The sequence below is a fragment of the Pseudomonas atagonensis genome, assembly GCF_011369485.1.
Lineage (GTDB): Bacteria > Pseudomonadota > Gammaproteobacteria > Pseudomonadales > Pseudomonadaceae > Aquipseudomonas > Aquipseudomonas atagonensis.
The window spans coordinates 279343-336591 of the sequence record NZ_VXCA01000025.1 but is presented as its reverse complement, the minus strand read 5'-3'; the positions used below and the strand labels follow the sequence as shown (position 1 = coordinate 336591).

Here is a 57249-nt window from a genome sequence, read left to right as displayed (position 1 = left end):
GACTTCGAGATTCGTGCACGTCTGGTGCGTGACCCGGCCACCTTCGACGGCGAAGTTGGCCGTCCGCGCGCAGCCGGCAGCATCATCCCGGACGATGCGTTCCTCGATCTCGATCCACTCAACGCCCTTGAACAGCAAGAGCGCGTGTACTCGGAAATCGATGAGTTTCTGGCGCCGAACACCCAACCTGAGGACTCCCGTCAGCGTGCCGACTATGCGCGCATCGACATGGAAAGCCTGATGGTGCCTGAGCTGATCGCCGCTCCCGCCGAACCTGAGCCTGCTCCGGCACCGAAAGCCGTCGAGCGTCAAAGCGAAGGTTTCTGGGAGCACTTCGGTGCTGCGTTGGGCGTGGACGTCAAAGGCCTCGGCCACGACGAGCGCGAAGCGCTGGCGCTGAACGCTGCGCGTTTGCTGCGGCAGAGCATCGGCGGTTTGCAGCAGAGTCTGCGCACCCGTTCGGAGCTGAAAAACGAACTGCGTCTGGCGCAGACCACCGTGCAAGGCACCAACAAGAACCCGCTGAAATTCGCCGTCGATCCGAGCGAAGCACTGCAGATTCTGTTGCAGCCAAGCAAGCCCGGGCATCTGCCCGCCGAGCAAGCCATCTCCCGTGCGTTCCGCGATCTGCAGGCGCACCAAGTGGCGTTGCTCACCGCCAGCCGCGCTGCGGTGCGCGGCACGCTGGAGCACTTCTCGCCGGAGCAACTGACCCTGCGTTTCGAGCGCGACAACAAACCTCTGATCGCGACGTCCGGCGGGCGCTGGAGAGCGTTCGGCCGTTATCACCAGGCTCTGCGTCAGGACGATGACTGGAGCGAGCGCTTGCTGGCCCGCGACTTTGCTCAGGCCTACGAAGAACAGATCCGTCTGATCTCCACCCTACACACCGACCACCAAGGATGATGCGCATGTCTCGCCGCTCGACCGCTTTTTTCAAGACGCTGACTGCGCTCACCGTGCTGGTGCTGCTCGCCGGTTGCTCGTCGCTGTCGCCGTACTCGAAAGTGACCAAGATCAACCTGAAACTGACCGGCAGCGATCAGCTCAACCCGGACCTCAACGGTCGTCCGTCACCGATTGTCGTGCGCCTGTTCGAACTCAAGCACCCGGTGACATTCGAGAACGCTGACTTCTTCAGCCTGTACGAGCGCGCGAAGGAATCCCTCAACCCGGATCTGGTGGCCAGCGAAGAACTCGAACTGCGCCCGGGTGAAACCGTGGAGATGAAGCTCAAGGTGGAAGAGGGCAGCCTTTATGTTGGCGTTCTCGCCGCGTACCGCGACCTGCCGGAAACCCAATGGCGCCACACGGTTCAGATCACGCCGCTGGAAGTCACCGAGGTTGATCTGACTCTGGACCAGACCGGTATCCGTAACACTAATCAAGTGCTCGCCAAGGCGGATGACTGATCATGAATACCCATAAAGTCATTTGGCAGGAAGGCATGCTGCTGCGTCCACAGCACTTCCAGCACAACGATCGCTATTACGATCACCAGATGAAAACCCGCACCCAGTTGCTGGGCGGTTACACCTGGGGTTTCCTCAATCTGGAGATCGACCTGCAGTTCCTCAACATGGGCAAACTGGTGATCAGTGAAGCCTCGGGGATTTTGCCGGACGGTAGCCTGTTCGAACTCGGCGGCAACACCGAACCACTGGCGCTGGACGTGCCACCGAACACCGGCAATACGCCGATCTATCTGGCGCTGCCGCTGGTCACCGGTAACCACATCGAGTCGCGCCGACCGGAGCAATCCGACGTGCTCGCGCGTTACACCGCATACGACGCCGAAGTGGCTGACTCCAACGCCGGCGACGACTCCGCCAGCCAGGTCAGCTGCGGTCGCCCGGATTTCAAACTGTTGCTCGGCGAGCAGCAGAGTGATCAGGCCTACGTGAAGCTGAAGATCTGCGACGTGCTCGACACTACGCCCGACGGCGTGATCAGCCTCGATCCGGATTTCGTGCCGACCTACATTCAGGCCCACGCCTCCAGCTATTTGCTGTCGTGCCTGAAAGAAGTCATCAGCATGCTCAACCATCGTGGCGACACGATTGCTGAGCGGATCCGTTCCAACGGCAAGGTCGGCGGCGCGGAAGTCGGCGACTTCATGATGCTGCAACTGATCAACCGCACCGAACTGCTGCTGCGCCACTATCTGGGCCTGGAGCAGGTTCACCCGGAAGAGTTGTACCGCACGCTGCTGACCATGCTCGGCGATCTGGCGACGTTCTCCGGCGAGAGCAAACGCCCGCGTCTGGACAGCCGCTACTCCCACGCCGATCAGGGCGGCAGCTTCCGCAAACTGATGGAAGCGATTCGTCAGGTGCTGTCGATGGTGCTTGAACAGCACGCCATCGAGCTCATCCTGCAAGCGCGTCAGTACGGCATCATCGTGTCGCCGTTGCACGATCACAAACTGCTCGGCTCGGCGTCGTTCGTGCTGGCAGCCAGTGCCAACTGCGATTCCGAAGAACTGCGCCACCGCTTGCCGGCGCACCTCAAGGTCGGCCCGGTGGAGCGCATCCGCCAACTGGTCAACCTGCACTTGCCGGGGATCAAGGTCAAACCGTTGCCGGTGGCCCCGCGGCAGATCGCGTTCCACTCGAACAAAACCTATTTCATCCTCGAACTCAGTTCCGAAGACCTGGCGCAACTCGAGCGCTCCGGCGGCTTCGCGTTCCACGTGTCCGGCGAATTCGCCGAGCTTGAACTGAAATTCTGGGCCATCAGGAACTGACCGACATGATCAAGGAAACGGAATACAGCCAGGACGACAAAACGGTCCTGCTCGACCGTCAGGGCCACGGACCGGCGTCGAGTCCGCTGACCGACTTCGCCGCGCCACCGCGCTTCGAGCAACTGGAAGAACGCATGATCTACGCCGCGCGCGTGCGCCCGGCGGAGGCGTTCAACATCAGCCTCAACTCGCTGGTGGCGGCGTCTTCCGAGCTGCTTTCGGAAGTGGTGCGCCTCAAGCACAGCGACACCCGTGAAGACCTCTACGCGCTCAACGAGCGCCTGACCGCCGGGCTCAAACTGTTTGAAGTGCGCGCCCTGCACAACGGCGCCGAAAGCAGCCAGGTCATGGCCGCGCGATACGTGCTCTGCACCGTGGTCGACGAAGCGGTGGTGACCACGCCGTGGGGCAACGAGAGCGAGTGGTCGCAGATGAGCCTGCTCAGCAGCTTTCACAACGAAACCTTCGGCGGTGAGAAGTTTTTCCAGCTGCTTGATCGGCTGTCGAAAAACCCGGTCAAGCATTTGCCGATGCTTGAGCTGATGTACCTGTGCCTGTCCCTCGGTTTCGAGGGCAAGTACCGCGTGCAGGCACGCGGCATGCTCGAACTCGAAGGCATTCGCGACGCTTTGTACCGGCAGATCCGTCAGTTGCGTGGCGACGTGCCGCGCGAGTTGTCGCCGCACTGGGAAGGCCTCAACGACCAGCGCCGCAGCCTGGTGCGCATCGTGCCGGCGTGGATGGTGGTGTTGTTCACATTCGTTTGCCTGGTGGTGATGTATTCGGGCTTCGCCTGGGTCTTGGGCGAGCAGCGCGACACCGTTCTGCAACCGTATCAGCCGATCGATCCAGCCGCGGTGCAACCGCAGTCGCAGCCGTAAACAGGGACGTGTGATGAAAAAGTTTTTCAAGAAAGTCGGCGCCTTCCTGCGCCAGACCTGGGTCTGGACCTTGCTGCTGGTGCTGTTCGTGGCGCTGCTGGTGTGGTTCGTCGGCCCGTTGTTGGCGGTGGATGACTACAAGTTCTGGGAGAGCCCGACCTCTCGCCTGCTGACCATCGCCGTGCTGTTCCTGATCTGGGGCCTGACCATGGTCTTCGTCAGCTGGCGCGCGGGTATCCGCAAGAAAGCCGTCGAAGAAACCGAGGACGGTCAGGATCGCATTCGTCGCGAAGAACAGATCGACGAAGAGCAGAAAGAGCTGAAGGCACGCTTCAAGGACGCGCTGAAAACCCTCAAGACCTCGAGCCTGTATCGCGGCCGCAGCGAGCGCTGGCGCAGTGACTTGCCGTGGTATCTGCTGATCGGCCCGCAGGCCAGCGGCAAGACCAGCCTGCTGGACTTTTCCGGGCTGGAATTCCCGATCAACAAGATCGACCGCAAGCTGACCCGCGACACCCACGGCACCCGTCACTGCGACTGGTATTTCGCCGACCATGGCGTGCTGATCGACACCGCCGGGCGCTACATGACCCAAGCGGACGCCGAAGTCGACGGCAGTGCCTGGCGCACCTTGCTGGAACTGCTGCGCAAGCGTCGTCGCGGCCGTCCGTTGAACGGCGTACTGGTGACTATTCCGGTGGAAACCCTCACCGGCGGCAGCGAGCAGGACATCGACGCCCTGGCACGCCAGGTGCGTGCGCGCCTGCAAGACGTTTATCAGAAGCTGCACGTCGACGTGCCGGTGTATCTGGTGCTGAGCAAGGCTGACAAGCTGCTGGGCTTCGACGAGTTCTTCGATCAACTGACCCGCGAAGAAAGCGATCAAGTGCTGGGCACCAGTTTCCGCAAGGAACAGGTCGGCACCGACGTCACGGTGCTGCGCAACGAGTTCGAAGAACTGCTGCGTCGCCTCAACAGCCAAGTGATCATGCGCATGCACTCCGAGCGCGACACCCAGCGCCGTGGCCGCATCCTCGACTTCCCGCATCAACTGGGGCAGATCGGCGAGCGCCTGTGCCTGTTCGTCGACATGGCGTTCACCGGCAACCGTTACCAGCGTGCAACGCAACTGCGCGGTTTCTACCTGACCAGCGCACCGCACCTGACCCAGGAAATGGACGCGACCACCGCCGGCATTGGCGCCAGCCTCGGCTTGAATGCCGGTGTACTGCCGACCCTGCGCAGCGGTCGCTCGCGCTTCATTCATCATCTGCTCAGCCAGGTGATTTTCCCCGAGGCCGATCTGGCCGGTCTGGACAAGCGCGAACGCAGCCGCATTCATTGGGGACAGCGTGCGTTGTACGTCGGCGCACTGGCGGCGCTGGCATTGTTCGGCATGCTCTGGGCGGGCGGTTTCTCGGCCAACTACGAGCGGCTGGAAAACCTCCGTTCGCTGGCGCAGAACTGGACTCAGCAGCGTTCGGCACTGACCCCGCGCGATGACGCGATGGGCGTGCTGAAAACCCTCGACACCAGCTACGCCGCAACGCAGGCGTTCCCGAAGAAGGGCGACGTTTCGTACCACGAACGGGGTGGTCTGTATCAGGGCGAAGACGTCAATCCGGTGGTCAAGCAAGCCTACGAGCGCGAGCTTGAAGCGCAACTGCTACCACGGGTCGCGACGATGCTCGAAGGGCAGATCCGCGCCAACATGAAGGACCGCGAAAAGCTGATCAACAGCCTGCGCGCCTACCTGATGCTGAACATGAAGGATCGACGTGATGCGGCCTGGCTCAAAGACTGGGTCGCCACTGACTGGTCGCAGCGCTACACCGGCAACACCGCAGTGCAGAATGGTTTGAGCACGCATCTGGAGCGTCTGCTGAAGCAGCCGTTCATCTACCCGCTGAACGATCAGTTGGTGACGCAGGCACGTCAGGTTCTGCGTGCCGAATCGCTGGCCACCGTGGTTTACCGCATGCTCCGCGAGCAGGCACGCAACCTGCCGGAATACCGTTTCAGCCAGCACCTTGGCCCGCAGGGCTCGCTGTTCATCGGCACCGAATACGTGATTCCGGGGTTCTACACGCAATCCGGTTATCAGCAGTATTTCTCGGTTCAGGGCTCGGCGCTGGTGACCGATATCCTGCGTGACAACTGGGTGCTGGGCGAAGGCGCGGGCATCAGCGACATGGACTTGCGTCGCCTGATGGTCGAACTGGAGCAACTGTACTTCCGCGACTACGCCAACTACTGGAGCGAAGCGGTTGGCCAGGTTGCACTGCCGCCGATCAGCGACGCCGGTGAAGGCGCCGAGCAACTGGCGGGCCTGACCTCGGCCAACTCGCCGGTGCTGGCATTGCTTACCGAAGTACGCGAGAACACGCGCTTCCCGGCAGCCGCCGATCCGGTTGACGAAGCCGGTGATGCTGCCGATGCACTGGCCGGGCAGAAAGGCAAACTGGGCAAGGTCGGCAAACTGGCGTCTGCGGTCGCGGACAAGGCTTCGGCGATGAACGTCGCGAAAAACCTGCCGGACACCGCCAAGAAGTCGCTGCAACGTCGCTTCGAACCGCTGCATCGTTTGCTCGATGATAACAACGGCCCAGCTGCGGATCTGACCCCTGCGCTGAGTGCGCTCAACGACCTGCAACTGCAACTGGCCGGCCTGGCCCGTTCCAGCACGCCGGAGCAAGCCGCGTTCGAACTGGCGAAAACCCGCATGAGCGGCCAGCGCGATGCGCTGACCAACCTGCGTAATGCCTCGAGTCGTCTGCCGCGCCCGCTCAGCGTGTGGTTCAACGTGTTGGCCGAAGACTCGTGGCGTCTGGTGCTCAACGATGCCTACCAATACCTGAACGGTCGTTATCAGAACGAGCTGTACAGCGTGTATGGCAAAACCATCAGCAAGCGTTATCCGTTCAGCGCTTCAAGCACCAGCGACGTGGCGATCAGCGATTTCCGCGAGTTCTTCCGGGCTCAGGGCACCGTCGACCGCTTCTTCGACAGCTACATGCGTCCGTTCGTCAGCGGTGATCCGGGCAACTACCGTATGCGCAGCGTCGACGGTCACAGCCTGCCGGTGTCCAAGGTCTACCTCGATCAGATGGCCGCCGCGCTGACGATTCGTCAGAGCTTCTTCTCGATCAACCCGGCCGAGCCGACCGTGCAGTTCAAACTGGAGCCGTACACCCTCGATCCGGCGGTCAGCCGTTCCGAGTTCAAGTTCGGCGACAAGACCATGGAATACCGCCACGGTCCGATCCTGCCAATGTCGTTCAAATGGCCGACCGATGCTGAAGATGGCCGTACCAGTCTGGTCATGGACAAAATGGCCGGGCGCCCGATCGGCATCGAGAAAAACTCCGGCCCATGGTCGCTGTTCCGCCTGTTCGACCTGATGCAGACCGAGTACCTGAGCGGTCGCGACGTGCTGGTGCTGAAAGCCGACGTGGGCGGCCTGCGCGCCAACTACCTGCTGACCAGCCAGCGCACGCCGAACCCGTTCGACATGGGCGTACTGCGCACCTTCCGTATGCCGGTGCAGCTCTGATGCTGCTGGCCAGTACCTGGCGCAGCGCGGCGCGCACCGACCCGGGCAAGGTGCGGGCGCGCAACGAAGATGCCTTCCTCGACTCGCCACAGCAGGGGCTGTGGGTGGTCGCGGACGGTATGGGCGGTCATCAGGGTGGCGACATCGCCAGCCAGTTGATCGTCGCCAGTCTGGCTGAACTGCCGCAACACGAGGACTTCGACGAACGCCTCAAAGCCATCCGCCAGTGCCTGCACTGGCTGAACCGGCGTCTGGGGCAGGAGTTGACGGTGACCGCCGGGCGTCACGACAGCATCATGGGCAGCACCGTCGTGGCGCTGCTGGTGGAAGGCAATCGCGCGGCCTGCATCTGGGCCGGCGACAGCCGTTGCTACATGTGGCGCGGGCAGCGGCTGTATCAGCTGTCCAAGGATCATTCGCTGCAGCAGCAACTGATCGACGAACAGCAAATGAGCGTCGAACAAGCGGCAGCGCACCCGGCGGCTCAGGCGTTGACCCGGGCCGTCGGTGCCGCCGAACAACTGACCCTGGATGTGCTGGAACTCGAGGTGTATCCGGGCGATGCGTTTTTGCTTTGCAGCGATGGTTTGTATCAGGGCCTGAGCAGCGATGCCCTCGGCAACGCCCTCAGCCTCAGCGCGCCGCACGTGGCGCTGGAACGTTTGTTCGACGGCGCCCTGCGCGGCGCCGCGCGCGACAACCTGACTGCCGTGGTGATCCGCCAATGAGCCAGATCGAATCGCCAATCGATGACTTGCTGATGAGCGAAGAGCAGGCCAACAACCTGACCTACTTCGCCTTCGCCAAGGAGAACAAAGCAGAACCTTTGCTGGCGCCGACCAAGGCCAGCATCGGTGCACTGCCGGATGTACTCGCCGGTCGCTACCACCTTGAGCGCTTGCTCGGGGCCGGAGGCATGGGCGCCGTTTACCGGGCGCGGGATCTGCTGCACGAACAGTTTGGTGATCCCGACCCTTACATCGCGCTGAAAATCCTCAGCGAAGAATTTGCCGAATCGCCGGACGCCAGTGCCTTGCTCTACAGCGAGTTCGCCCTGACCCGACGCCTGCGCCACGACAACGTTGTGCGCGCACACACCTTTGAAGTCGACACCGATTGCCAGCGGGCCTTCATCACCATGGAATACATGCGTGGCCTGACCCTGGACAAATTGCTCTGCGAGCGGCCCCTCGGCCTGCCGTGGAAAGAACTGCGTGACATCGCGCTGCCGCTGCTCGACACGCTGGCCTACGCCCACGGTCGTGGCGTGCTGCACGGTGACATGAAACCGAGCAACGTCATGCTCAGCGAAGACGGCCTGCGCCTCTTCGACTTCGGCCTGGGTCAGGCAGAGGAGGGCGTGTTGCCCGGTCTGCCGCACCTGAGCCGCGAGCGTTTCAATGCCTGGACCCCGGGCTACGCCGCCCCCGAACTGCTTGAGGGCCAACCGTTGTCGGCCAGCGCGGACGTGTACGGTGTGGCCTGCGTGATCTATGAACTGGCGAGCGGCAAACACCCGTTCCGCCGCTTGCCCTCGACCCAGGCCCGCGACGAGCACCTGGAGCGCGAACTGCAAGCCCCGAAAAACTTACCGAAATACTGTTGGCCAGCGCTGCAAACGGCGCTGAGCTTCGATGCGGCAGCGCGCACCATCACTGCCGAACAACTGCGTGACGCCTTGGGCGCCACTTCATCCTGGCTGCAACGTCTGCGGTTTCGGGCGTAACGGATGACATTCGAACAGGGAGCACACAATGTTCAACTCAGCTAACGAGACCCACTTCAGCCTGACGGTGGAAGACTATGTCGGCGACCTGCAAGTGCTGTCGTTCACCGGCACCGAAGGCATCAGCCAGCCGTTTCGCTTCGACCTCGAACTGGTCAGCGAAAACCCTGACCTGGACCTGGAACAGCTGCTGCACAAGCAGGCATTTCTCGCGTTCGATCCACAGGGCTCGGGCATTCGCGGGCAGATCTACCGCGTCGCCCAGGGCGATGCCGGCAAACGCCTGACCCGCTACAAAGTGTCGATGGTGCCGCAACTGCAATACCTGCATCACCGCACCAACCAGCGTATCTACCAGCAGATGTCAGCGCCGAAAATCATCGCGCTGATCCTCGAAGAGCACGGCATCAAAGGCAACGCCTACAGCTTCCAGCTCAGCCAACCGTGCCCGGATCGCGACTACTGCGTTCAGTACGACGAAACTGACCTGCACTTCGTCCAGCGCCTGTGCGAAGAGGAAGGCATTCACTACCACTTCCAGCACACCCCGAAAGGCCACCTGCTGGTGTTCGGCGACGACCAGACCGTATTCCAGAAGCTCGGCCAGCCAACTGCTTATGTGCAGGGCAGCGGCATGGTCGCCGACGAACCGGTGATCAAAGGCTTCAAGCTGCGCCTGGAAACCCGTACCGGCCGCGTCACCCGTCGCGACTACGACTTCGAAAAACCGCGCCTGCAAATGGAAGCCGCGTACAAGCCTGACGGCGAGAGCACTGAACCGGATCTGGAAGACTATGACTACCCGGGTCGCTTCATTGATCGCGCACGCGGCAAGTTCCTCAGCCAGCGCGCCCTCGAACGCCACCGCGCCGACTACCGTCAGGCCGAAGGTCGCGGCGACCAGACCAAACTGGTCAGCGGCCACTTCATGGAAATGTCCGACCACCCGCGCAGCGAGTGGAACGACCTGTGGCTGCTCACCGAAATCTTCCACGAAGGCAAACAGCCGCAAGTCCTCGAAGAAGGCGTGACCAGCGACACCACCGACAACAAAGACGACTTCCACCAGGGCTACCGCAACACCTTCCTCGCCACCCCGTGGGACGTGTTCTACCGCCCGGCCCTCGAACACCCGAAACCGCGCGTGCTCGGCAGCCAGACCGCCATGGTCACCGGCCCCAAAGGCGAAGAAATCCACTGCGACCAATACGGCCGCATCAAAGTGCAATTCCACTGGGACCGCGAAGGCCAGGCCGACGACAAGACCAGCTGCTGGCTACGCGTTTCCAGCTCCTGGGCCGGCGACCGATACGGCGCCATCTCCATCCCGCGCATCGGCATGGAAGTCCTCGTCACCTTCCTCGAAGGCGACCCCGACCAACCGCTGGTCACCGGCTGCCTGTACCACAAGGAAAACCCGGTGCCGTACGCCTTACCGGCGAACAAAACCCGCAGCGTCTTCAAAACCCTCAGCTCCCCGGGTGGCGGTGGCTACAACGAACTGCGCATCGAAGACAAGAAAGGCGCCGAGCAGATCTACATTCACGCCCAGCGCGATTGGGATGAAAACGTCGAGCACGACCAGAAGATCCGCGTCGGCAACGAACGCCACGATACGGTGGTGAAGAACACCTACACCGAGCTCAAGGCCGAAGAACATCGCACCACGGTGTCCGACCGCAAGGTTGAAGCGAAGGTGGATGACCACCTCACGGTCGGGCAGAACCAGCATGTGAAGCTGGGCACGGCACAGCTGACCAGCGTGGGGAAAGAGATTCACCTCAAGGCTGGGGACAAGATTGTCATTGAGGCCGGCTCCGAGCTGACGATTCTCGGCGGTGGCAGTTTCATCAAGCTGGATGGCGGTGGTGTGACCGTGGTTGGGCCGGTGGTGAAGATCAATGCCGGCGGTTCGGCCGGGTCGGGCACTGGCATCGGGATCAAACCGCCGGTGCTGCCGGGGGCGGCGGATAAGGATAAGGCGGGGAGTTTGATGGATCAGGCGTTGTTGAATGCGTCTGAGGAACAGGTCAAACGCAAACCGAAGCGCATGCTCAATTTTTCCGGGTAAGACATCGACGGCAATCCAAGCCACCAGGGATCAGAATTCAGGTAATTGGTCATGACAGAGACAACGAACAAAATTCAAAAATGGTCGTATCCCCTGAAAGTGGGCACCGGCGAAGCGACAGATCCGCAGCAATTCTACAAGGCGTTAGCCAAAGCCAAAGATGGTTACTACCCTTTAGGAGCCAATGGTCTTTGGCATGGTGGCGTTCATTTCGATGAGGCTTCGGGATTGGTGCAGGATTTGACCGAAGTCAGGTGCATCGCCGACGGCGAAGTAGTTGCTTATCGAATTGATAGCGCTTACCCGAAATCCGTCTACGGTACGGTTGAGTCTGCATTTTCGACTGGTTTTGTTTTGGTCAAACACCGTTTGGAGGTACCGGTGCAGCCTGCATCCCCAGCTCCAGCAGGATCGGCCGCAGCGGCACCAACACCAGGTCCCGGTCTGACGTTTTTCAGTCTTTACATGCATTTATTGCAGTGGAAGAACTACGAAGAAACTCCGGCATTGCCAAGGCCAGCCTTTTGGGGGGGTGGTGCGTTACAGGTCAAAACAACGGCCGACGACGAAATCCTCGGTTTGCGAGTTCGTCAGGAACCGCGTGGTAAGCCGGGGTACGCAACCGTCTTGACGGTTTTGAACCGGGGTACGGTGGTCGAGACGGGCGAAGAACAAAATGGTTGGCTCAAAGTGGTCAGCGTCACGCCGGCTAACACCGATCTTCTGCCCGGTGCAGGCTGGGTCTTCAAACGAGAAATGACGGTGGGTCCGACACCCAACACTTACGTCATTGGCACCTCTGCAAAAGACCCGATGGATCCACCTCAAAAAGGTCTCGTTGTTCGCGCTTCTGCAAGCCAGTCAGGCGCTGCTAAAGCCATTTTGCCCCACGGCACGCAAGTCAGAGTCGGCAGCGACGGGACGCGTGGCAAGTACCAGAAACTGTTGGAGATCGTCAGCGGGAATGCTGTTCCTCCGCTGGCACCTGCCGAGGTGCTTGGGTATGTCTGGGAGGGGCACCTTGAAGGCAAAAGTGAGCCGGCCGCAAAGGACGCTGTGCATGTTCTGACAACGCCGTTTCCGATTACGGCGGGGAGTCTGATCGGGCACGTAGGCAAATATCAGAACCATTCGGATTCGGCCCCAAAAAATCTGCTGCACGTTGAGGTTTTTAGCTGCGAAGACGTAAAGGCATTCACCGAGTTGAGTAAAGAAAAAGCGGCGGGAATGCCTGCCGCTGGAAAAACGCTGGTCAAAATTCCGAAAGGCAGCGCGTTGGTCACTCACACGCAAGGAATGAGTGCAACTACACCTCCGCAAGTGACCGATCCCCACAAAAAGGTTGGATATGACTTCTTTATCCCAGTCGGGGTGTTGGAAGCGCTGCCCGCTGAAAAAAAGATAAAGGTTCCTGTTGTGATGGGTGGAACCACTACCTATACGCTTTGGTGGCGTCTGGATGGGTTGCTGGGGGATGCTGAAGGGAATGAAATCAGTGGTTGGTTTGCAGAGCCAGATACTGCGTTGTCACGCCATTCACCGTTTGAGTGGGAGGGTTTTAGCTTTATAGATGAGGCAGGGAGTAACGTAGATCATTTGGCCGCGTTTCTTCATGCACAGGAAAGTCTTAGTGAGGAAGAGCAAGTTAACTATCAGCCTAATATCGGCAACGCCGAAGAGGGTTCTACAAAGCAAAACCTTTATAAAATTCTAGACAGAAACGGTGATAAAAAGCTCACGCCTTCGGAAATAAAGGAGGCTTTGAGCAAACCATGGTTCGCACAGCCGATTTCTCAGATGGTTACACGCTATGAAAACGAGTGGCAATTCAAACAGGAAAAATGGGATTCTCTTGATGAATTGATGGGTCACAGTGAGTCAGAGCCACATAATGAATGGATTGAAGAAAAGGCAAGAATTAAGAAGTTGAGCTGGTGGGACAAACTTGTCGGACAACATGGAATTACCAGTGATACAAATGTTCGGCATGTTCACCCGATTGCACTTATCGGAAATTTCACTGCTCCACGTGATCTGATTACCTTGGAAATGCTTAGGGCTGCTAACCCAGCAGGGGCGGAGGCACATCATTCGAGTATTTTGCCGTATCTCAATAAGTATGCTGCGGCGTATAAGCTTGAGCAACCTAAAGCTATTGCGCATTTTCTTTCCCAAGTTGGTCATGAAAGTCAATTCAGGATTATTGAAGAGGGCTTGAATTATAGTGCCCGACAAATGAAGAAAACCTATGGGTGCCGACGGCATAACAATGTGAATGGCTATAATGAGCAAACGGATAGCTGCGATTTTGGTGTGTTGAGAAGCAAGCTTTGGTCCGAAACAAGTCATTACGCGATGAACGCTGAAAATCTTGCCAGTTACGTTTACGCGGATCGAATGGGTAATGGCAATGAGGCTAGTCGAGACGGCTATCGATATCGTGGCCGTGGCATGCTACAGGTAACCGGAAAATCCGAGTATCAACGGTTTACTAATGTGCATAATCAGCGAAATCCGTCGGATATTCAGGATTTCGTGGCCAATCCAGATCTGCTGATTTCCTCAACCGAATATGGTGTTGAGTCCGCTTTTGTCTTCTGGTTTACCAAAACCGGACAGGGAGGCACGAAGTTGTGCGAAGTCGCCAAGGCAGGCAGTGTGGCTGACGTAACACAAATGGTGAACGGCGGTCAGAACGGGTATACGGACAGAAACAATAGATACCAAGCCCTTGCTGCACTAATGAATATCAACTAAGAGGTCATTTGCTATGCTCCGTTTTTGCATGTTTGCTTTCGTTTTTCTTATAGCAAGCTCCAGCAGCGCGCAAGATGTAGATTACCTTCAGGGGCGAGTGATACAGGGCCCGTTTAAAACTAATGTTGTAAAGGGAGGGGAACTCTCCTTCTTACAGACAGGGAACGCAGAATTTCCGGTTTCTCTGGTTTTAGATGTTGTTGGTGCCGATAATAAAAAAAATAGAAGCCTTGTTGATAAATATGATGTGGCAGGCTCGGATCCAAAAATCGAGTCGATTTTCTTTTACCCAGTAAAAGGTAAGAAAAATGTACTTGTTTTGGTTTCTTGGGAAATCACGAGCAGAGGAATTGGAACGTACGGAACCCTTTATCAAGTTTATGGGTATGAAAAAAGTTCGGGGAATAAATTGGTTTTGAATAAGCTTGTCAGGTTTGATAAGAGTTTGAGTGGGATGGAAGGGTATCAAGAAGGTGAGGAGCAGCATTTCCCTTATGTTAATGCAGGGTTGATAAAGATCTATATTGATAAAGTGATCGGCTCTAAATAGTTTAAGATAATCCTGGCAATAAAAGGGAGCGGATATTGTTTGGCTCAATCCGACTCCTTGTCTAGCTATATTCCACGCCTTGATTCTTTATGGTCAATGCTAGCGTAGCCCGACGAAATGCGATGGGAAGGGCTTATTTGTCGCGCTCCGAAAGGTTTAACATTTGAAATTTGTATCACCCGTTGGGACTTTATTAATGGCTGAATCAATGAGGAACATATTTCCAATTTCTGGGATTTTATCGTTGGCCTGTTTGCTTTTTAGTACGGTTGCGCATTCCGCGAGTTTCGATTGCGGTAAGGCTTCAACGGACGTAGAAAAGAAAATTTGTAATTCTCCATCTTTGTCCATAATGGATGAAAAATTGAGTGAGTTTTTCAAGCCGTTAAAGAGTCGACGGGCTTTTCAAATAATCGAAAGCGATTGGCTGGAGTCGGAGCGTAATGCTTGTGAGTCAGATGAGTGCTTAGAGGATGCTTATGCTCAGCAGATACAGTTTCTGTCGCCGATCTTTATTGCGCCTAGGCCGACCCAGAAAGATATTAAGTTGATGTTGGGTGATAAGCCATATACGCAGTCTGAGCGCTCATGGAAAGTCGTTGACTTAGCATGGCTTCCGAATGAAAAGGGGGTTGTCGAACGATTTGTAATCTCCGCCGAAACAATTTCAGGCATGTTGCATGTCATCGTATTTGAGGGGCATTTTGATCCAGAGATGATTGCGTACAGGGGCAATCTTTATGAGTATGTTGATCGCAATGACAGGCAAGTTCTGCACACGATTGCGAAAGATATCGGCTTTGATGGTGCTCTGAGCTTGGGTTCGAACGACGAAGGCAAAAGGTTTGCGGGAACTCTGGATGGGTCGTTTTACTATCGGCAGCAGCTTTCGAAAAATCAGTTGCGGGGGATGGTTTATAGACTCGGCTCCAAGCTGCAGCCGGTTGAAAGCAGTTTGTTGTTTCAGCAGTGGCCAAATACTGATGAAAATGCTGTGAGTGGTTTGACATTCGGCTGGGGTGGTGAGTATGGAAAGTTGCAAGCGTATTATTCGCATACCCCAGGGTATGAAACGATAGCTCCGGTTGGTCAGCCGGATGCTGGTTGGAATATTTATAATCCAATTTGGAGCAAATCAAGGCCGACGTTTTATTTCAAGAATGGCGATCAAACTGTTTGGCGTGCCAATGTTGCGGATAAGACGCTAACGAAAATTGCGAGGGCCAGTGATGAAGGAATGATTCAGAATCCTACGCCTATCGATGTTAACGGTCGCGAAGCGATCGTTTATCTGAATGGATCTACTCTGAAAATGGCTATCTCACCTGAATAATGAAATGGGGACAGACCACGTTTTATTAATGATCCGAAAAACGGGTGAAATGCGTGAAACCGTGGTCTGTCCCCATTTACCTTTACCGTCCCATTTACCCGCATCCTTGCACTTGGGGGGGCATTATGATGAGAATTGCAGTTTTTTTTGTTTTCGTGTTCATGGCAACAGTGGCAAGTGCAAACTCTAGCTGCGAGGCTGATCTAAATGGGGATGGAGTCTGCGATTCGTATAGTGTTAGCCCGCTCGAGGATGACGGTACAGTTTCGCGAATCACTATCGATATAGGCGGGAGCGACAAGTCAGTTTCAGGGGATTTTGAACTTGGAGATGGAGGGCTGTCAGTAGGTTATCTCCCAGGCGAATTCTCGTTGTTGCTGGATTTTTATACTCGTAATACTGATCTTACGCAGTATAGTTTTAGATGGAGCTCTGCGCAGAAAGATTGGGTACTCTATAAAAAATCTACATGGGTTGAACCCAGTAGGGATGAAAAGTATACCTTGGGTGGTGAGAAGGTACCAATTGAAGCTTTGTTTCCGCAGCAGTTTGATGTTCAGCGTATAGCGTGTTGCACGCTGTTTTCTCAGTTCTCTGAAAATGGGCCTAATTTTAGTTCTTTGAATGATGAGGCTCAGCTTGTAGAAGTCAGGAAAGATTTTAAATACATCCTTGGTAAGCTTCCTCAGGGCGAAAAAGGAGAGTTGTTTTATGGGGTCGATGATGGCGGTAATAAAGTAAGAAGGAGCATTCCCCAGGAGCTGGTGTATGAGCTGGCTTTGATAGTGTCCGATGATAATGTCGGGCCGCTAAATGATTATGCCTATTATTTGTATCGTAATAAAAATAGCGTTTTAGCTGCTTTGCTTTTGAAGGAGATTCATAGAAAATTCCCGGAGAGAGTCGTTGCAATATTGAATTTGGCAGATGCGTATTGGGATATAGGTATGAAGTCCGACGCGTGCCCGCTTTATAAAGAATATATCGCTAAAATGACAAAAAACGGAAAGGGTGGACGTATTCCACAGTCGGCTAAATCTCGAGAAAGCTGTAGTTGATACGACCAATAGTAGGGATGGGAACAGATCACGTTTTTAGTAATTATCAGAAAAACGTGGTCTGTCCCATTTCCACCAAACAGGATGAATAATTTTATCGCGAATTCTTACGCGACCCGAACGGAAGCTAATATTTCTCTCCACGTAGCCGATGTTTCCACGAAGGTGAACGGCGGAACGATCGGTTTGGCTGAAAGGGTAGCTTTGTTTAATAATCTTCGTGGAATGGTCGAGTCGGAGCTGAATTAATGAAGAAAATTATTCTGTGTCTATTTTTGGGATATTCGGCTGTATCATCGGCGGAAAGTAAGGTCTATACCTTGGATCCTGTTTTCAACACGGCTAGAAAAGTAGAGCTCGAAACGGTCGGAGGCGCTCGCGGGCAAACTCTAAAGGGAAAACTTATAGATCTGAATGGAAAGAGCCATGAAATTCCAGATGCCTGTGAACCTGAGGGCGGTGACGCCGAACTGAATGACGCCTTCACGGTTAAAGGCAAAAAACCATATTTTTTGTTTACGTGTGTATGGCCTGTTCAGCATTCGGGTATCGGAATGAATGGAAAACAGTTTGAGACCTTTGTTTACACGGCGAGCGACTTGACTTCACTCGAGAAAATACAAACGATCTCACAGAGTTTGTCCGCCTATGAGGGTAGCCTTGAGGACGGCGGCAACAGCTATGCTTGGTATACGCAACGTAAGCTTGCCATTGAAAAAATAACTGAAATTGAATCTGGCAAAGCTGCTGACTCTCTGGTGTTGGCGCATGACATTGTTTTAGTCCGTTTGAAGGACATGGATTATGATGCTATTAAGTCTTACTTGAGTCCTGAACGGTTGGAACAGTTGAAGTCGGATTATCCTCTCGGGTCTTCTACCGTCGTTGCCTACAATGATTTTGGTTATGCTTTGGCACAGGCGGGTGAGTACGACAAGGCTTATCAGATATTGGCGCAGGTCGAAAACAGTTTTCCTGACAGAGTTGTCCTGAAACTTAATATTGCGGATGTGTTGTGGGAAATGGATAAGTCCCGATCCGCCGCCTATTACAAGAGTTATGTTGACCTGATGACTAAAGCCGGAAAAGCAAAGCTTATTCCTGCGAAGGCTTTCGAGCGAAGTGGCGGGTAATGAGTTGAGTGGGGGCGGGTTACATTTCAGAGGCAGAGCATGGACTGGCCCCCATATTCATAACTTAAAAGTCAGGGCAGGTATATTGGGTGTGTTCGAAATCTTTCGTGTGATAGGGATGTTGATTTCAAGCAATAGCTACCTCGCGAGCATCAATCAAAATGCGATCCAGTATTTTTCATTTTTACATGTTTGTTGTTGTCTTTTTTTTGGTGAGCTCCAGCAGTGCGCAAGATGTAGACTACCTTCAGGGTGAAGTGATTCAGGGACCGTATAAAACTAACCTTATAAAGGGAGGGGAACTTTCGTTCTTAAAGGTAAAGAGTGCAGAGTATCCGATTTCTTTGGTTCTTGATGTTGTCGGCAGCAATAATGGAGAAGGTAGAAGCCTTGTTGATAAGTATGATGTGGCAGGCTCTGATCCAAAAATTGAATCAATCTTCTTTTACCCAGTAAGGGGTAAAAAGAACGTAATAGTTTTGGTTTCCTGGGAGATTACAAGCAGGGGGATTGGAACGTACGGAACCCTTTATCAGATTTATGGTTATGAAGAAACCGCTGAAGACAAATTGGCCGTGAACAAGCTTGTCAGGTTCGATAAGAATTTAAGTGGGATGGAAGGATATCAAGAAGGCGAGGAGCAACATTTTCCCTATATTAACGCGGGCTTGATAAAAGGCTATCTTGATAGGGTGGTTGATTTTAAGTAACTCAAAAGGCAGTTCTATGAAAGAGTGCATTTTGTATGGCCCAATCATATCCACGTCTTTGATGTTCTCGCGCTTTAATGCGTGACAAGCCGTGTTTCTCGTTGCCCGACTAGACATCTATAACTTCTGAATGACTCAAGGAAGAACACCGTGAACCGTTTTGTTTTTACCCTGCTGGCCTCGCTGTTGCTCCCCGTCTCGGCGGTGTACGCGCAGGACGACTGCAGCCATGTCACCTCAAGCCTGGAAATGGTGCCCTGCTCGGAGGCGGCGAAGAAGGCTGCCGATACGCAGTTGAATGTCAGCTACAAGCAGCTAATGACGCGACTTGAGTCTGACTATCGAGCGGATCCGGCATTGGGCGCGGAGTACGCTGCGAAGGTTAAAGAGTCGCAACGTGCGTGGCTGAAATTGCGCGATGCGAATTGTCCGTTGGAGGCATTCGAGATCGAGACGGGGATGCCGGCGCATGTGTTCGCGGTCAACTCGTGCATCGCCAGAATGAGTCGTGAGCGCTCGGCGTATCTGGACAAGATTGCGCCTGGTCAACCTGAGCAGTCATCCGATAAAAGCGTTGCGTGCCCATCTGACGACTTCATGCCGTTCCTTGCAGCATTTTCTGCCGATGGCCAATCACAGCGCAGGTTTACGGCGTTGACGGTCAAATCGCTCGCGTTGAAACCGACAGCCGAAGCCGGTCGTTTCGAACCGATCGTTACGGGTGTGAAGGGGGCCGAGTTGGGCTATCCGTTAATGGCACCCATCCCCTCCCGCAAGATTCTGGGAGTCAAGATACAAGAACTCGACGATAGCCATTCCATCGTTGTGGATAAGCGCGCAGGTTGGAGCCACGTCAAAGTCTTCAACTTTTCGCGGCAGGCCTGTTGGGTGCTTGAAGGCGTTGAAGACTGGTCGATCAGTAATAAAGATCTGATCGTTGCGAGCAAGCCCAAGCTGAGCAAGGAAGAGAATTTCTGTTACCAACGTGCCGAGGCGTTCGAAGCATTGGGGGCTCCGGAAGATCAACCGCTCACGGTCGAATTGTTTGAAGCCACGTTGGAAAACCTGTTGTGCGCAGCACGCTCTGGAAACCCACTTGCCAGTTACAAAGCTGCCATTCTGAGTCTCTCGGGTATGGCGCCGCAGGTGCCGACGGACACGCTGGAGTCTTTATTCAAAGCAGCAGCCACTACGTTGCCCAACGGTGCGATGGGGCTTTCCGAGTTTTACTGTGACGGTAACGAGCTTACCTTCGACGGGCCCTGCAAAGATCCCGCACTCGCAGAGCAAGCGCTGATGGGCGCTGTGAAAATGGGTAATGCCGTCGCGATCAGCAAGTTGGGATCGACCTTCGCGAGCGGCGAGTGGGGCACCAAAGACCCCTCCCGAGCCATGGCCTGCTATCAACTGTCTCTCGCCCAGGGCTACGAAAACGCGAACTTGGGTCTGGAGCATCTGAAGAAGAATTCCACCACTGAAATCAAACCCAGTTATTGCTTCTGACAGCCCCCGAAGCCGGACGATTTTCCTTTAAACTCCCCACCCCCAAGGAATGCGCTCAGGACACGGAATGCCAGCCCCCTCTACCTCGCTTCGCCCAGCATTCGTGCTTTGGCTATACGCCGCCGCAATCGTGCACATACTTGCCGGCCTCACCCTGACATGGGCCGGTCATTCCGGATTACTCGACGGCTATCTGCACACCCTCGAACTCGCATTCTGGGGCGCCGACGCAGTACCCGCCGCCGGCCACGAACAACAGGTCTGGTGGCTCGCGCTGTTCGGCGCGACGCTGCAAAGTTATTCGCTGTACATGCTCGCGCTGGTGCACTTGGGCAATCGCTTGAAAGCCCCGGCAGTCTGGGGCTGGTTGAGCGCCGGCATCCTGTTATGGGCGCCGCAGGATATGTGGCTCTCGGCGCAACAGCAGGTCTGGTCGCACCTGTGGCTCGACGGTTTTGCATTGCTGGTGTTATTGCCGCCGCTGTTCTGGCTGTATCGCCATGACCGCCGAAAATACCCTTCAGTAAAGGCTCCGAGCCAATCCAACCCGTTTGCCGGCGGAGCTTTCAAGCGTGTGCTGATCACTGGCGGCACCGGTTTTATCGGTGAAGCCTTGGTCAATCAATTACTCGACGCGGGCCATTCGGTCAGCGTCCTTACGCGCGATCCGTTGAATGCGGCCAATCTGTTCAACGGCCGAGCCCGCTGTGTGCATTCGCTCAGCGAACTCAGCCACGACGAAACCTTCAACGTAGTGATCAATCTCGCCGGCGCACCCGTCGCCGGCCCACGCTGGACTGCCAAGCGTCAGGCGCAACTGCTCGCCAGCCGAGTCGGCACCACCGAAGCGCTGATGACCTGGCTGAAGAATACCAAGCACAAACCCGCGCTATGGATTCAAGCCTCGGCCATCGGCTACTACGGCGTACGCGATGCCAGCGAAAGCCTCGACGAACACGCCAGCAAGGGCGATGGCTTCATGGCCGAACTCTGTGCGCGTTGGGAATCCGCCGCGCAACCGGCCGCCGAGTTTGGTGTGCGTCACGTGGTGCTACGCCTCGGCGTGGTGTTCGGCCCCGGCGGTGCGTTGACACCGTTGCTGATGCCGTTCCGCTTGGGCTTCGGTGGGCGCATGGGCGATGGTCGGCAGATCCTGAGCTGGGTGCATCGCGACGATGTGCTTCAGGTGATCGCGCGGGCTTTCAACGATGACAGTCTGCGTGGCACCTACAACATTGTGGCGCCCGAAGCGGTCAGTCAGGCCGCGTTCGCCGAACAGGCCGGCAAGGTCCTCAAGCGTCCGGTGTGGTTCCACATTCCCGCCGCGCCATTGCGTGCAATGGCGGGGGAGATGGCGCAGTTGTTTTTCGACGGTCAGCGCGTGGTGCCGAAGCGCTTGACCGAGGCTGGCTACACATTCCGTTTTCCAACCCTCGACGCCGCTCTGCGCGATCTGACCTGAGGATCGCTCATGAGCAAGCCGTTGATGTACCTGCTGGCCGGCAACGGCAGCGCCGCCGATTGGTGGGACGACGCGCTGCCGCACTTCCAGCGCTACGACGTGGTGCCGCTGGAGTTGCCGGGCTTCGGCGCGAATCCGCAGCCGCCTTGCGAGGATCTCGCGGACTACGCGCAGACCTTGTTGGCGATGACGCAGAAGGGCAGCGCGATCATGGCCGTCGGGGTCAACGCGTTGCTGGTGCTGCATGCGCTGCAACGTCGGCCCGGACACTTTTCTCGCAGTGTTTTGCTGGCGCCGGTGGGCGCCTTTTTGTGGCAGCGGCGGTTGCCTGCGTTGATGTCGCCGCTGCCAATCCGCAAGACCATTCATTGGTTGCTGTCGAATAAACCGACGCTGTTTGCCCGCAAGTTTTCCAATCAGACTTGGACGCCCGCGCAGTACCAGCGCATGGGCGCCGGTTATGCGCGCTGCCGTGCGTTTGTGCCGCACTGGGATCTGATCCGTGCCGACACCGCGCTGCCATTGTTGGAGTGGATCACCGACCCGGTCGAGCTGGTCTGGGGCGATCAGGACAAGGTGCTCGGCATCGAACAAGCGGCGGCATGGTCGGCGATTCTTGCGCGCGCAGATCTGACCATCAGCCTGAAACCCGGTTGGGGTCATTACCCGTGGATCGACGCGCCCGCGCGGTTTGCGCAGTGGCTGGAGTCGGGCGAGCGCGGCTTCGTCGCGCACACCAAGGGCGGCCGTTTGCGCCTCGCTGAACTGGCAAGGCAAGCGGTGCCGGCGGCGCTGACCCTCAACGATTGCGATGATCCGCGTCTGTCAGCGTTTCTCGCCGCGCAACCCGACGTGACCTGGGCGGTGCGCTCCTCCAGTTATGGCGAAGATCAGGCCGATTCGGCGAACGCTGGTCTGAGTACCACTTACCTGCGCGAGCCGCGCGCAAACGTACCGACGCGTATCGCCGAATTGACCGCCGAAGGCGTCGAGGAAGTGGTGGTGCAGCGTTTCATCACGCCGCAGGTTTCCGGGATCGCGTTTGTCCGGCATCTGTCGGTTGAACTGGAATGGGTTGAAGGCCATCTGGAGTCGCTGGCCGATGGTCACGACAGCCCTGAACGGGCCACGCTGTCGCGGCTCGGTGAGGCCTGGCGCAGCGGTGCATTTACCGCCACGCACGGTTTGACCGAAGCGCTGCTCTGGCAGTTTCTGCAAGACGTTTTGCGCGTTTTTCACTACGTGCCCGGCGACGTCGAATGGGCCTGGGACGGTGCGCAATTGTGGCTGCTGCAATACCGGCCGATCAGCGACTACGGCTGGCGCCGACACCTGACCGCCGCCAACATCGCCGAGATCCTGCCGCAGCAACCGAGCGTACTGGTGGAATACGCCCAACGCCGAGCTGCCGCGAGTATCCCAGCGATCATGGCGCGTTGGGATGCGCGGGTGCTGCAGGACAACGAGCCGTTCACCGCAGTGTTCGGCGGAGCGTCCTACATCAACAATGATCTGTTTCTCGCCCGGCTGGCCGACTGGGGCATCAGCGCGAGTAACTACGCTGGTGAAGTCGGTGGTGCGACGCCGCATTTGCCGTGGCAACCGCTAAAGATATTGCGTTCGTTGCCGCTGTTTTTGCGCATGCAACGCATCGCTCGCGGGCATCTGCTGAGCCTTGAACATGGCTTGCAGCGCTTTGATAAAGAGCTGGCCGAACTCGTCGCCCAAAAAGCTGACGGCCAGCAACTCGCAGACTGGTTCACCCGGTTTTACGTGTTCGTCGTGCAAGGCAATCTGTGCATCGCCACGACGCTGGCCAGCAGTGGCGGCGATGCGCTGGGCCGCCCGCCGACCGCTTATGACAACCTTGAAAACAGCCCTCATCGACTGCCATGGGAAACCGATCCCGCTACGCCTCGGCCTACGGCGACTGAGCTGCCGTTACAGGTATTCCCGCAATGGCCAAGTCTGATCCGCCTCGCCCATTCGACCGGCCTGCCGGGCCTGCGCGGCTACTACCTGCAAGTACGCGAGTGGTATCGCGACAACCTGATGCGCATCTTCTTCCGGCTTCATCACGCCATGCCCCTGGCGGACCGCGAGCATTGGTTCGCGCCGCATCCCGACGTGCGCACCCGAGACGGCAGCTTCTGGCAGGACGGTCGCGAAGGTGCCGAGCAGGCGACCGGGTTCATGATTTATCCGGGGCAAGTGCGGGGCATCCTCGGCGAGGACATCTTGCTCGAAGACACCCTCGATCCGGGGCGGCATGCGCATTACCAAACGGCGCGGGCGGTGATTGCGCGGATGGGCGGACGCTTGTCGCATGGCTCGACTCTGTTGCGCGAGTTGCGCAAGCCGTCGGCGGTGATGCCGCAGGTGGATCCGGCGTGGGTGGGGTGTGAGGTGTTGTATCGGGATGGTGAGTTGCAATTGATCAATTCGAAGGATGTGACGTGAAACTACGATGCCTCCGCGAATTGATCATTGGTCTGGTCGTGCTTTTACAGATGGGTTATGTGACCGCCGCAGCTGCTGTGTTGGTCGGTAACGAGCCCGGCCAGTCGCCGGTTGCGCAAGGCCCGACCGAGACAGTTGTAGGCATGGGTTCGTGTCGGTTCTCCATGCCGCTGCTGCAGAACCAATGGCTGAAGTTCGACGATTTCTATTCGGTATTTATCGCAGCCAAACAACTGCCCAATCCGTCCAGCGCCCCCAGCTTGTGGCAAGCGCAGACGTCGAGTGGTGCCGACTGGCACTTCGAGAAACATGGCGACCTGAGGCAGCCGTGGTTTGGTTTGATGTGTGAAAACTCGGAGTACTTTTCGCTTCTCACCGACTGGAAACCCCCGGTAGACGATGCATTTGCGGTGCAAGTCCTGCGTGACGACAACGACCGAAGGTGCCCGGCGACCCTTACCGATCAGGGCTGGGTGCCCAACTCGCTGGCCGGTCGTGCGAACACCTACACCTTCGAACAATGGGGTGGGGAGAACTCTTCGGGTTTCATCTTCGGTTTCCACGACAAGTCACGACGGCACATTACCCGCATCGCTTTTTGCCTGCTGAGGGGCAAAGACGTGCTGATTGGCTCGGCGGAATCGGGTTCATCCGCCCCGCTGGCGATCAGCAACGAAGGGTTCGAGCAAATCAAGAAAGCGGTGCGCGGCATTGCCTTTGAATGAACATCCCCAAAATGCATTACGTCGACGGAGCTACAGCGTGAAAGGATTTTCGGTTCTTCTCGGCAGCTTGATATTGGCTGCCGCGTCCATGGCATTCGCTGCCGATCCAGCCTTCAAGGATTACACCATCACGCCAGTTTTCAACGGCCTCAACCATAAGCTGGTGCCGCAAGAGAACAGCAGCCCAATGATGGATCAGGCACGGGTGCAAGCCCTGAAAGGCAAGGTCAACTTCGCCGGCCATTACATCCTTCACAGGCTCGGCTGTGGCGGTAGCGCCATTTGCGGCGAAGTGCTGGACGCTCAGACTGGGGAAGTCGTTGGCGGTCTGCCGAATGCTTACGACAGCAGTACGTTCGGCATGGTTTACCAACCCGAGAGCCGCATGATCATCGTGTCCGGCATCACGCTCGACGGCGAAGAAGATGCGCAAGGGAATGCTTTGGAAAGCGGTAATCGGGATCGTTATTACGAGTTTGTGAGCAACGAATTCCGGCTGCTGAGCATGACCGACGTGGAATCGTCGCCGATGGATGAGGAGTGAGTGGATGAACCGGTTTTTCATTCGGTCTGCGCTGATTGCGCTTTCGCTATTACCTCATTCGCTGCCCGCGACTGCCAGCGAAGGGAGTTGCTACGGCTACCTTACTGAGCTTGTCAGGAGCAGCGATTTTCCGTTCCGTTATGTCGGCAAGGACAAGGTCAATTTGCTGATCGACGAGGACGACGGTGAAGTAGTGCGCGCTCAGTTGTTCTTCGAGACCGACGGCACCGGCACGATTGGCTGGATCAAATACACCCCGGCTACCCAAGAATTGCTCAACACCTCGGCCGAGCTGGATGAACCGGTGGCATTGTCATTCGACGCCAAGTTTGCGGACGGCTATGCAAAGTGCTTGGCGGAACAACAGGCTGGTTAACGGCGAAAAGGATTTCTTAATGAATCAGTTTTTGTTTTTCGGGGGGCTGGCATGGTTGTTCTCTTCCCCAGCCTTCGCCGCGCCGACGGATGCTTACACCCAACACGATGTCATGCAGTGCGGCGGTGTTGAAGTGGTGTTGGTGTCGTCTTGCCGATCGGTGACGGTGGATGATGCGGAAACCCACGTTATCCCGGTTTGCTCCGACCAGACCATCAACATCGGTAGCAAGGTGCTTCGACGCGATATCAGCAAAGTTTCACAACTCACTTCCGACGGTGCGAAGACGAAGATGTTGAGCAATGTCGTTGTGGCGATGGATTGCGTGGAAGGCACCAAGGGCAGTCTTGTTTCGATAGGCGGATATGGTGGTTGCGGTGCCTGCGCGGAGTGGCATGGGTATTACTCGACAACAGGGCGATTGGAGCAATACAGCTTCGATAATAACCAACGCTCTTTTGGCTCGAAGGGATCTCGGGAAGAGCTGATCAATGCCTATGGCGTTACGAAGAGACAGCTAATGTCAGAAAGCCCGGCGGTGAAGAGGATCGTCTATGGCCAGCCTTAAGTGGGTGTTGATGATCGGCAGCTTTCTTGCCGCCACAAGTGCCTTTGCCGAGGACCCACCGATAGTCGGCATCGACGGACACACCGTGACGTTTAGAGCGACAAAATGGACGATGCCCAGTGTGGATTCGGCGACCGCATGGTTCACCGCCAACGGCAAAACCTTCCCGCTCTTCAGTGCCGATGTTGGCGCCGACGGACACCTGGACTGGCTCAGTCCTGACAAGAAAACCTTACTGCTCGACCCCGTCGTGTTCGGCATGTTGTCGCTTGAAAATGGTGAAGAAAAACTGGAGTCGCAACAGCATTGCGATGTGATCTCCATGGAAACTGGTTGCGTGCTGGCCGAGCGTGCCCCTCGTTTTTGTCTCGGCAAATGGGTGGGCAATCAGTGGTTTTCGGAAGATGGCGAAGTCCTCACGCCTACCCTGGAAACGGAGTCCCCAAGGGACTGGCTGAAATATATTTCGACCATCAAAGCTGCGCAGTCCCGCGCTGACTCCATCGAATCGGCTCTGACTTTTTTGAGTCCCGAATCCTACATGGCGTGCCATCCCCCGGCGCAAGATGTTCAGGCGTACAACGACCTAGGTTTTTATCTGGCCGAGGGCGGTAGAGATAAGTTGGCGCTGAAGTTTTATCGCGGCGTCGAGGCCGTCGGTAAACGCACGGTACTGATGTTGAACATCGCCGATTCACTCTGGCGCCTTGATCGCAAAGACGAAGCGCAGCGCTATTACAGCCAGTACCGCGACGCGATGAGCGCCGATGGCAAGGCGCAGAAAATACCTCAACGTGTCGTTGAGCGATCTGCCATTCAGGGAATGAAAAATTGAACAGGTTTTTGCGTTTTATCGCGTTGTCCTTTGGATGCCTGTTTGCCTCTTTTGCGATGGCCGAGGACGACTGCAAAGAAATCACCGTAAGCGCCCAGATCGATCGGTGTGTGGAGGCAGCCCGCAAGGAAGCCGACACGCAACTCAATGCCAGCTACAAGAAGCTGCTGGGACGGTTTGAGGCTCAACAACGGCGCGACCCTGAGCAGGGCAAGGCGCTGGTCGCCATGGCCAGAGAATCCCAGCGCGCCTGGATCAAACTACGCGACACCACATGCCCGCTTGAAGCCACGGAAATCGAGCCAGGGGTGGCAGCGCACGTCACGACGATCAACAACTGCATGGCCAGACTGAGTCTGGAGCGTGCGGCTTACCTGGACACAATCGTCGCTGATGAGCCGGGTAGTGTGGTTGATCTCAACAAGGTGTACCTGTCTGGCTCCCAGCGCTTCGGCGGTGTCGTCGCGCGCTATGTCAGCACCTTTGGCAGCCCATGCCTGACGTTGCAGATACTGGCGCCGAACGGCGGTTGGAGAGTGCTGTCCTCCAAGCGGTTTTGTAGTTTCGAGGGCAAGGCATTTTGGACGGACTATGCCGATGCCGGGTTTGAGGATCATGCGTTTGCCGAGGATGGGTTGCACGTGACGCTCAGTTTGACGGAGCTTCGTGGGCTCGGAGAAAAGCGCCTTGCCTGTGTGGTTCCGATTCAGAGCGAGCAAATCAAAGAGCTCAAGTGCGGCGCGCTTGAGCCTGGTGCTTAACAGGCCCGAATAGTTTGCTGATACCCATGAAACCGCTAAAGGAATATTCGGTTTGAAATTTTCGTCTGCATTGTTTTCCGCGTTGCTCGCTTTCGTTCCTCTGGCGGCTCATAGCGAGGTCACGACCGAAGTTTTTTGCTTCCACTCCTACGAAGGCAAGCCCATAAACTTTGAATTCAGAACCTATTACGACTCTGTCTCCAAATGGAGCGGTGCTGGCGTCAAGTACAGCAAGTCGAAGAAGGCCATCACTCTGGTTCATCGCAATACTGAACAAGAGGAATTGGTCTATGGCCGGCCCTACCAGTACACGACAACTTGGGTTGAAGTAGTTGATGGCGCACTGACAGGTGAGTATCAGATGGTCACTCAGGGTGGCCGGGTTGATGCGATGACGTATACGAATTACAAATCTGCAAAGAAGTATTCGTTTGAAAACGATTACAACGTGGATTCGAAACCTGAAACAGGTTGCCAGTGGTGAAGCAGGGAATATTCAAAAAGGGGACTTAACATCCCCTTTTTTTATCCGCAAATCTCGCTACGGCTTGGCCGCCACGCTTCGCACTTCAATCTGGTCGAGCGTCCCTTCCACCATCAATCTCACGCCGTCCGCCATTCTGCTCAGGGCCAGCGCCACCGAGCGGCGGGAGCCGTGGAGGTCGTCGGCGAGGTCTCAGGCGATGACGCTGATGGACAGGAGGTCTTCGGAGGCGTTGGCCATGAGGGCTTCGGCGTCGGTGCCGGGGGAGAGTTTGAAGAGGCCGTTCTCGCGTTTGGGGTGTGGATCGACGGCTGGTTTGAAATGGTGGTCGAGGGCTCGCTCGGCGGCTTCGTGGAATTTCTTTGATTCCAGAGATTCGTAGGGCGAAATATCCGGGTTTTCTGGGGGATTGGGTGTTGGTTTGATCATTCGGTCTTACTCCAGTTTAAGGAGCCGACACCGTTTCGCTCGCACTTCGAAAGTGGTGGCAGCTGTGCATAGGTGTGCAAGACCGGTGGAGTAACCCGGCAGACCCGAAGGTCTCCCATACACAGCAGCCATAACGATCCGCGAGCATAGGAAAACGCTCGGCGAATTGCCATAACCAATATGCACTCCAGCCGGACTTGCACGTCCGTATCGCCAATTTTGCGGCGATACACAGAGCCTATCCACATCGCACCAACTCGCCTAGTTCATGCACAGCACCGCACTTTGCAGGAAATTTCCCATAGATTCGCGGGCCGGAAGATCAAAAGATCGCAGGCTTCGCCGGCTCCTACAGGGATGTGTTTCAACAGGTGTAGGAAAGGTGAGTGGTGAGACGAGGAGCGTCTCGGGATGCATTCCCACGCGGAGCGGAGAAACGATCAGTGGGCGAGCGCTGAATCGTGACTTGGCAGTCATCGTGCGGGAAATGGTCCGCATCCTCTTCCAACAGCGTCAGATACTGGCGTTATCGTTCGAATCCCTTACACTCCCCCAGCCGTTCATTTTCCTTTTGAGGCTGTGCGCATGAAATTTCGTTTTCTTCTGTGGATGCTGGGTCTGTTGATGGGTAAGGCCAGTCGGACAAATCCTGCGTTCCAGCAGCAGTTGGGTGACAAGGATCTGGTGTTTCAGCTACAGACTCTGGACGGGAAAGTGGCGCGGCATTTCGTGGTGAAGGACCAGCGCATTACCAGCAAGTCCGGGGGGGTGGCGGAGCCGGCGTTTGCGATTGCGTTCAAGGATGCGGCATTCGGGTTTGCCACGATGCAGGCGAAGAACAAGCAGCTGGCGTTCATGCAGGGGATTCAGGACAAGTCGATCCAGCTCAAGGGCAATCCTGCGCTGGTCATGTGGTTTCAGGGGTTGATGAAGTATTTGAAGCCGCGGAAGGCCAAGCCGAAGTCATAGGACTTTCAGGCAGCTTGCCGGGACAGGCCTGCCTCTTCAGCTTTCGGGCTCGGGAGGCTCGGCGTTCAGGGGCTGGGCCCGGTATGTCTTGTAGATCTGCTGGACTTTCGGGTTGTCCAGCTTCTCGTAAGTGATGTCTTCCTTGTCCAGGCCATCCAGGCCTCGGATGCCACTGATGGTCTCTGGCCATTCGTCACGACTGGATATATCGACTACGAACGGGTTGAGGTAGTTATCGAGACGCCTTTCGCGAGGTTCTCGGATCTCGTCGCTCAGTCCCCGCAAGTAGTCGTCTTTGTTTGTTCTTGACCAGTCGATGGCGAACCCGGCTCGATAACAGAGTTCCATGAAGACCAATATAATCGCGCGTCCATTGCCGTCCAGGAAGGGGTGTGCGAAAGCCAGCTGGCCCATCACTCCACCGGAATGGTCTCTGAAGCGTTTCTTGTCTGCTGCGAGCTTGAGCGCATAGTCGACAGACATTTTGATGGAGTCCGGGCGCTCGAAGACGGTGCTGCGAGGGTCGTCGAGAGAGCCCTTGAAGACTGCCAGGTGGGGGACGAGCTCGTTCCGGTCTTTTCCTGCCCAGTGGTAGAAGCCTGAGAACAGGATCTCGTGAACGTTGAGTACAGTCTGGTAATCGATTGGCTTTTTCTTGGCCAGATAGGCAAGCGCCTCTTCGATACTCAATTCGAACGAAAGATGCTCTGACTCTTTTACTTCAACGGGATCTTTCAGTTGCAGCGAGTTTTGAAGATATCCAGCCGTCTCGAAGTCGCCGAACGGATCGAAAGTCATGCGCTACGTTTCTGTGCGCGCCTTTCCTGAAGATAGCGACCTTGGAGAGCAAGGATTTCAGATTTGCTCAGAACGCCTTTTCTCTTGAGATTGACGAGTAACTGTTCGATGCCATCCAGCTCGACGACATCGCCAGCCAAGCGGGTAATTCCCACGGCCATACGACTCATGCCGTCACGCCTGGCCGTGACCTTGTTGTCTTTTGCTAGCTTGCGGACTTCGCTTGCAACGCTGACAGCATCTGTTTGGGTCATCGGAAATTCCTCTGATTGCCGTCAAATCATAGCAGGGCGCTAGTTTGCTGTCGTTGCTGGCAATGTGACCGAAATCTGTGGAACCAGGGCCTTATTTGCAATCAAAAAAAGCCCTGGTTGGCGTTCCGAAGAGTGCTTTAAGCCTGGCTGAACTGCGAAGCCAGTTCACGCAACAACACTTCCGCCTCAAGCACTTTGCTGACCACGTCATTGGCCTTGTCGCGAGTCAAACCAACGCGCTCCAGCAACGCATCCGGAATGTCTTCATCCGGGCCGGAGCCGATGCCACGACTGCGCAGCAGGCGTACGGCCAGGCAGACGAGGTTCGGGTATTCGGCGTAGGCGCCGTCGTAGTTCGGGTCGTGCTGGAAGCGCAGGGCGGTGGCCAGTTCGTCCGGCATGTCCCAGTAGCGCATCAGCCACGAGCCGATCTGTTCGCGGCTGATACCCAGCAAGTGTTGCTCGATGTAGCTGTGGCACAGGTGCGGGTTGACCTCCAAGTGGCGGCAGATCAGCGAGAAGTGCGGCGGGAACACGTGGGCCAGCAGCAGATAACCGAAGTTGTGCAGCAGACCTGCGAGGTAGGTCAGGCCGGCTTCCGGGCGCTGGGCGCGCGGCATGGCGCGGGTCAGGCCTTCGATGACGGCGGCTGTGTAGATCGATTGCTGCCAGTACGGCGTGGTGTGTTGCGGGTGATCTTTCGGCAGGCTCAGGGTTTTGCCGAGGGCCAGGCCCAGCGCCAGATTGATCACCAGATCGAAACCGAGTACTCGGACGATCGCGTCTTCCACCGAACGAATCTTGCCCGGCGAGGCGTAGTACGGCGACGCCGCCCAGCTCACCACTTGCGCGGCCAGCGCCGGGTCGGTTTCGACCACGCCGGTGATGTCGTCGATGGTGGCGTTGGGGTCAACGCGCAGCTTGATGATTTTTTGTGCGGTTTCGGCCAGCGGCGGAATTTCGATGGTCGCTTCCAGACGTTGCTGGATACGCCGCGCGGTGAACGCCTGCACGGCCTGGGTGATTTCCTCGCGGTCATCGTCCGGGCGGTCGAGGTTCGGGCGGATGCTGCTCAGGGCTTCGCCGAAGTTGGCGGCGCTGGCTTTGGTCAGCATGGTTTTGAAGTCTTCGCTGGCGATTTCCAGCAGCAGGCCCGGCTCGCCGGAGTTGATCAGCAACTTCGGTTCGCGCAGCAGGCTTTCTTCATACAGGCACGGCGAACTGGTCAGCGCCGGCAGGCCTGGCAGCAGGCTCAGGCTGTGTTTGCCGAGCATCTTTTCCAGGCGCTCGGTGGACACAGCGGTCAGGCGACGGCCAGTGAGTTCGGCGAGGCGGTTGAGATCCAGCAACTGGCTCTGTGGAAACAGCACCATCAGGGCGCCGACGGCGTCGTCCAGCAACACGGCCTGCACTTTACGCGAGGCGTTGAGGCCGTGGTGATCGAGTACTTCTTCGTAGGCAACGCCCAGCTTGTTGAGCAGCAGCCGAATAACAGACGGAGCGTGCGGAGATTCGGGGGCGAGAGCAGCTTCGGTCATGGTCTGTATCCGTTTTTGAAACAATGGCAGGAGTATAACCAGCTCTGTCGGAACGAGCTGTCAGAAACTGCGACGATGCTCACACTTGGCCGTATTGCTGCCCGTGTCGAAGCCAGCGGTCGAGCAACGGGCTGACGTGGGTTGGCCAGCGCTCGAGCAAAGCCTGGGCGGCGTCGCGCACGGCGGGCAACAGATCGGCGTCGCGCATCAGGTCGGCGACCTTGAATTGCAGCAGGCCGGTCTGGCGGGTGCCGAGCATTTCGCCGGGGCCGCGCAGTTCGAGGTCTTTTTCGGCGATGACGAAACCGTCGTTGGTCTCGCGCATGATGCCCAGGCGCTGGCGGCCGATCTGTGACAGCGGCGGATGGTAGAGCAGCACGCAATGGCTGACCGCGCTGCCCCGGCCGACCCGGCCACGCAACTGGTGCAGTTGTGCGAGGCCGAGGCGCTCGGGGTTTTCGATGATCATCAGGCTGGCGTTGGGTACGTCGACGCCAACTTCGATCACCGTGGTGGCGACCAGCAGTTGCAGGTTGCCGGCCTTGAATTCGGCCATGACCGCGGCTTTCTCGGCAGGCTTCATGCGTCCGTGAATCAGCCCGACTTTCAGCTCGCCGAGGGCGGCGGTGAGGTCTTCGAACGTGGTTTCGGCGGCCTGACAGGTCAGCTCTTCCGACTCTTCAATCAGCGTGCAGACCCAATAGGCCTGACGGCCCTCGGCGCAGGCGCTGCGCACCCGCTCGATGACTTCGACGCGGCGGGTGTCGGTGACCAGCACGGTGTTGACCGGGGTTCGGCCGGGCGGCAGTTCGTCGAGGATCGAGGTGTCGAGGTCGGCATAGGCGCTCATCGCCAGTGTCCGAGGAATCGGCGTGGCGGTCATGATCAGTTGATGCGGACACATGCGCCCGCCGACGCCTTTCTGCCGCAACGCCAGACGTTGCTGCACGCCGAAGCGGTGTTGTTCGTCGATGATCACCAGCGCGAGGTTCTTGAACTGCACTTCGTCCTGGAACAGCGCATGGGTGCCGACCACCATCGGTGTACCACTGGCGATCTGCTCCAGTGCGGCGACGCGGTTCTTGCCCTTGAGCTTGCCGGCCAGCCAAGCCACCTCAATGCCCAGCGGCTCGAGCCAGCGCTTGAAGGTGATGAAGTGTTGTTCGGCGAGGATCTCGGTCGGCGCCATCAGCGCGACCTGATAACCCGCCTCCAGTGCTTGCAGCGCGGCGAGGGCGGCGACTACGGTTTTACCCGCGCCGACGTCGCCCTGAATCAACCGCAGCATCGGTTCGTGCTGACTGAGGTCGTAGGCGATTTCGTTGCCGACTCGCTGTTGAGCACCGGTCGGGTTGAAGCCGAGGTTGGCCAGGTATTTCGGCGGCAGTTTTGTGGCTTTCGGCATGGCCGGCGCGCGCAGCGAACGCATGCTTTCGCGCAGGCGTTGCTGCGACAGTTGATGGGTCAGCAGCTCTTCGAAGGCGAGGCGATGCTGGGCCCAGTGATGACCGAGGGCGAGTTCGTCGACGTCGGCATCGGCGGGCGGGTTGTGCAGGTAGCGGATCGCGTCGGCCAGCGGCGCCAATTGGTAGTCGCGGGCCAGTTCGGTCGGCAGCCAGTCGGGCAGGGTGGCCGGCTTGAGCAGGGTCAGGGTCTGCATGCACAACTGGCGCAGACGCGCCTGGGTCAGGCCTTCGGTCAGCGGGTAGACCGGGGTCAGGGTTTCATCCACCGGCGGCGGTTCGTCGCCGTTGATGGCGCGGTATTCCGGGTGGTAGATCTCAAGGCCTGACGCACCGGGCCGGGCTTCGCCGTAGCAGCGAATCCGCGTGCCGCGCTTGAGGCCTTCTTTCTGCGCGTTGCTGAAGTGGTAGAAGCGCAGGCTCAAGCCGCCGGTACCGTCCTGCAAGCGCACGACGAGGCTGCGACGGCGGCCCATGACCACGTCGGCGCCGCTGACGGTGCCTTCGACCACGGCGTCCTGGCCCGGCCGCAAGGCGCCGATCGGCACTACGCGGGTGCGATCCTGGTAACGCAGCGGCAGGTGAAACAGCACGTCCTGAAGGTTCTCAAGACCGACCTTGGCCAGTTTTTCGGCCATGGCTTCGCCGACACCCTTGAGTGCCGTCACTGACACTTGCGACAGCTCAGTCATGACGCTCGCTTAACCGGCCGTAACCGGTGCGGCTGGCTTGGCCACCGAACACAGGCGAATGGAGTCAGCGAGGATCTCGATGGCTTTCGGCCGTGGGAAACTCGCGCGCCAAGCGATGGCCACGGTGCGGAATGGCACCGGCGCCGACAGCGGACGCACTTCAATCACGCCGGGTGCGTAGTGATGGCTGTCCACCGCCGACAGCGGCAGGATCGAGATGCCAAGGCCGGACGCGACCATGTGGCGAATGGTTTCCAGCGAGCTGGATTCGACCGTGGTGTGTTTGGCGCCGTCGTTGCCCTTGGTCAGGGTCGGGCAGGCTTCCAGCACCTGATCGCGGAAGCAGTGGCCTTCGCCGAGCAGCAGCAGGCTCTTGTCGTTGAGCAGGCCGGCGTCGATGGATTCTTTCTGGGTCCACGGGTGCTGCGCCGGCATGAGGACGTAGAACGGCTCGTCGTAGAGCTGCAGAGTCAGCACGTCGGCTTCGTTGAATGGCAGGGCGATGATGATCGCGTCGAGCTCGCCGTTGCGCAGTTTGTCGCGCAGCACGTGGGTGAAGTTTTCTTCGATGTACAACGGCATCTGCGGGGCGACCCGGTGCAGTTGCGGAATCAGGTGCGGGAACAGGTACGGGCCAACGGTGTAGATGGCGCCGACTTTCAGCGGTGCAGTCAGCTGGTTCTTGCCGGCCTGGGCCAGTTCGCGAATGCCTTGGGCTTGCTCGAGGACTTTCTGTGCCTGGGCGACGATGCCTTCGCCGACCGGTGTCACGCGCACCGCACTCTTGCTGCGCTCAAAAATCAGCACACCGAGTTCGTCTTCAAGTTTCTTCACGCCCACCGACAGGGTTGGCTGGCTGACGTGGCACTTCTCGGCCGCGTGGCCGAAATGCTGCTCTTGGGCGAGGGTAACGATGTAGCGTAATTCTGTGAGGGTCATAGCAAGCGTCCATGAAGATGCGGGCCAAGCATACCGGCTGCAATCGATAGACGCACGTTATCAGACTGAGCGATGAATGCGACACCGGGCAATGTGGGTTTGCCGCTGGTGGACATGCAAAAGGCACCTTTCGGTGCCTTTTTAGCTTGGTTCTCTCGGCTGACGGAGAACCTTGTAGGAGTGAGCCTGCTCGCGATGGGGTCGTGTCATTCAATAGTTCATTGTCTGATACACCGTTATCGCGAGCAGGCTCACTCCCACAGGTTTTGTGTTGCCTTAGCGGCGACGTTCGAGGGAATACACAAACGGCGCAACAATTTCGATCGAGCCATTGTTCAGCATGTCGGCCGGTGGCTTGGGCAGCGGTTGGGCGCGGCGGATCATTTCCAGGGTGGCCCGGTCCAGATCGGCGTTGCCGGAGCGGCCCACCAGTTCGAACGACAACACATTACCTTCGGCATCGACCACAAAGCGCAATCGGTTCAAGCCTTCCTTGCCTCGGGCCTGAGCGCTGGCCGGGTACTTTTTGTACTTGGCCAGATGCGCGAGCAGGGTGCCTTGCCAGCTGGCCTTGGCGGCCATTTGTGCGGGCGAAGGGCCAGGCGCAGGCTGGGCGGATTTCTCCGTCGGGGCCTGGGTTGGTTGAGTGTCGGCCGGTTTTTCCTCGGAAGGTTTTTCCTTGGGTGGATCGGGCAGCTTTTTCTCGACCGGCTTCGGCGGTTTGGGCTTTGGCGGCTTCGGCTTGGGTTTCGGCACCGCGATTTCAGCTTTCGGTGCTTCGGCCAGCTTCGGAATCGGCAACTCTTCGACCGGAGCCGGTGGCTGCGGCGGTGTGACGACTTTCGGCGGAGCAGGCGGTGGCGGGGCCGGAACCGGTGCCAACTCGACCATCATTGCCTGCGGCGGCAATTCGATGGGCGGGCGGGCGGTCCAGTTCAGCGCCAGCGCGATGGCCAGCGCGTGAACGCCCAGCACCACGGCCAGGCTACCGCTGTAACGCGTCAGCTTATGGCGCGTCGTGATCATTTCTTGGCTGCGCTCTCGAGTCCGACGAGACCGACCTTCAGGTAACCGGCGGCGCGCAGGTTATCCATCACGCTCATCAGGTCACCGTAATCCACGCCTTTGTCGGCCTGGAAGAAGATGGTGGTGTCTTTCTTGCCGTGAGTCCTGGCGTCGAGAATGGCGCCGAGTGTTTCCGGCTTCACTTCGTCTTCGCCAATGAACAGGCGCTGGTCAGCCTTGACGCTGAGGAACACCGGTTTCTCTGGCCGCGGCGCCGGTTTGGCGGTCGAGGCAGGCAGGTCGACTTTGATGTCCACGGTGGCCAGCGGAGCGGCCACCATGAAGATGATCAACAGCACCAGCATCACGTCGATGAACGGCGTGACGTTGATTTCGTGGTTCTCGGCCAGATCGTCGTCTGCGCCTTCTTTCAAATGCAGGCCCATGGCCGATTACCCCACTTTCACCATGTGCGGTTGCGAGCTGCTGCGCTCAGGCTGGTGGTCGAGGTCGCGGCTGACCAGCAGCAGGACTTCTGCCGACGCATCGGACACCTGCGCCTTGTAACCGGCGATGGAGCGGGCGAACACGTTGTAGATCACAACGGCTGGAATCGCGGCAACCAGACCCAATGCGGTGGCCAGCAGCGCTTCAGCGATACCCGGCGCCACGACAGCAAGGTTGGTGGTCTGGGTTTTGGCAATGCCGATGAAGGAGTTCATGATGCCCCACACGGTACCGAACAGACCGACGAACGGCGCGGTGGAACCGATGGTGGCGAGGACGCCGGTGCCGCTGCTCATGTTGCGACCGCAGGCCGCCACCAGGCGTTCGAGACGGAAGCTGACGCGTTCCTTGATGCCTTCCTTCTCACGGCTGTTGACCGACAAACGCATCTCTTCGAGCGCATCATGCACCAGCAGATTGGCGAGGGTGCCTTCCTTGCCGGCCGTGGTGCTGGCTTCCTTCAGGGTGGTCGCTTTCTTCAAAGCAGCAATTTCGCCACGCAGGCGACGCTTGGCACCCATCAGCTCGAAGCCTTTGGCGATCCAGATGGTCCAGGTGATGATGGAGGCGATGGCCAGGCCGATCATCACGATTTTCACGATGATGTCGGCGTTCTGGTACATGCCCCATGGCGACAGGTCGTGGGCCATGCCGAGCGTGTTGTCGGCTTCGAGAACTTCAGGGGCGTCGGCAGCGTCGATAGCCTGCACCGGGTCGGTGGCGGCCGGGGCAGCTGGAGCGGCAGCAGGTACGCTCTGCTCGGTGGCTGCCGGTGTGGCCGGTGCTTGAGCGTCGGCGAAAGCGGCGGTCGGTGCCAGCATCAGGCTGAACAACAGAGCCGCCACCGCGCTCCAGGCGCGAGGTCGATTGGTTGGCGAAGCGGGAATTTGATTGCGTGTCATGCTGGCCGGACCTGAGATAGAAAAACGTTGATGCTCTTCCAGGCCTCGTGAGGCCGAGAACAAAAGTGGCGTGCATTATTGCAAGTAATTCTTGTTAACAAAAGTAATAGAGTATCTTTTTTTCCTCGATTGCTAGCCGCTCGTCATCTGTCAGCGCTAGTCTGTCCCTTTCCGATGGGAGTTTTCTGATGTCCGCGCCTTCTGTGTTGATTGCCGGTTGTGGTGATGTCGGCAGTCGTCTGGCCACGCAATTGCTGGCCGCTGGCTGGGAGGTTCACGGCCTGCGCCGGGACATCTCGCGCCTGCCTGACGGTGTCATTGGCGTGGCCGGTGACCTGTTCAATGAAGACTGTCCGGCGACCTGGCCGGTCGGTGCCGTGGATTACCTGGTGTATTGCGCCGCTGCCACCGACCACGATGAGGCCGGGTATCGCGCGGCTTACGTGCAGGGTCTGCAGAACGTGCTGAGCTGGCTGGATGACTACGGACAGATTCCGGATCGACTGTTGTTCGTATCCAGCAGCAGCGTTTACGGGCAGATGAATGGCGAGTGGGTGGATGAGACTTCCGAGACCGTGGCTGCCGGGTATTCAGGTCGGCTGATGCTCGAAGCCGAACAGGTGGCGCTCAAGAGCGGCATTCCGGCGAGCATCCTGCGCCTGACCGGGATTTATGGTCCCGGCCGTGAGTGGCTGCTGACTCAGGTTCGTCGCGGCTATCGCGTGGCAGTCGAGCCGCCGCTGTACGGCAACCGCATTCATGCCGATGACGCGGCGGGGTTGCTGGCATTCCTGTTGGAGAAGGCTCGGCAGGGCGTGAAGCTGGAGGATTTCTACATTGGAGTCGACGATGCACCGGCGCCGTTGGCCGAAGTGGTGGGCTGGCTGCGTGAGTATCTGGGCGTTACCGAATGGGCGGAAGATGCCAGCGTTCGGCGCACTGGCAGCAAGCGTTGCAGCAATGCGCGGGCGAAAGCCTTGGGCTGGGAGCCGAAGTACTCAAGCTATCGTGAAGGCTACGCGGCGATCCTCGAAGGTAAATGCTGACACTCAGACACCCCAATACAACTGTAGGAGTGAGCCTGCTCGCGATAAGGCCTTAACATTCAACACTAATGCTGACTGTTAAATAGCTATCGCGAGCAGGCTCACTCCTACATTGGATCTGCGGGGCTTGCGAGCAGTGGTTACTGCTTCTCCAGCAACCACTTGCGCTCGCCCGGTGTGTACTGCGGCATTTCATCCGCCAGTGCGGTGTTCACTGCCTGAAAGATCTCCAGCTCCTTGCCCTTGCGCGCAAAGATGTAGGCATTGCCCTGACCGTTGAGTTGCAACCACATGTTGTCATTGGTGCTGCTCATCGACGCGCAATCACCCGCCAGGCACAGGGCATACCGATCGGCACCCGGCAAGCCGGAGACCTGGCCATCGGCCTGGAACTGCACAGTGTTGCCTTCACCCTGACCGCTGGCGATTTTCCAGCTGCCGCCCATGTAAGCGGAATACAGTGCACGTTCGAAACTGGCGCCAATCGGCGCGCCTTCCGGCACCGGGATCTGCGCGCGGTCGAAGACCTGCTCCGGTTCGTTGTCGCTGGCGGCTTGCTGAAGTTGCCCGCCGTCGCGTTTCAGCTCGCTGGCGGAGCTGCCATAGAAGTCGACTTTCCAGGCGCCGGACTGTTCGCCCAGCAGCCGTCCTTCGACGTTTTCAAAACCGTTGGTGTAGCGAGCCTGACTGGCCTTGGTATTGATGTCCCATTCCAGATTCGGGCCGTAGGCCTGAAGCGCTTCGCGCAGGGAGCCGCCCTTGGTGGCAGCATCGATCGCCACCTGGTTGATCCAGGTGCCGCTGATGTCACGGTCGGCAGGGTTGCTGGCGCAGCCGCCGAGGAAAATGGCGAGCAGCGGGAGAGCTAGCGCTTTGCGCATGGTGGAATCCTTTCAAAACCTTTTCTTTACCGCAGAGCAGACGGCGCAGCGTTAAGGGCTGCGCCGCGCGTCTTACTCGATGACCAGGATGGCATCCATTTCAACCTGCGAACCCTTTGGCAGGGCAGCCACGCCGATGGCGGCGCGAGCCGGGTATGGCTGGTCGAAGTATTTGCCCATGATCTCGTTGACCTTGGCGAAGTGGCTCAGGTCGGTGAGGAAGATGTTCAGTTTGACGATGTCCTTGAACGAACCGCCGGCCGCTTCGGCCACGGCTTTGAGGTTCTCGAACACCTGGACGGTCTGGGCTTCGAAGCCTTCAACCAGTTCCATGGTTTTCGGGTCCAGCGGAATCTGGCCCGACATGTAGACGGTATTGCCAGCCTTGATTGCCTGGGAGTAGGTGCCGATGGCAGCCGGGGCCTTGTCGCTGGTGATAACAGTCTTGGTCATGTATGACTCCTTGTTAGGTGTGAGTTATGCACGCATGCGGGTGATGCGGATCACCCCGGTCAGGGCGCGCAGTTTCTTGATCACGCGGGCCAGGTGCACACGGTCGTGGACGCTGACCACCAGTTGCACGACGCTGATGCGGCCATCGCGTTCGTCCATGCTGATTTTCTCGATATTGCCGTCGGCCGCGTTGACGCTGCTGGCCAGCAGGGCGATCAGGCCGCGCTGGTGTTCCAGCTCGACGCGCAGTTCGACGTTGAATTCGCCGGTGACATCCTTGGCCCACGAGAGCTGGATGCATTTTTCCGGGTTGTGCCTGATTTCGCTGATGTTGCGGCAGTTGTCCAGGTGCACGACCATGCCTTTGCCCGCCGACAGGTGCCCGACAATCGGGTCGCCCGGGATCGGCGTGCAACATTTGGCGTAGCTGAGCACCAGACCTTCGGTGCCACGGATTGCCAGCGGGCCTTCCGGACTCGGCAGCTGTTCGCCTTCACCGAGCAGTCGACGTGCCACGACGTAGGCCATGCGGTTGCCCAGGCCAATGTCTTCGAGCAGGTCTTCGATCAGTTCGAGGCGGTATTCGGTGAGCATCGCCTTGACGCGTTCAGCCGGGATCTTTTCCAGCGCGCTGTCGAAACCATTGAGCACCTTGTTCAGCAGGCGTTCGCCGAGGCTGATGGATTCGGAGCGACGCTGCAGTTTCAGCGCATGGCGGATGTGCGTGCGCGCCTTGCCGGTGACCACAAAGTTGAGCCACGCCGGATTCGGGCGCGCGCCGGGAGCGCTGACGATCTCGACCGTGGAGCCGCTTTGCAGCGGCTCGGACAACGGTGCGAGACGGCGGTTGATCCGGCAAGCGATGCAGCTGTTGCCGACGTCGGTGTGCACCGCGTAGGCGAAGTCGACCGCCGTGGAGCCTTTCGGCAGCTCCATGATCCGGCCTTTTGGCGTGAACACGTAGACCTCGTCCGGGAACAGGTCGATCTTCACGCTCTCGATGAATTCCAGCGAGTTGCCGGCGCGTTGCTGCATTTCCAGCACGCCTTTGACCCACTGGCGGGCCCGGGCATGAGTGCCTTTCGGCTGCTCGTCACCGCTGGATTTGTACAGCCAATGGGCGGCGATGCCGTTGTTGGCCATCTCTTCCATTTCGCGGGTACGGATCTGGATCTCGATCGGCACGCCGTGCATGCCGAACAATGTCGTGTGCAGCGACTGATAGCCGTTGGCCTTGGGGATCGCGATGTAATCCTTGAAGCGCCCCGGCAACGGTTTGTACAAATTATGCACAGCACCTAGCACGCGGTAGCAGGTGTCGACCTTGTCTACGATGATCCGGAACGCGTAGACGTCCATGATCTCGTTGAAGGCCCGACGCTTGCCGCGCATCTTCTTGTAGATGCCGTAGAGGTGTTTCTGTCGACCGCTGACTTCACCTTGGATGCCGTCGATCGCGAGGCAATGACCAAGGGATTCTTCGATCTTGTTGACGATTTCCTTGCGGTTGCCCCGGGCGCGTTTGACCGCCTGGTAGATCCGCGCGGAACGCATCGGGTGCATGGCCTTGAAGCCGAGGTCTTCGAATTCGATGCGAATGGCGTGCATGCCCAGCCGGTTGGCGATGGGTGCATAGATTTCGAGGGTTTCCTTGGCGATGCGCCGGCGCTTTTCGCCGGACAGCACTTCCAGCGTGCGCATGTTGTGCAGGCGGTCGGCGAGCTTGACCAGAATCACGCGAATGTCGCGGGCCATGGCCATGGCCATTTTCTGGAAGTTTTCAGCCTGGGCTTCGGCTTTGGTCTCGAAGTTCATCTGGGTCAGTTTGCTGACCCCGTCGACCAGTTCGGCCACGGTTTCACCGAACTGCGCTTGCAGCGCTTCTTTGGCGATACCGGTGTCTTCGATCACGTCATGCAGCATCGCGGCCATCAGGCTCTGATGGTCCATATGCATGTCGGCAAGAATATTGGCCACGGCAAGAGGATGCGTGACATACGCCTCGCCGCTGCGGCGGCGTTGGCCGTCGTGGGCCTGTTCGGCGTAGAAATACGCTCGGCGGACCAGGTTGACCTGGTCATTGCCGAGGTAGGTCGATAAGCGATCGGCGAGGGCGTCTATGCTCGGCATGATGACTCCTGCCGCAAGCTGTGATCCCGCGCCGTGCTACGTCGACCAGGCATAGGCTTAGACGGCCTCGTTGGACTCGTCCTCGAACGCTGCGAACAGCGGTTCGTCTTCAACGATTTCAGCGTTGGCGATGAACTCGTAGCTCATCAGGCCTTCAGCGATTTCACGCAGGGCGACTACTGTCGGCTTGTCGTTTTCCCACTGAACCAGTGGCTCTTTGCCGCCGGTGGCCAGTTGACGGGCACGCTTGGTAGAGAGCATGACCAGCTCAAAGCGGTTTTCCACGTGTTCTAGGCAGTCTTCAACGGTTACGCGGGCCATGGTATTCCTCGGAGCGAATGCAATATGCGCGCTGCCCGGTTGGGCGAGCGGACTCAACAGTTTAAAAAATCACCAGCGATTAGGGAAGCGCTGATTTTTTGACCAAGCCCTTCAACGCGCTGCAAGTGCCAATGTAAAGCCCTTGCAGCGGTTTTGGGAAGAGCTGATTAGCCGAGCAATTCGGCCAGCAATTTGCCGAAACGCACCTGTTGGCGTTTCTGTTGCAGCTGATTGGCGCGGAAAATAGCCTTCAGATCGTCCAGCGCGTGGGCGAAATCGTCGTTGATGATCAGGTAGTCATACTCGACATAGTGGCTCATTTCACTGACGGCTTCGCGCATTCGCCCGGCAATGATCTCGTCGCTGTCCTGACCGCGATTGGTCAGGCGCTGGTGCAGAGCCTGCAACGACGGTGGCAGGATAAAGATCGAACGTGCCTGCGGCATCAGCTTGCGCACTTGCTCGGCGCCCTGCCAGTCGATTTCCAGAATCAGATCGTGGCCTTCGTCCAGAGTCTGCTGCAGGCGGCTTTGCGAGGTGCCGTAGAAGTTGCCGAAGACTTCGGCGCGTTCAAGGAAGTCGCCGTGCTCGCCCATCTTCACGAATTCTTCGCGGGACACGAAGTGATAGTTCACGCCGTCCACTTCACCCGGACGCATGGCGCGGGTGGTGTGGGAAATCGATACGCGAATCTCCGGGTTGGCGTCGGTCAACGCCTTGACCAGGCTGCTCTTGCCCGCGCCCGATGGGGCGGAAATGATGTACAGGGTGCCGGTGCTGTGGGTCATGTCTGTTGCCTTACTCAATATTCTGCACTTGTTCGCGCATCTGCTCGATCAACACCTTGAGGTTGACGGCGGCCTGTGTGCTGCGCGGGTCGAAGGCCTTGGAGCCCAGTGTGTTCGCTTCGCGGTTGAGTTCCTGCATCAGGAAGTCCAGGCGCCGCCCGGCCGCGCCGCCGGATTTCAGCACCCGGCGAACTTCGATGATGTGAGTGCTCAAGCGATCCAGTTCTTCGGCCACGTCGCTTTTTTGCGCGAGCATGACCATTTCCTGTTCGAGGCGCTGCGGATCCAGCTCGGCTTTCATGTCGGCGAAGCGGTCGAGGACTTTCTGGCGCTGGGTGGCGAGCATTTGCGGCACCAGTTCACGCAGGGTCACGACGTCTTCTTCAATCGAAGTCAGGCGCTCGTTGATCAATCGTGCCAGCTCCGCGCCTTCGCGCTCGCGGCCGGCCTTGAGTTCTTTCAGGCCCTGGTTGAACAGTGCCAGTGCGTCAGCGTTCAGCGCCTGCGGGTCGGAGGCGTCGGCCACCAGCACGCCGGGCCATGCGAGCACTTCCAGCGGGTTCAACGCCGCCGGGTTGTTGATCAGGCCGGCAACGGTTTGCGCCGCAGCGACCAGTTGGGCAGCACGCTCGCGATCCACCTGCAGTGGTTTGCCGGTGCTTTCTTCAGTGAAACGCAGGGTGCATTCCAGTTTGCCCCGAGACAGACCCTGACGCAGTGCTTCACGCACGGCGCCTTCGAGGTCGCGAAAGGATTCCGGCAGACGCAGGTGCGGTTCCAGGTAGCGGCTGTTGACCGAGCGCAGTTCCCAGCTCAGGGTGCCCTGAGCGCCGGCTTTCTCGACGCGGGCAAAGGCAGTCATGCTGTGCACCATGGTGGTACCTCGCAATGCAGATCGGCGCAGAATTGAGGTTCCGCAGGCTCGATATCAATGAATTTAAGCCGACTGGCAGCAAAGGCGCAGGATTGTAGCGCAGTGCGGCGAAAGCGCCCAAACACACGGTGTGACAAAGGGCTGCAGCCCGTCGGTAATGGGTGTTTCAGGGCCGCCGGTCGCTACCGGGATTTTTTACGAGTGCCCAGGTGCGGTGCACCGCTCTATAATGCTCGGCAGTTTTCCGTCCCCAGTACAGGTATCCCCTATGAAACGTCCAAGTGGTCGCGTTGCCGATCAGCTGCGCTCGATCCGCATTACCCGCAACTACACCAAACACGCCGAAGGATCGGTGCTGGTCGAATTCGGTGATACCAAAGTCATCTGTACCGTCAGCGTCGAGCCGGGCGTACCGCGTTTCCTCAAGGGCAAAGGCGAGGGCTGGCTGACCGCCGAGTACGGCATGCTGCCGCGCGCCACCGGCGAGCGTAACCAGCGTGAGGCGAGCCGTGGCAAGCAGGGCGGTCGCACCCTGGAAATCCAGCGTCTGATCGGCCGTTCCCTGCGCGCCGCGCTGGACATGACCAAGCTGGGCGACATCACCTTGTACGTCGACTGCGACGTGATCCAGGCAGATGGCGGCACCCGCACCGCATCAATCACTGGCGCCATGGTTGCGCTGGTCGATGCCCTGAAAGTGATCAAGAGCCGCGGTGGCCTGAAGGCTGGCGATCCGCTCAAGCAGATGATTGGCGCAGTATCGGTGGGTATCTACAAAGGCGAGCCGGTGCTGGATCTGGACTATCTTGAAGATTCGGCTGCCGAGACTGACCTCAACGTGGTGATGACCAGCGCTGGCGGTTTCATCGAGGTTCAAGGCACCGCCGAAGGCGCGCCGTTCCAGCCTGAAGAGCTGACTGCCATGCTCGAACTGGCGAAGAAAGGCATGTCTGAAATCTTTGATCTGCAGAAGGCTGCGCTGGCCGACTAACAGATCTTCAACCGCAAGGAGAATGCGATGAGTGACGAGCAAGAGCTGCTGCCCAAGCCGAGCCAGGAGGTTCGCCAGTGGGCGATGTTTTGTCACTTGTCCGCCTTGCTGGGGATCTGGATCCCGTTTGGCAACTTGATCGGGCCGCTGATCCTGTGGCAGATGAAGCGCGAGTCCGATCCGTTCATCGATGCTCAGGGCAAGGAAGCGCTGAACTTCCAGATCACCGTGGCGATTGCCTCAATGATCTGTTTCCTGCTGATGCTGCTGATTATCGGCTTCTTCCTGCTGGGGCTGGTGGCCATCGGGGCGCTGGTGCTGACGATTATCGCTGGGGTGAAGGCTAATGAAGGGTTTCCTTATCGTTATCCCTTTACCTGGCGCTTGATCAAATAGTCGCGCGCGGATCGATTTATTAATAGAAGTAACTGCTCGCCTCACATCAAAAAATGCCCTGACTTGTCAGGGCTTTTTTATTCTGGAATTAAAAGTATCTTTGTTATTTATCTTCGGGGTGTTCACGACAGTCAGGTGTAATTTTTCATTATCGGACTACGCATACATCTTTAGTCACAACTGTAGCCTCCGGATGTCGGCCATATCCTTGGCAGCCGGGCTTGGCGATTGATAAAGTTGCGCCAAGCAATATTCCTCCAGAAATATTTCGATATATTCAGGCCATCGAAGGTCCCTGAATTCAATAGCAATCAGTGTTGAGTAATTCAGCCGATTCTAGAGGTGCGCCCAGGTAAAAAGTGCACTTCTGAATATACAGCCAAGAATAATCCCAATGATTCAGCTCGATTTTTATGGAACGCTCGTCGCCGCCTCGTTAGTGCTTTTGGTGGGCCGTGGTCTTGTTACCCGTGTCGGTTTTCTGCGCAATTACAATATTCCCGAACCTGTAGCCGGCGGTCTGCTGGTTGCTCTGTTTCTGTTGGTATTGCGCACGCTTGATATTGAAGTGCGTTTCGACACTTCGCTTCAAACACCCTTGATGCTGGCGTTTTTCGCCACCATCGGTCTGAGTGCCGACTTCGCCAGCCTGAAGAAGGGCGGGCGCGTCGTCGGGGTTTTTCTGCTGGCAGTCACCGGGCTGCTCGTCGTACAGAACGCGATGGGTATCGGTCTTGCGACAATGCTCGGACTCGATCCTCTGATGGGCTTGCTGACCGGCTCGATCACCCTGGCGGGCGGTCACGGCACCGGTGCTGCGTGGGGGACGGTATTCAGTGAGAAGTACGGTTTGGCATCGGCCTCGGAACTGGCGATTGCCTCTGCAACATTTGGTCTGGTGCTGGGCGGATTGATTGGCGGCCCGGTGGCTCGTCTGCTGATCAAGCGTGTTCAAGTGCCCGGATGTCAAAATCAGGAAACACCACGGTTGCCCAAGGGCTTTGAGCAGCCGAACAAGGAGCGCTCGATAACGCCGTTTTCGTTTATCGAGACACTTGCCTTGATTGCCGTCAGCTTGTTGGTTGGCAATCTGCTGAACGGTTTTCTGCACGGCACTGCCTTCGAGCTGCCGACGTTCGTTTGCGTCCTGTTCGTGGGTGTGGTCTTGCGCAACGGGCTTTCAGCGTTTGGCTTGTATCAGGTATTCGAGCGTGAGGTCTCTGTGTTGGGGAACGTCAGCCTGTCACTGTTCCTGGCGATTGCCTTGATGTCGCTTAAGTTGTGGGACCTGGCGGCACTGGCCTTGCCGATCTTCATCATTCTGGCCGTGCAGGCGCTGGTGATGGCGTTGTTCGCGATATTCGTGACGTTCAGAATGATGGGCAGCAACTACGATGCGGCAGTGCTGGCCGCAGGGCATTGTGGTTTCGGTCTGGGAGCGACGCCAACGGCGATCGCCAACATGCAGGCTGTGACGCAGCGTTACGGGCCTTCACAGATCGCGTTTCTTGTGGTGCCGATGGTGGGGGCGTTTTTCATCGACATTATTAACGTCATCGTGATCAAGCTTTATCTGGCCTTGCCTTTCTTTGTCGCACTCTGAGGTGTGGACTGCCTAAGGCCCAAGCATAAAAAATGCCCGTATCTTGCGATACGGGCATTTTTTTTGGCTGCGAAACGACGCTTAGATGGTCAGCGTCCAGTCGTAGTCGACGATCAGTGGCGCGTGCTGCGAGAACCGTGGCTGACGTGGCAGGCGTGCGCTGCGTACGAAGCGGCGCAGCCCTGGGGTCAGGATCTGGTAGTCGAAGCGCCAGCCCAAATTCAGCATCTCGGCCTGTTCGTTGTCCGGCCACCAGCTGTACTGGTCGCCTTCGCGGCTGACTTCGCGCAGCGCATCGACATAGCCCATGTTGCCGACAATCTCGTCCATCCAGGCGCGTTCTGGCGCCAGGAAACCCGGAGATTGCTGGCTGTCACGCCAGTTCTTGATGTCGAGCTTCTGCTGCGCGACGTACAGCGAGCCACAATAAATGTACTCGCGACGTTTGCGCCGCTGCTTGTCCAGGTACTTGCCGAAGTCGTCCATGAGCTTGAACTTCTGGTTCAAGTCCTCATCGCCGTTCATCCCCGAAGGAAGCAGCAAGGTGGCAATACTGACTTTGTCGAAATCTGCTTGCAGGTAGCGCCCGTAGCGGTCGGCCGTCTCGAAACCGAGACCGCTGATGACAGCCTTCGGTTGCAACCGCGAATACAAAGCCACGCCGCCTTGGGCAGGGACTTCAGCATCGCAGGCATAAAGGAAGTAGCCATCCAGTTGGAAGGCTGGGTCATCCAGTTCAAAGGCGGAGGCACGGGTGTCCTGCAGGCAGATGACGTCGGCATTCTGTGCTTGCAGCCAACTGAGCAAACCACGCTCGACTGCAGCCTGAATACCATTGACGTTCACACTGATGATCCGCATAAATGGCCCCAAAAATCGCGTGCGTGTATGATACACGGCGTCAAGCTAATTAGCTAAATCCGTGGTATTTGGGGTTTTTTTCATGCAAGCGTATCAGCGCGATTTCATTCGTTTTGCCATCGATCGCGGCGTTTTGCGCTTCGGTGAGTTCACCCTGAAGTCCGGGCGCACCAGTCCTTACTTCTTCAATGCCGGCCTGTTCAACTCGGGTTCCGCGCTGGCGCAGCTGGGGCGTTTCTACGCCGCCGCCATTGCCGAGAGCGGCATTCCGTTCGACGTGCTGTTCGGTCCGGCCTACAAAGGCATCCCGCTGGCGGCAACCACGGCCGTTGCACTGGCTGAACATCACAACCGCGACCTGCCATGGTGCTTCAACCGCAAGGAAGCCAAGGCCCACGGCGAAGGCGGTAGCCTGGTCGGCGCACCGCTGACCGGTGAAGTGCTGATCATCGACGACGTGATCACCGCCGGCACCGCAATTCGCGAAGTGATGCAGATCATCGCTTCCCAGGATGGCGCCAAGGCGGCAGGCGTGCTGATCGCCTTGAACCGTCAGGAGCGTGGCAACGGCGAGTTGTCGGCGATCCAGGAAGTCGAGCGCGACTTTGGCATTCCGGTGATCAGCATTGTTTCGCTGAATCAGGTGCTGGAGTTTCTCGCGGACGATCCACAGCTCAAGCAGCATTTGCCCGCAGTTGAAGCGTATCGCGCCCAGTTCGGCGTTTGATACAAAAAAGGCCCTGTCATGACAGGGCCTTTTTTTGTCTGGCTTATAGCAAGCTTCGCCATTTCTCGATAAGTCGCGCGCAGAGCCACACATTAACCGCGACAAACGCGAACAGTGCGCAGGCCATCAGCATGAAGAGCGTGCGACCTGTGTCGAAATCCCAAAAATCGAGGGTGCTGGTGCGGATGATCCTCACGGTTGCGGGCAGATTGACGTAAAACAGCGCGGCAAAGGCGCACGTCAGTGGCAGCGCACAGCTGAAGAACGTCCCCAATATCGTATCCCGGCTGCGCTTTCTGGCCTGAACGCCTGACTGATATTGATCCAGCGCCATCGCCTCGGTCAGTCTGGGCCACGCCAGATTGAACAGGAAAGTAGTCAGGGTCAGCAGCAAGCCACTGACCGCGACGATGTCACTGAATGGCATCGAGTCCCAGCGTTGTGCAGAGCAGGGCGTGGGAGTCTTCGCTGATCTCGAATTGCCCGGCGCTGCCTTTACGCTTGGTAATGGGTTTGAAGGTCGGCTCGTTTTGCGTGATGAGCATGTTTAGCTCATCGCGGATAACGTCGGAGCTGATGACCACCAGAAACACGGTCTGAGCATGTTCGGCCGACTCGACCACCGCGCGCATGCTGAGTTGCAGGATCTCGTCGAGCTGGTTGCGAAAGCGCGATACGGTGTTTTTCAGCAGGGTTTTGCTCTGGCTTTGGGTCAGCTGAAAAATCGTCGAGATCTGCGATTCGGTGGGCAATGTCTGCCCGAAGTAACTTTGAATCAAATAAAGCAGACGATCCTGCTTCGCCTCGTCCGCCCGGCTGGGCATGCCGCCCTCGACCAGCATTTTCAGGTATTCGGTCAGGCTGGCCTTGGCAATGCGCTGCAAGGCGTGAGCGATTTCGGCGTCGCCGATACGCAGGGTCTTTTTGACCGGTTCCTTTTGTTCCTGCTCGAAAGCGTCGGCGTCGATCGTGAACGAGATCTGCATGGCTCAAACGCTCCGGGGTTATTTTTCGTTCGAAGGGCTGGCGGCTTGTTCCGGATAAGGATCGTTGATCGCATCGCCCTGGCCGGTGAGGATTTTCCAGCCGTGCAGGCTGTGCGCGGTTTTGCGCAATTGCGGGCAAGGTGGCATCGAGGTCTTGGCCTGATTGGAATACTCGTGGCCGCAATCAACGCAGGCGTAAGTGCCTGGGGAAACATCGCTGCCGTAGGGGACGTAGTCTTTTTGCATGGGAAAATCTCCTGTGGATGTGGGGAAGATCCTAGGGAGATTGTTGCTTTGGTGATGTCGGACGTTTCGTTGATATGAGTCGGACGTTTCCCGCACGCATAAAAAAGATCGCCGGTTTCCTCGAAGCCTACAGAGAATTCGTACATACGAACCCTCGCGCTGCAGGCACCGGAAAGCGGCGATCTTTTAGAGGTTTTGTATCAGTGACGCTTGCGGTTGCTGATCAGCGTGCCCACACCGGTGTCGGTGAAGATTTCCAGCAGAATCGCGTTCGGTACGCGACCGTCGATGATCAACGAACTGCCAACGCCGCCCTGAACCGCCTCCAGCGCACAGCGGATTTTCGGTAGCATGCCGCCGTAGATGGTGCCGTCGGCGATCAGGTCGTCGACCTGCTGGGTGCTCAGGCCGGTCAGCACGGTGCCCGATTTGTCCATCAGGCCGGCGATGTTGGTCAGCAGCATCAGTTTCTCGGCTTTCAGCGCTTCGGCGACTTTACCGGCCACCAGGTCAGCGTTGATGTTGTACGACTCGCCGTTTTCACCCACGCCGATCGGCGCGATCACCGGGATGAAGTTGCCTTTGACCAGCAGGTTCAGCAGTTCGGTGTTGATCCCCACCACTTCACCGACCTGGCCGATGTCGATGATTTCCGGCTGAGTCATCTCCGGGGTCTGGCGGGTGACAGTGAGCTTCTTCGCACGAATCAACCCGGCGTCTTTACCGGTCAGACCGATGGCGCTGCCGCCGTGACGGTTGATCAGATTGACGATGCTTTTGTTGACCTGGCCGCCAAGGACCATTTCCACCACGTCCATGGTCGCGGCATCAGTGACGCGCATGCCGTCAACGAAGTGGCTTTCGATCGACAGGCGCTTGAGCAGATCACCGATCTGCGGGCCACCACCGTGCACGACCACCGGGTTGATGCCCACGGCTTTCATCAAAACGATGTCGCGGGCGAAGCCGGTTTTCAGCTCCTCGCTTTCCATCGCGTTGCCGCCGTATTTGATCACCAGAGTCTTGCCGACATAGCGTCGGATGTAAGGCAACGCTTCGGACAGGACCTGGGCGGTATGGGCGGCGGCTTCGCGTTCGAGGGTCATTCAGGGCTCCGGGTGAATCAGAACGGTAGTTGGAGATCAGGTGCAACGCGTTTCAATTGGGCGTGGAACACGTCCTTGATGCGCTGTAATTCAGCCTCGTCATCGGCCTCGAAGCGCAGCACCAGCACCGGTGTGGTGTTGGACGCGCGCACCAGGCCCCAGCCTTTGGCGTAGTCGACTCGCACGCCGTCAATGGTGGTCAGGTCAGCGCCTGCGCCCCACTGTGCGTCGTGCAGTGCATCAATGATGCTGAATTTGCTCTCTTCGGTCACATGGATATTGATTTCCGGCGTGGAAATATCGTTCGGGAAGGTCGCAAACAGCTCTTCCGCGGTGGATTTTTCCTTGCTGAGGATTTCCAGCAGCCGTGCGGCGCTGTAAATGCCGTCGTCGAAACCGAACCAGCGTTCCTTGAAGAAAATGTGCCCGCTCATTTCGCCGGCCAACAGCGCGCCGGACTGTTTCATTTTCTTTTTGATCAACGAGTGACCGGTCTTCCACATTAGCGGCCGGCCGCCATATTCCTTGATCAGCGGGATCAGGCGACGGGTGCATTTGACGTCGAAGATGATCTCCGCGTCCGGGTTGCGCGCGACCACGTCACGGGCGAACAGCATCAGCAGGCGATCCGGGTAGACGATGCTCCCGGTGTTGGTCACTACGCCAACGCGGTCGCCGTCGCCGTCGAAAGCCAGGCCGATGTCGGCGTTGGTTTCCTTGACCTTGGCGATCAGATCGACAAGGTTTTCAGGCTTGCCCGGATCCGGGTGATGGTTGGGGAAGTTGCCGTCGACTTCACAGAACAGCGGGATGACTTCGCAGTTCAGCGCTTCGATCAGTTGCGGGGCGATCACGCCGGCCGCGCCGTTGCCGCAGTCGACTACGACTTTCAAGCGTCGGGCCAGTTTGATGTCCTGGACGATCTCGGTGTTGTAGCGATCAAGGATCTCTACCTGGGTGACGCTGCCTTGGCCGCTGCTCAGGTTGTTGGTCTTGATGCGCTCGTGCAGTACCTGGATCTGCTCGTTGGCGAGGGTGTCGCCGGCGATGACGATCTTGAAGCCGTTGTAATTCGACGGGTTGTGGCTGCCGGTGAGCATCACGCCGGATTTGCCAGCGAGCACGTTGGCGGCGTAGTACAGCGCCGGGGTCGGCACCAGGCCGACATCGCTGACGTGGCAGCCGCTTTCGGCGATACCGCGAATCAGCTCGGCGACCAGCTCAGGGCCAGACAAGCGGCCGTCACGACCGACGGACACGTTCGGCTCGCCTTGGGCGATGCTCTGCGAACCAATGGCGTGGCCGATCCAGTAAGCGGTTTCGGCATTGAGGAATTCCGGCACGGTGCCGCGAATGTCGTAGGCACGGAAGATGCTGTCGGGCAGCTTCGGGGCGATCTTGGCTGGGGTGCTCATCTACGCAAATGCTCCATCTCGAAAGTGGCGGGACAGACCGACGAATCGTTCGACGGCAGGCTCAAACTGAAGGGTATGACGGCGTTTTTCACAGAGAGTTCGTGGTGTGAAAGGGCCATGACGCCTTGTCTGGCGTGGCTTTGGTTCCCCAAAACCTTGATTTGCAGTGTGAAAACCTGTCGCCGATGTAGCGCATTTTTGTGGCGAGGGGATTTAGTGAAACGTCGCACCGTCCCGTTGGATTGGGCAGCAGATCCAAAAATCTTGGGGTCGCTTCGCAGCCCAGCGGGGATAAATCCCCTTGCCACAATAATATTCCAGCGTTATTTCGTGCCGGTATGGCCGAAACCGCCGGTACCGCGTTCGGTTTCAACGAATTCTTCGACCATTTCGAAATGCGCCTGTACCACCGGCACCAGCACCAATTGCGCCAGGCGTTCGCCGACGGTCATGGTGAAGTCGGTTTGCCCACGGTTCCAGCAGGACACCATCAGCGGGCCTTGATAATCGGAGTCGATCAGGCCGACGAGGTTGCCCAGCACGATGCCGTGCTTATGGCCCATGCCCGAGCGCGGCAGGATCAGTGCGGCGAGGTTTGGGTCACCGATGTAAACCGACAGGCCGGTCGGGATCAGCACGGTTTCACCCGGTTTGATGACGATGTCCTGTTCCAGCATGGCGCGCAGGTCGAGGCCGGCGGAGCCTGGCGTTGCGTATTGCGGCAGCGGGAATTCGGTACCGATGCGTGGGTCGAGGATTTTGGCTTGCAAAGCGTGCATGTAAATTAAACCTGGTTCAGACGTTCGGCGATAAAAGTGACCAGTTGGCGAGCAATCTTGCTCTTGCTGGTCTGGGCGAAAACCGTGGCGTGCAGCTCACGGTCAATCACGCTGCAGGCGTTTTCTTCGCTGTTGAAGCCGATGCTCGGGTTGGCGACGTCGTTGGCGACGATCAAATCGAGATTCTTGTCCTTCAGCTTGCGTGCAGCGTAGTCGAGCAGGTGTTCGGTTTCGGCAGCAAAGCCGACACTGAACGGACGGTCGGGACGGGTCGCGATGGTGGCCAGGATGTCCGGGTTACGCACCATTTGCAGGACGAAGCCGTCGCCGCTCGTAGGGTCTTTCTTCAATTTTTGCGGCGCGACGACTTCCGGGCGGTAGTCCGCCACCGCTGCCGAGGCGATAAATACGTCGCAGGGGATCGCGGCTTCACACGCAGCGAGCATGTCGCGGGCGCTGACCACATCGATGCGCGTGACGCGATCCGGAGTCGGCAGGTGCACCGGGCCGCTGATCAGAGTCACGCGGGCGCCGGCTTCCACCGCCGCTTCAGCGAGGGCAAAGCCCATTTTGCCGGAGCTGTGGTTAGTGATGTAGCGCACCGGGTCGATGTTTTCCTGGGTCGGGCCGGCAGTGATGACCACGTGTTTGCCGGTCAGCGCCTGACGCTGGAAGCAGTCTGCCGCGCATTGTGCGAGGTCGGTGGCTTCCATCATCCGGCCCATGCCGACATCGCCGCAGGCCTGGCTTCCCGACGCCGGGCCGAAGGTCTTCAGGCCACGGCTTTCAAGGAGTTGCAGGTTGGCCTGGGTCGCCGGATCGCGCCACATGGCCTGATTCATGGCCGGTGCAACGGCCACGACGGCGTCGGTGGCCAGCACCAAAGTCGTCAGCAAATCGTTGGCAATGCCTTGGGCCAGACGGGCGAGCAGGTCGGCGGTGGCCGGGGCGATCAGCACCAGATCGGCCCACTTGGCCAGTTCGATATGGCCCATCGCCGCTTCGGCGGCGGGGTCGAGCAAGTCCAGATGAACCGGGTGCCCGGAGAGGGCCTGCATGGTCAGCGGGGTGATGAATTCGCTGCCGCCATGGGTCATGACCACGCGCACTTCGGCACCCTGGTCGATCAGGCGACGAACCAGATCGGCGCTCTTGTAGGCAGCGATGCCGCCGCCGACGCCCAGAACGATGCGTTTCCGATACAGCCGCTGCATAGGTCTGCCTTTCATTTCGTTGGTGACATACGTGGCGAAACCCCCTCCCCAGGGTGAATTCGCCCGCAAAAAAGATGGGCTACGATATCACAGCGACCGCTACGGAACAGCGGCGCCCACAGACAAGGAAGGTGTATGAGTATTCGCGATTGGCCGGCGGCGGAAAGGCCGCGGGAAAGGTTGTTGGAACACGGTGCAGCGAGCCTTTCGGACGCTGAGTTATTGGCCATATTCCTGCGTACCGGATTGCCCGGTTTAAGTGCTGTGGATCTGGCGCGCAACCTGTTGAGTCAATTTGGCAGCCTGCGTTTGCTGCTTGAGGCCGATCAGGACGCATTCAGCAAACAATTGGGTCTCGGGCCGGCGAAGTTTGCGCAACTGCAAGCGGCTCAGGAAATGAACAGGCGGCATCTGGCTGAGAAATCACGGCAGAAACCGGCCCTGGAAAACCCTCAGGTCGTTCGCGATTATCTGAAATCGATGCTGCGTCACGAGCCGCATGAGGTGTTTGGTTGCCTGTTTCTTGACTCCAAACATCAAGTCCTGAATTTCGAGATACTTTTTCGTGGCTCGATAGACAACACCAGCGTGCATCCCCGTGAGGTAGTCAAGCGATGTTTGGCCAATAATGCGGCGGCGTTGATCCTGTGCCACAACCATCCGTCGGGCAATACCGATCCGAGCCAGGCTGATCGGCTGCTGACCAAGCGCTTGCAGAAGGCGCTGGAGCTGATTGACGTGCGGGTGCTGGATCACTTCATCATCGGTGACGGCGAGCCGCTGTCGATGGCGGAGTGTGGCTGGATGTAACTCTCACGGGCAAAACGCAAATCCATGTAGGAGTGAGCCTGCTCGCGATGGCGTTATTTCAGTCAGCTTGTTCAGTGACTGGAAGATTGCTATCGCGAGCAGGCTCACTCCTACAGGTTTTGTGTAGGGAAGGTTATTTGAGGTTGACCTTGGAATAGTCCTGACGGCCAAACGGACTCACTGAGTAACCCTGCACGTCTTTACGCGTCAGCGCGTACGCCGTCGGATGCGCCAGCGGCAGCCACAGAGCCTGCTGCTGGATCTGCGCCTGCGCCTGTTCGTAGAGCTTGCTGCGTACACCTTGTTCGCTGGTGGTCTTGCCGGCGCTGATCAGTTTGTCCAGGTCGGCATTGCAGTAGCGGGCGAAGTTGGTGCCGGACTTTACCGCCGCACAGGAAAACTGCGGCGTGAGGAAGTTGTCCGGGTCGCCGTTGTCGCCGGCCCAACCCATGAACAGCAGGTCATGCTCGCCAGCCTTGGCGCGGCGGATCAGTTCGCCCCATTCGATCACGCGAATTTCCGCCTGAATGCCGATTTCTGCCAGATCCGATTGCAGCAGTTGCGCGCCCAGGCTCGGGTTCGGGTTAAGCAGGCTGCCCGACGGCCGGGTCCAGATGGTGGTCTGGAAACCGTCCTTCAGTCCGGCCTTGGCCATCAGCGCCTTGGCCTTGGCCACGTCGTGCGGGTAGCCCGGCAGGTTCTTCGCGTAGCTCCAGGTATTCGGCGGATACGGGCCGTTGGCAGCTTCGGCGGTGTCTTCGAACACGGCTTTGATGTAGTTGGCCTTGTCGAAGGCGAGGTTGATCGCCTGACGTACTTCCGGTTTATCCAGCGGAGGATGCTGGCTATTGATGCCGACGAAAGCCGTCATGAACGCATCAGTCTTTTCGACTTTCAACGTCGGTTCTTCTTTCGCGGCCTGTACGTCCAATGGCTTCGGCGACAGGGCGATCTGGCACTCGTTACGCCGCAGCTTTTGCAGACGCACGTTGGCGTCCGGGGTAATGGCAAAGATCAGCGGATCCACCGAAGGCTTGCCGCCGAAATAGTCCGGGTTGGCCTTGTAGCGGATCGACGCGTCTTTCTGGAACCGGGTGAATACAAACGGCCCGGTGCCGATCGGCTGACTGTTGAGCTTGTCCGTCGTCCCGGCTTTCATCAGTTTGTCGGCATATTCTGCCGAGTAGATCGAAGCGAAACCCATGCTCAGGGTCGCTAGGAAGGTCGAGTCCGGATGGTCGAGGGTGAAGCGCACTGTTAGCGGGTCCAGTGCGTCGATTTTCTTGATCAGCGCGGGCAACTGCATCGACTGCGCATGCGGGAAGCCGCTTTGGGCGACTTTGTGCCATGGATTGGCCGGGTCAAGCATGCGGTCGAAGCTGAATTTGACGTCTTCGGCGGTCAGCTCGCGGCTCGGTTTAAAGTATTCGGTGGTATGAAACTTCACCTGTGGATGTAGCTTGAATACATAAGTCAGCCCGTCGGTGCTGACTTCCCAGCTGTCGGCCAGGCTCGGGACAACTTTGCCGCTGGCGGTGTCGAAATCCACCAGTCGGTTCATCAGCACGTCCGCCGAGGCATTGGTGGTGGTCAGCGAGTTGTACTGCACCACGTCGAAGCCTTCAGGGCTGGCCTCGGTGCATACGCTCAGCGCGGCGGCCTGGGCCAGGGGGCTCAGCAAGAGCGGGGCGAGCAACAGGGGTAGGGCAGCGAGGCGCATGGTCGGTTTCCTTTTACAGATCGAAGGCCCATCTGCAAGTGCAGTCTGGAAAAGGCCTACCCTAGAGGGCTGGATTACAAATGACTATCCCCTTTTTGCATTTTCAGGGCACAGTGATGGCCGTTTTTCAGACCGCAGGGCTCGGAGAAAAGTCTGAAGCGCCTGCCCAG

At 58.0% G+C, this 57249-nt stretch carries 53 protein-coding genes and 2 pseudogenes (1 of these 55 only partly in view); 31 read left to right on the top strand and 24 right to left on the bottom strand.

The window, feature by feature from the left end; translation table 11 throughout:
* From tagH to F2P67_RS17025, 24 genes are all read left to right on the top strand, one after another.
* Window positions 1-906: the 3' portion of a type VI secretion system-associated FHA domain protein TagH gene (gene tagH, locus F2P67_RS17140; protein WP_166221890.1), read on the top strand. The gene continues 291 nt to the left of window position 1, outside the view; only the last 906 of its 1197 coding nucleotides appear in the window; its start codon lies beyond the left edge, outside the window; its stop codon occupies window positions 904-906.
* Between the two features lie 5 nt (window positions 907-911).
* On the top strand, window positions 912-1412 hold the full coding sequence (tssJ, locus tag F2P67_RS17135; RefSeq protein WP_166221888.1) for a type VI secretion system lipoprotein TssJ: 501 nt from the start codon (window positions 912-914) through the stop codon (window positions 1410-1412).
* A gap of 2 nt (window positions 1413-1414) precedes the next feature.
* Window positions 1415-2746, top strand: coding sequence for a type VI secretion system baseplate subunit TssK (tssK, locus tag F2P67_RS17130; protein ID WP_007920300.1), 1332 nt, complete (start codon window positions 1415-1417; stop codon window positions 2744-2746).
* 5 nt (window positions 2747-2751) lie between these two features.
* Window positions 2752-3627: a type IVB secretion system protein IcmH/DotU gene (icmH, locus tag F2P67_RS17125; protein WP_166221886.1), complete on the top strand. Its 876-nt coding sequence runs from the start codon at window positions 2752-2754 to the stop codon at window positions 3625-3627.
* A gap of 13 nt (window positions 3628-3640) precedes the next feature.
* Window positions 3641-7180: a type VI secretion system membrane subunit TssM gene (tssM, locus tag F2P67_RS17120; RefSeq protein ID WP_166221884.1), complete on the top strand. Its 3540-nt coding sequence runs from the start codon at window positions 3641-3643 to the stop codon at window positions 7178-7180.
* On the top strand, window positions 7180-7908 hold the full coding sequence (locus F2P67_RS17115; RefSeq protein WP_166221882.1) for a PP2C family protein-serine/threonine phosphatase: 729 nt from the start codon (window positions 7180-7182) through the stop codon (window positions 7906-7908). The genes tssM and F2P67_RS17115 overlap by 1 nt, the downstream gene beginning before the upstream one ends.
* The gene (locus F2P67_RS17110) at window positions 7905-8906 is read left to right on the top strand and encodes a serine/threonine-protein kinase (protein WP_166221880.1); all 1002 of its coding nucleotides are present in this window, start codon (window positions 7905-7907) and stop codon (window positions 8904-8906) included. The genes F2P67_RS17115 and F2P67_RS17110 overlap by 4 nt, the downstream gene beginning before the upstream one ends.
* Window positions 8907-8934: 28 nt before the next feature.
* Window positions 8935-10977: a type VI secretion system Vgr family protein gene (locus F2P67_RS17105; RefSeq protein WP_166221878.1), complete on the top strand. Its 2043-nt coding sequence runs from the start codon at window positions 8935-8937 to the stop codon at window positions 10975-10977.
* Between the two features lie 51 nt (window positions 10978-11028).
* The gene (locus tag F2P67_RS17100) at window positions 11029-13734 is read left to right on the top strand and encodes a hypothetical protein (protein ID WP_166221876.1); all 2706 of its coding nucleotides are present in this window, start codon (window positions 11029-11031) and stop codon (window positions 13732-13734) included.
* Between the two features lie 28 nt (window positions 13735-13762).
* Window positions 13763-14284, top strand: a complete 522-nt coding sequence (locus F2P67_RS17095; RefSeq protein ID WP_246226515.1) for a hypothetical protein — start codon at window positions 13763-13765, stop codon at window positions 14282-14284.
* 196 nt (window positions 14285-14480) lie between these two features.
* Complete coding sequence (locus F2P67_RS17090) at window positions 14481-15617, top strand: lysozyme inhibitor LprI family protein (protein ID WP_166221872.1); 1137 nt, start codon at window positions 14481-14483, stop codon at window positions 15615-15617.
* A 128-nt stretch (window positions 15618-15745) separates the two neighbouring features.
* On the top strand, window positions 15746-16675 hold the full coding sequence (locus F2P67_RS17085; protein ID WP_166221870.1) for a tetratricopeptide repeat protein: 930 nt from the start codon (window positions 15746-15748) through the stop codon (window positions 16673-16675).
* Window positions 16676-16923: 248 nt separating this feature from the next.
* Window positions 16924-17808, top strand: a complete 885-nt coding sequence (locus F2P67_RS17080) for a tetratricopeptide repeat protein (protein ID WP_166221868.1) — start codon at window positions 16924-16926, stop codon at window positions 17806-17808.
* A gap of 161 nt (window positions 17809-17969) precedes the next feature.
* Complete coding sequence (locus tag F2P67_RS17075; protein WP_246226514.1) at window positions 17970-18518, top strand: hypothetical protein; 549 nt, start codon at window positions 17970-17972, stop codon at window positions 18516-18518.
* A 150-nt stretch (window positions 18519-18668) separates the two neighbouring features.
* On the top strand, window positions 18669-20021 hold the full coding sequence (locus tag F2P67_RS17070; protein ID WP_166221866.1) for a lysozyme inhibitor LprI family protein: 1353 nt from the start codon (window positions 18669-18671) through the stop codon (window positions 20019-20021).
* 67 nt (window positions 20022-20088) lie between these two features.
* Entirely contained in the window at window positions 20089-21483 is a 1395-nt protein-coding gene (locus F2P67_RS17065) for a TIGR01777 family oxidoreductase (protein ID WP_166221864.1), read from the top strand.
* A 9-nt stretch (window positions 21484-21492) separates the two neighbouring features.
* Complete coding sequence (locus tag F2P67_RS17060; RefSeq protein WP_166221862.1) at window positions 21493-23943, top strand: alpha/beta fold hydrolase; 2451 nt, start codon at window positions 21493-21495, stop codon at window positions 23941-23943.
* Window positions 23940-24668, top strand: a complete 729-nt coding sequence (locus tag F2P67_RS17055; RefSeq protein ID WP_166221860.1) for a hypothetical protein — start codon at window positions 23940-23942, stop codon at window positions 24666-24668. The genes F2P67_RS17060 and F2P67_RS17055 overlap by 4 nt, the downstream gene beginning before the upstream one ends.
* Window positions 24669-24756: 88 nt before the next feature.
* Window positions 24757-25212 carry a hypothetical protein gene (locus F2P67_RS17050; protein WP_166222267.1) on the top strand — a complete coding sequence of 152 codons (456 nt, stop codon included), beginning with the start codon at window positions 24757-24759 and terminating at the stop codon, window positions 25210-25212.
* Between the two features lie 4 nt (window positions 25213-25216).
* Window positions 25217-25588 carry a hypothetical protein gene (locus F2P67_RS17045; protein ID WP_166221858.1) on the top strand — a complete coding sequence of 124 codons (372 nt, stop codon included), beginning with the start codon at window positions 25217-25219 and terminating at the stop codon, window positions 25586-25588.
* A 19-nt stretch (window positions 25589-25607) separates the two neighbouring features.
* Entirely contained in the window at window positions 25608-26156 is a 549-nt protein-coding gene (locus tag F2P67_RS17040; RefSeq protein WP_166221856.1) for a hypothetical protein, read from the top strand.
* The gene (locus tag F2P67_RS17035) at window positions 26143-26991 is read left to right on the top strand and encodes a tetratricopeptide repeat protein (RefSeq protein ID WP_166221854.1); all 849 of its coding nucleotides are present in this window, start codon (window positions 26143-26145) and stop codon (window positions 26989-26991) included. The genes F2P67_RS17040 and F2P67_RS17035 overlap by 14 nt, the downstream gene beginning before the upstream one ends.
* 56 nt (window positions 26992-27047) lie before the next feature.
* Window positions 27048-27752 carry a lysozyme inhibitor LprI family protein gene (locus tag F2P67_RS17030; RefSeq protein ID WP_166222265.1) on the top strand — a complete coding sequence of 235 codons (705 nt, stop codon included), beginning with the start codon at window positions 27048-27050 and terminating at the stop codon, window positions 27750-27752.
* Window positions 27753-27804: 52 nt separating this feature from the next.
* Window positions 27805-28236 carry a hypothetical protein gene (locus F2P67_RS17025; protein WP_166221853.1) on the top strand — a complete coding sequence of 144 codons (432 nt, stop codon included), beginning with the start codon at window positions 27805-27807 and terminating at the stop codon, window positions 28234-28236.
* A gap of 57 nt (window positions 28237-28293) precedes the next feature.
* On the opposite strand, the pseudogene F2P67_RS17020 reads toward F2P67_RS17025, so the two are convergent.
* Window positions 28294-28665 (bottom strand): annotated as a pseudogene (locus F2P67_RS17020) (DUF6124 family protein).
* 585 nt (window positions 28666-29250) lie between these two features.
* Here F2P67_RS17020 and F2P67_RS17015 point away from each other — a divergent pair.
* Window positions 29251-29634, top strand: a complete 384-nt coding sequence (locus tag F2P67_RS17015) for an SCP2 sterol-binding domain-containing protein (RefSeq protein ID WP_166221851.1) — start codon at window positions 29251-29253, stop codon at window positions 29632-29634.
* 36 nt (window positions 29635-29670) lie between these two features.
* On the opposite strand, the gene F2P67_RS17010 is transcribed toward F2P67_RS17015, so the two are convergent.
* The 8 genes from F2P67_RS17010 to exbB form a co-directional block, all read right to left on the bottom strand.
* Window positions 29671-30432 (bottom strand): Fic family protein, encoded by a 762-nt coding sequence (locus tag F2P67_RS17010; RefSeq protein ID WP_166221849.1) that lies wholly within the window; start codon window positions 30430-30432, stop codon window positions 29671-29673.
* A complete protein-coding gene (locus tag F2P67_RS17005) occupies window positions 30429-30686 on the bottom strand; it encodes a hypothetical protein (RefSeq protein ID WP_085731368.1) in 258 nt (85 codons plus the stop codon). Before F2P67_RS17005 ends, F2P67_RS17010 begins: the two co-directional genes overlap by 4 nt.
* Before the next feature lie 137 nt (window positions 30687-30823).
* Window positions 30824-32224 carry an aminoacyl-tRNA deacylase and HDOD domain-containing protein gene (locus tag F2P67_RS17000; RefSeq protein ID WP_166221847.1) on the bottom strand — a complete coding sequence of 467 codons (1401 nt, stop codon included), beginning with the start codon at window positions 32222-32224 and terminating at the stop codon, window positions 30824-30826.
* 79 nt (window positions 32225-32303) lie between these two features.
* The gene (gene recG / locus F2P67_RS16995) at window positions 32304-34379 is read right to left on the bottom strand and encodes an ATP-dependent DNA helicase RecG (RefSeq protein ID WP_166221845.1); all 2076 of its coding nucleotides are present in this window, start codon (window positions 34377-34379) and stop codon (window positions 32304-32306) included.
* Between the two features lie 9 nt (window positions 34380-34388).
* The gene (locus F2P67_RS16990) at window positions 34389-35318 is read right to left on the bottom strand and encodes a hydrogen peroxide-inducible genes activator (RefSeq protein WP_166221843.1); all 930 of its coding nucleotides are present in this window, start codon (window positions 35316-35318) and stop codon (window positions 34389-34391) included.
* A gap of 276 nt (window positions 35319-35594) precedes the next feature.
* Complete coding sequence (locus F2P67_RS16985) at window positions 35595-36344, bottom strand: TonB family protein (protein ID WP_166221841.1); 750 nt, start codon at window positions 36342-36344, stop codon at window positions 35595-35597.
* A complete protein-coding gene (gene exbD / locus F2P67_RS16980) occupies window positions 36341-36769 on the bottom strand; it encodes a TonB system transport protein ExbD (protein ID WP_166221839.1) in 429 nt (142 codons plus the stop codon). The genes F2P67_RS16985 and exbD overlap by 4 nt, the downstream gene beginning before the upstream one ends.
* A gap of 6 nt (window positions 36770-36775) precedes the next feature.
* Window positions 36776-37732, bottom strand: a complete 957-nt coding sequence (exbB, locus tag F2P67_RS16975; RefSeq protein WP_166221837.1) for a tonB-system energizer ExbB — start codon at window positions 37730-37732, stop codon at window positions 36776-36778.
* A 188-nt stretch (window positions 37733-37920) separates the two neighbouring features.
* Between exbB and F2P67_RS16970 the strand changes: the two genes are divergently transcribed.
* Window positions 37921-38778, top strand: coding sequence for an SDR family oxidoreductase (locus F2P67_RS16970; RefSeq protein ID WP_166221835.1), 858 nt, complete (start codon window positions 37921-37923; stop codon window positions 38776-38778).
* Window positions 38779-38918: 140 nt separating this feature from the next.
* On the opposite strand, the gene F2P67_RS16965 is transcribed toward F2P67_RS16970, so the two are convergent.
* The 6 genes from F2P67_RS16965 to F2P67_RS16940 all read right to left on the bottom strand — a co-directional run bounded on the left by F2P67_RS16965 (window position 38919) and on the right by F2P67_RS16940 (window position 44225).
* Complete coding sequence (locus F2P67_RS16965) at window positions 38919-39659, bottom strand: putative periplasmic lipoprotein (protein WP_166221833.1); 741 nt, start codon at window positions 39657-39659, stop codon at window positions 38919-38921.
* 72 nt (window positions 39660-39731) lie between these two features.
* Window positions 39732-40112 (bottom strand): RidA family protein, encoded by a 381-nt coding sequence (locus F2P67_RS16960; protein WP_003229509.1) that lies wholly within the window; start codon window positions 40110-40112, stop codon window positions 39732-39734.
* 24 nt (window positions 40113-40136) lie between these two features.
* Window positions 40137-42242 carry a bifunctional GTP diphosphokinase/guanosine-3',5'-bis pyrophosphate 3'-pyrophosphohydrolase gene (gene spoT, locus F2P67_RS16955; protein WP_064589822.1) on the bottom strand — a complete coding sequence of 702 codons (2106 nt, stop codon included), beginning with the start codon at window positions 42240-42242 and terminating at the stop codon, window positions 40137-40139.
* Window positions 42243-42299: 57 nt separating this feature from the next.
* Window positions 42300-42563 (bottom strand): DNA-directed RNA polymerase subunit omega, encoded by a 264-nt coding sequence (gene rpoZ / locus F2P67_RS16950; protein WP_003177259.1) that lies wholly within the window; start codon window positions 42561-42563, stop codon window positions 42300-42302.
* A 167-nt stretch (window positions 42564-42730) separates the two neighbouring features.
* Window positions 42731-43351 carry a guanylate kinase gene (gene gmk, locus F2P67_RS16945; protein ID WP_085708867.1) on the bottom strand — a complete coding sequence of 207 codons (621 nt, stop codon included), beginning with the start codon at window positions 43349-43351 and terminating at the stop codon, window positions 42731-42733.
* A 10-nt stretch (window positions 43352-43361) separates the two neighbouring features.
* Window positions 43362-44225 (bottom strand): YicC/YloC family endoribonuclease, encoded by an 864-nt coding sequence (locus F2P67_RS16940; protein ID WP_166221831.1) that lies wholly within the window; start codon window positions 44223-44225, stop codon window positions 43362-43364.
* Between the two features lie 268 nt (window positions 44226-44493).
* Between F2P67_RS16940 and rph the strand changes: the two genes are divergently transcribed.
* From rph to gltS, 3 genes are all read left to right on the top strand, one after another.
* The gene (gene rph / locus F2P67_RS16935) at window positions 44494-45216 is read left to right on the top strand and encodes a ribonuclease PH (RefSeq protein WP_166221829.1); all 723 of its coding nucleotides are present in this window, start codon (window positions 44494-44496) and stop codon (window positions 45214-45216) included.
* Window positions 45217-45243: 27 nt separating this feature from the next.
* Window positions 45244-45612, top strand: coding sequence for a DUF4870 domain-containing protein (locus F2P67_RS16930; RefSeq protein ID WP_166221827.1), 369 nt, complete (start codon window positions 45244-45246; stop codon window positions 45610-45612).
* A 394-nt stretch (window positions 45613-46006) separates the two neighbouring features.
* Window positions 46007-47215, top strand: coding sequence for a sodium/glutamate symporter (gene gltS, locus F2P67_RS16925; RefSeq protein ID WP_166221825.1), 1209 nt, complete (start codon window positions 46007-46009; stop codon window positions 47213-47215).
* Between the two features lie 81 nt (window positions 47216-47296).
* Here the strand turns inward: gltS and F2P67_RS16920 are convergent, their stop codons facing one another.
* Window positions 47297-48076, bottom strand: coding sequence for an exodeoxyribonuclease III (locus tag F2P67_RS16920; RefSeq protein WP_007920349.1), 780 nt, complete (start codon window positions 48074-48076; stop codon window positions 47297-47299).
* Window positions 48077-48158: 82 nt separating this feature from the next.
* On the opposite strand from F2P67_RS16920, the gene pyrE reads away from it, so the two are divergent.
* The gene (gene pyrE / locus F2P67_RS16915) at window positions 48159-48803 is read left to right on the top strand and encodes an orotate phosphoribosyltransferase (protein WP_007954442.1); all 645 of its coding nucleotides are present in this window, start codon (window positions 48159-48161) and stop codon (window positions 48801-48803) included.
* 43 nt (window positions 48804-48846) lie between these two features.
* On the opposite strand, the gene F2P67_RS16910 is transcribed toward pyrE, so the two are convergent.
* The 7 genes and pseudogenes from F2P67_RS16910 to coaBC form a co-directional block, all read right to left on the bottom strand.
* Entirely contained in the window at window positions 48847-49197 is a 351-nt protein-coding gene (locus F2P67_RS16910) for a hypothetical protein (RefSeq protein ID WP_343045160.1), read from the bottom strand.
* A 19-nt stretch (window positions 49198-49216) separates the two neighbouring features.
* Window positions 49217-49789: a hypothetical protein gene (locus tag F2P67_RS16905; RefSeq protein ID WP_166221821.1), complete on the bottom strand. Its 573-nt coding sequence runs from the start codon at window positions 49787-49789 to the stop codon at window positions 49217-49219.
* 18 nt (window positions 49790-49807) lie between these two features.
* Entirely contained in the window at window positions 49808-50035 is a 228-nt protein-coding gene (locus tag F2P67_RS16900) for a hypothetical protein (RefSeq protein ID WP_166221819.1), read from the bottom strand.
* Between the two features lie 200 nt (window positions 50036-50235).
* Complete coding sequence (argB, locus tag F2P67_RS16895; protein WP_007962366.1) at window positions 50236-51141, bottom strand: acetylglutamate kinase; 906 nt, start codon at window positions 51139-51141, stop codon at window positions 50236-50238.
* 17 nt (window positions 51142-51158) lie between these two features.
* A pseudogene (locus tag F2P67_RS16890) lies at window positions 51159-52535 on the bottom strand (phosphomannomutase/phosphoglucomutase); the annotation flags it as partial.
* Window positions 52536-52879: 344 nt separating this feature from the next.
* On the bottom strand, window positions 52880-53335 hold the full coding sequence (gene dut / locus F2P67_RS16885; RefSeq protein ID WP_016985816.1) for a dUTP diphosphatase: 456 nt from the start codon (window positions 53333-53335) through the stop codon (window positions 52880-52882).
* A 5-nt stretch (window positions 53336-53340) separates the two neighbouring features.
* Window positions 53341-54549, bottom strand: coding sequence for a bifunctional phosphopantothenoylcysteine decarboxylase/phosphopantothenate--cysteine ligase CoaBC (coaBC, locus tag F2P67_RS16880; RefSeq protein ID WP_166221815.1), 1209 nt, complete (start codon window positions 54547-54549; stop codon window positions 53341-53343).
* A 135-nt stretch (window positions 54550-54684) separates the two neighbouring features.
* On the opposite strand from coaBC, the gene radC reads away from it, so the two are divergent.
* Entirely contained in the window at window positions 54685-55359 is a 675-nt protein-coding gene (radC, locus tag F2P67_RS16875; RefSeq protein ID WP_166221813.1) for a RadC family protein, read from the top strand.
* A gap of 133 nt (window positions 55360-55492) precedes the next feature.
* On the opposite strand, the gene F2P67_RS16870 is transcribed toward radC, so the two are convergent.
* Entirely contained in the window at window positions 55493-57079 is a 1587-nt protein-coding gene (locus F2P67_RS16870; RefSeq protein WP_166221811.1) for an ABC transporter substrate-binding protein, read from the bottom strand.
* Window positions 57080-57249: the final 170 nt, after the last annotated feature.

Bases quoted from the DNA above. Each gene is read 5' to 3' on its own strand.
- F2P67_RS16990 (WP_166221843.1), bottom strand. From the start codon at position 35,318: ATGACCCTCACAGAATTACGCTACATCGTTACCCTCGCCCAAGAGCAG.
- rpoZ (WP_003177259.1), bottom strand. From the start codon at position 42,563: ATGGCCCGCGTAACCGTTGAAGACTGCCTAGAACACGTGGAAAACCGC.
- F2P67_RS17065 (WP_166221864.1), top strand. From the start codon at position 20,089: ATGCCAGCCCCCTCTACCTCGCTTCGCCCAGCATTCGTGCTTTGGCTA.
- F2P67_RS17000 (WP_166221847.1), bottom strand. From the start codon at position 32,224: ATGACCGAAGCTGCTCTCGCCCCCGAATCTCCGCACGCTCCGTCTGTT.
- F2P67_RS17105 (WP_166221878.1), top strand. From the start codon at position 8,935: ATGTTCAACTCAGCTAACGAGACCCACTTCAGCCTGACGGTGGAAGAC.
- F2P67_RS17115 (WP_166221882.1), top strand. From the start codon at position 7,180: ATGCTGCTGGCCAGTACCTGGCGCAGCGCGGCGCGCACCGACCCGGGC.
- F2P67_RS16920 (WP_007920349.1), bottom strand. From the start codon at position 48,076: ATGCGGATCATCAGTGTGAACGTCAATGGTATTCAGGCTGCAGTCGAG.
- F2P67_RS17010 (WP_166221849.1), bottom strand. From the start codon at position 30,432: ATGACTTTCGATCCGTTCGGCGACTTCGAGACGGCTGGATATCTTCAA.
- gltS (WP_166221825.1), top strand. From the start codon at position 46,007: ATGATTCAGCTCGATTTTTATGGAACGCTCGTCGCCGCCTCGTTAGTG.
- pyrE (WP_007954442.1), top strand. From the start codon at position 48,159: ATGCAAGCGTATCAGCGCGATTTCATTCGTTTTGCCATCGATCGCGGC.
- F2P67_RS17085 (WP_166221870.1), top strand. From the start codon at position 15,746: ATGAGAATTGCAGTTTTTTTTGTTTTCGTGTTCATGGCAACAGTGGCA.
- dut (WP_016985816.1), bottom strand. From the start codon at position 53,335: ATGCACGCTTTGCAAGCCAAAATCCTCGACCCACGCATCGGTACCGAA.
- F2P67_RS16970 (WP_166221835.1), top strand. From the start codon at position 37,921: ATGTCCGCGCCTTCTGTGTTGATTGCCGGTTGTGGTGATGTCGGCAGT.
- F2P67_RS17045 (WP_166221858.1), top strand. From the start codon at position 25,217: ATGAACCGGTTTTTCATTCGGTCTGCGCTGATTGCGCTTTCGCTATTA.
- F2P67_RS16905 (WP_166221821.1), bottom strand. From the start codon at position 49,789: ATGCAGATCTCGTTCACGATCGACGCCGACGCTTTCGAGCAGGAACAA.
- F2P67_RS17060 (WP_166221862.1), top strand. From the start codon at position 21,493: ATGAGCAAGCCGTTGATGTACCTGCTGGCCGGCAACGGCAGCGCCGCC.
- F2P67_RS16960 (WP_003229509.1), bottom strand. From the start codon at position 40,112: ATGACCAAGACTGTTATCACCAGCGACAAGGCCCCGGCTGCCATCGGC.
- F2P67_RS17110 (WP_166221880.1), top strand. From the start codon at position 7,905: ATGAGCCAGATCGAATCGCCAATCGATGACTTGCTGATGAGCGAAGAG.
- F2P67_RS17075 (WP_246226514.1), top strand. From the start codon at position 17,970: ATGCGATCCAGTATTTTTCATTTTTACATGTTTGTTGTTGTCTTTTTT.
- F2P67_RS17040 (WP_166221856.1), top strand. From the start codon at position 25,608: ATGAATCAGTTTTTGTTTTTCGGGGGGCTGGCATGGTTGTTCTCTTCC.
- F2P67_RS17035 (WP_166221854.1), top strand. From the start codon at position 26,143: ATGGCCAGCCTTAAGTGGGTGTTGATGATCGGCAGCTTTCTTGCCGCC.
- argB (WP_007962366.1), bottom strand. From the start codon at position 51,141: ATGACCCTCGAACGCGAAGCCGCCGCCCATACCGCCCAGGTCCTGTCC.
- rph (WP_166221829.1), top strand. From the start codon at position 44,494: ATGAAACGTCCAAGTGGTCGCGTTGCCGATCAGCTGCGCTCGATCCGC.
- F2P67_RS17005 (WP_085731368.1), bottom strand. From the start codon at position 30,686: ATGACCCAAACAGATGCTGTCAGCGTTGCAAGCGAAGTCCGCAAGCTA.
- spoT (WP_064589822.1), bottom strand. From the start codon at position 42,242: ATGCCGAGCATAGACGCCCTCGCCGATCGCTTATCGACCTACCTCGGC.
- F2P67_RS17030 (WP_166222265.1), top strand. From the start codon at position 27,048: ATGGCCGAGGACGACTGCAAAGAAATCACCGTAAGCGCCCAGATCGAT.
- F2P67_RS17100 (WP_166221876.1), top strand. From the start codon at position 11,029: ATGACAGAGACAACGAACAAAATTCAAAAATGGTCGTATCCCCTGAAA.
- F2P67_RS17050 (WP_166222267.1), top strand. From the start codon at position 24,757: ATGGCATTCGCTGCCGATCCAGCCTTCAAGGATTACACCATCACGCCA.
- gmk (WP_085708867.1), bottom strand. From the start codon at position 43,351: ATGACCCACAGCACCGGCACCCTGTACATCATTTCCGCCCCATCGGGC.
- radC (WP_166221813.1), top strand. From the start codon at position 54,685: ATGAGTATTCGCGATTGGCCGGCGGCGGAAAGGCCGCGGGAAAGGTTG.
- icmH (WP_166221886.1), top strand. From the start codon at position 2,752: ATGATCAAGGAAACGGAATACAGCCAGGACGACAAAACGGTCCTGCTC.
- F2P67_RS17095 (WP_246226515.1), top strand. From the start codon at position 13,763: ATGTTTGCTTTCGTTTTTCTTATAGCAAGCTCCAGCAGCGCGCAAGAT.
- F2P67_RS16965 (WP_166221833.1), bottom strand. From the start codon at position 39,659: ATGCGCAAAGCGCTAGCTCTCCCGCTGCTCGCCATTTTCCTCGGCGGC.
- coaBC (WP_166221815.1), bottom strand. From the start codon at position 54,549: ATGCAGCGGCTGTATCGGAAACGCATCGTTCTGGGCGTCGGCGGCGGC.
- exbB (WP_166221837.1), bottom strand. From the start codon at position 37,732: ATGACACGCAATCAAATTCCCGCTTCGCCAACCAATCGACCTCGCGCC.
- F2P67_RS16900 (WP_166221819.1), bottom strand. From the start codon at position 50,035: ATGCAAAAAGACTACGTCCCCTACGGCAGCGATGTTTCCCCAGGCACT.
- tssK (WP_007920300.1), top strand. From the start codon at position 1,415: ATGAATACCCATAAAGTCATTTGGCAGGAAGGCATGCTGCTGCGTCCA.
- F2P67_RS17080 (WP_166221868.1), top strand. From the start codon at position 16,924: ATGAAGAAAATTATTCTGTGTCTATTTTTGGGATATTCGGCTGTATCA.
- recG (WP_166221845.1), bottom strand. From the start codon at position 34,379: ATGACTGAGCTGTCGCAAGTGTCAGTGACGGCACTCAAGGGTGTCGGC.
- exbD (WP_166221839.1), bottom strand. From the start codon at position 36,769: ATGGGCCTGCATTTGAAAGAAGGCGCAGACGACGATCTGGCCGAGAAC.
- F2P67_RS17090 (WP_166221872.1), top strand. From the start codon at position 14,481: ATGGCTGAATCAATGAGGAACATATTTCCAATTTCTGGGATTTTATCG.
- tssJ (WP_166221888.1), top strand. From the start codon at position 912: ATGTCTCGCCGCTCGACCGCTTTTTTCAAGACGCTGACTGCGCTCACC.
- F2P67_RS16985 (WP_166221841.1), bottom strand. From the start codon at position 36,344: ATGATCACGACGCGCCATAAGCTGACGCGTTACAGCGGTAGCCTGGCC.
- F2P67_RS16940 (WP_166221831.1), bottom strand. From the start codon at position 44,225: ATGGTGCACAGCATGACTGCCTTTGCCCGCGTCGAGAAAGCCGGCGCT.
- F2P67_RS16930 (WP_166221827.1), top strand. From the start codon at position 45,244: ATGAGTGACGAGCAAGAGCTGCTGCCCAAGCCGAGCCAGGAGGTTCGC.
- tssM (WP_166221884.1), top strand. From the start codon at position 3,641: ATGAAAAAGTTTTTCAAGAAAGTCGGCGCCTTCCTGCGCCAGACCTGG.
- F2P67_RS16870 (WP_166221811.1), bottom strand. From the start codon at position 57,079: ATGCGCCTCGCTGCCCTACCCCTGTTGCTCGCCCCGCTCTTGCTGAGC.
- F2P67_RS17015 (WP_166221851.1), top strand. From the start codon at position 29,251: ATGAAATTTCGTTTTCTTCTGTGGATGCTGGGTCTGTTGATGGGTAAG.